Origin of the sequence: Chlorobium sp. (assembly GCF_049593655.1) — a bacterium.
GTDB lineage: Bacteria > Bacteroidota > Chlorobiia > Chlorobiales > Chlorobiaceae > Chlorobium.
The window spans coordinates 1-56,229 of sequence record NZ_JBAWHG010000049.1 but is presented as its reverse complement, the minus strand read 5'-3'; the positions used below and the strand labels follow the sequence as shown (position 1 = coordinate 56,229).

Sequence of the window (56,229 nt, the reverse complement as noted above, 5' to 3'; positions counted from 1 at the left end):
CTTTCGGATTCGAGGAGGTGTTCGGCGGTGCAGGCGGCGGAAGGCGGGGCCGTGCATCGTCCGGTATTCCCGGCACGGATCTGAAGATTCGCCTCAAGCTTACGCTCGAAGAGATCGCCCGGGGTGTGGAAAAAACCCTGAAAATCAGAAAACAGGTTCCCTGCAAGGAGTGCAACGGCAGCGGATCGAAGAGCGGTGCAACCGAAACCTGCCAGACCTGTCACGGTTCAGGGGAGGTTCGTCAGGCATCGAAAACCATGTTCGGTCAGTTCGTCAACATCGCGGCCTGTCCGACATGCGGCGGTGAAGGCCGGGTTGTCAAGGATCGCTGTACCTCCTGTCATGGCGAAGGCATCAAACAGGGAGAGGTGACCGTCAAGGTTACCGTTCCGGCAGGGGTCCAGGACGGCAATTACCTGACGCTCCGGGGACAGGGCAATACCGGGCCGAGAGGCGGAGCTCCCGGCGATCTTATCGTGGTTATCGAAGAAAAGCCGCACGAGCTGTTCAGGCGGAACGGCAACGATGTGATCTATGATCTTTCGGTGAGTTATCCCGACCTGGTCATGGGCACCAAGATCGATGTGCCGACCCTTGATGGAGCCGTGAAGCTCACCATTCCTCCCGCTACCCAGCCGGACACGATGCTCCGCATTGCCGGTCACGGCATCGGTCATCTGAGGGGTTCGGGAAAAGGGGATCAGCTGGTCAGGGTCAACGTCTATGTTCCCAGGGACCTGTCGAACCAAGATAAGGATCTGCTTAAAGAGCTCAGGAAATCCCAGACGTTCACACCTTCAGGAGGCGGCGACCGGGAGGAAAAGAGTTTTTTTGAGAAGGCCCGTGATATTTTCAGTTAACGGGCCGCAGCGGGAAAACATGAAGGCCGGTCTCCTGTGGAGGCCGGCCTTTTTTTTCGATGTATCCTTTTCTTGCACGCGCAGCACCCTTCAGAGTCCGCCGGTTTCGGATTTCGCTTCCTCTACCACGTCAAGGGTGATTTCCCGGTATCCCATCTCTTCGGCATACTCCTCGGTCGCGATCTTGATCCTGTTCCTGAAGAAGGACGGTACGCTGTCGAGCAGTTCAAGGGCTTCGTCCGTCCACTGCATCGATGCGTTGCGCCGCCGGGCGTCTTTTTTATAGGCATCGCACAGTTCATCCACGAATGACTCGATAACCTCCGGGTCCGAGAGCTGCTGAGGGGCGAAAATCCTTTCGGCAAGAATCCGGTTGCGGACAAGATGCATTTTCAGCTGCGGAAGGTAGAGCAGGGTAGCCATCGGTTCGGGACTGCCGCAGGTGAGGAAGAGGGCGATTTTCTTGCGCTTGAGATACTTTTTCATGTTGCTCTGGATCAGGGCGCCGAGAAGCTGTGACGAAACAAGAAGATAGTAGATCGGCGCTCCCATGATTACGACATCGAAATCCTGCAGGAAACTGTAATCGCCGGTAGCCTTGCATTTGGCTTTTTCGACGTAGGCTCCGTTCTCGGCAAGTTCCGAACCGATCGAATCGATAAGCCGGTCTGTAGAACCGCCTGAAGTACGGCTGTCGTACAGGATAATGGCCCTCATCTGCTGCTGGGTTGAATTCGTCATGTGGAAAGAGTGATGTGCGTTGATTGAATAGTCTTCAATTATAACACATTCACCCAAAAAACGCTAATCGGGCTGACGGGGAAAGGTGGCGGGCGGGAAAAAAAAGAGGGCGGTTTTACCGCCCTCACGAACCGGGATGATCGGATGGATCCGCTTCGATTTATACGAAGTTCGAATAGATTTCCAGAAGATCGACAACCCTGGTGGAGTAGCCGAGTTCATTGTCGTACCAGCCGACAACCTTTACCAGGTTTCCGGAGCTCATGGTCAGGAGCGAATCGAAAATACAGGAGTGGGGATTGCCGACGATGTCCTGGGAGACGATCGGGTCTTCGCAGTACTCGAGATAGCCTTTCATCGGGCCATCTGCAGCGGCTTTCATTGCTGCATTGATCTCGGCTTTCGATGCCTCGCGGTCGAGAATGACGCTCAGATCGGTGACCGAGCCGTCCGGAACCGGAACCCTCATGGCGAAACCGTCGAGACGTCCGACCAGTTCGGGGATGACTTCACCGATGGCTTTTGCCGCACCGGTGCTTGTCGGGATGATCGACATCGCTGCGGAGCGTGCGCGGCGCAGGTCCTTGTGCGGAAGATCGAGAATGTTCTGATCGTTGGTATAGGCGTGGACGGTGGTCATGAACCCTTTGGTGATGCCGAAACTGTCCTGCAGCACTTTTACCATCGGGGCAAGGCAGTTGGTCGTGCAGCTTGCATTGGAAATGATCTCTTCGCTGCCGGTGATGGAGTTTTCATTGACGCCCATGACGATGGTTGCGTCGATTTTGTCCTTGGCAGGCGCCGAGATGATGACTTTTTTCGCTCCGGCCGTCAGGTGCTTTGCAGCAGCTTCGCGGCTGGTGAAAATACCCGTCGATTCAACAACCAGATCGCAGCCGAGAGCCTGCCAGGGGAGCTGGGTCGGATCTTTCTGGGCGGAAATGGTTATGGTCTGTCCGTTGACGACGATGTTGTCGCCTTCGGTCGAAACCTCTCCCTGGAATTTCTTGTGGGTCGAATCGTACTTGAGCAGGTGTGCGAGGGTTTTGGTATCGCAAAGGTCGTTAATGGCGACAATTTCGAATTTCGGATTGTCCATGGCCTGGCGGAATACCAGTCGTCCGATCCGGCCGAATCCGTTAATGCCTACTTTTACTTTTGCCATAATAGCTTATGTGTATTAGAATTAAGAGTTTACCAGCGCCGTATCTGCGGCAGCAGCTGTGTTCACCGTGGAAAAATATCTGACAAGATATAACATCAAAATCAATATTAACCAAAATTGTCGAGAAAAAGTGATTTCAGATTGTTGAAACTGCCATTGCTCATCAGCACGACCACATCGTTTTTCCGGATGGCCGTTCCAAGGAATCCCACGATGTCCTGCGGATAGTTTTCCGGGTCCGATCCTGCCAGAAAAACGGTTTTGCCCTGTTCCTGCAGCTCCCTGCCGAGTCGCGGCATATCGAGCTGCCGGTCGGCGGCATAGCGTTCAGGCCGGTGCACCTTGCCCATTACCACCACCGATGCAGGTCCGAAGGAAGCGGCAAGTTCCTGCTGGAAAATGTTTCTTGTCGTGGTATTCGATCGCGGTTCGAAACAGGCGATGATTCTCCTTTCCCGGTAGAGCCCGGCAACGGCCTCGAGGGTTGCCCTTACAGCTGTCGGATGGTGGGCGAAATCCTCGATCAGGGTTACTCCGGATTGCAGCCCGCCGGTGATCTCCATGCGTCGCCTGGGTCGTCTGAAGAGCGGCAGAGCATGGGCTACACTCTCCATGCCGAGGCCGGCATGTCGTGCCGCGGCTACGGCCGCGAGCGTGTTCATGATGTTGTAGTTGCCGAACAGAGGGACGCTGAGGGTGGCTTCCTGTTTTCCCCTGTAGCAGATGGTGAAGGTTGTCCTCTCGACGTCTCCCGATATGTCGCGAGCGGTCCATTCGCAGTTTTCGCCGAACCCGAACCGTTCCACCGGGCAGAAGGCCCCTTCCGATACCCCGCATGCGGCCGGGTCGTCGCCGTTGACGAAAAGCATGCCGTTGCGGGGAATGAGGTTGACGAACCGTCGGAAGCTCCTGAGAATATCCTCGAACGAGTCGAAGATGTCGGCATGGTCGAATTCAATGTTGTTGATGATGGCGATGTCGGGCCGATAGAGCATGAACTTGCTTCGCTTGTCGAAAAAAGCCGTGTCGTATTCATCGCCTTCGGTTACGAAAAATCCCTGTTCCTGCATTCCCGAAGCCCGGCAGCCCATCGAGAAGTTTTCGGGGATGCCGCCTACAAGAAATCCCGGTTTCAGGCCGCCGTTATCGAGCAGCCAGGCAAGAAGGGAGGTCGTCGTGGTTTTTCCATGGGTTCCAGTCACCACCAGGGATGTGTTGCCGGCAATGAGTTCCCGCCGGACCAGTTCCGGCATGGAGATCAGCTCGATCCGGTGTTCGAGTGCATATTCGAGTTCGCAGTTTCCCCTGCTGACCGCATTGCCGACAACGACAAGGTCCGGCAGTGCACGGATGATGTTCTTTTCGGAGTAGCCGTTGAAATAGCGGATGTTATGTGTTTCGAGATAGGTGCTCATGGGCGGGTAGAGCGCGCTGTCGGAGCCGCTGACGGCATGGCCCGAGTGGGAAAGGGCTACGGCTACCGAAGCCATGGCGGTACCGCCGATTCCGAGAAAGTAGATGGAACTCATGGACGAAAGGGTTTTTTCAAGGGTTTGTTCTGGTTTATATACAGAAAATGCCTTTCGGTCACAAGCGGGGCCCGCTAAAAGAGGACAACCACGGCCGCCGCAGCTGTGCCGCCGGAGAGAAAATGCCGCCGTATGCAGAAAAAGAGTGACGCAATCCGTATTTTACCATCCTTTGAATCATGTTCTCCAACCGAAAACAGCATATGCAATTCATCGACCTGATCTCCCAGAAAAACCGGATACGCACGACCCTGCTTCAGCGCATCGAGGCGATTGTCGACCACGGTCAGTATATCATGGGTCCGGAAGTGGCCGAGCTGGAGTCCCGGCTGGCCGCGTACACGGGTTCCCGTTACTGCGTCTCCTGTTCCTCCGGCACGGACGCCCTGCTCATGCCGCTCATGGCAAAAGGTATCGGGCCCGGTGACGCCGTCATCACCACTCCCTTCACCTTCATTGCAACTGCTGAAGTTATAAGCCTTGCCGGCGCCACTCCGGTTTTCGCCGATATCGCTCCAGGGACGTTCAATATCGACCCCGACAGCATTGCCGCTGCCGTTGCACTGGCCAGAGAGAGAGGGCTGAACCCGAAAGCCCTGATACCGGTCGATCTTTTCGGACTCCCTGCCGACTACGATCGCCTCGAAGCCGTGGCCGCCGATCATGGACTCTGGATCCTCGAGGATGCCGCCCAGAGTTTCGGCGCGACATACCGGAACCGTCGGGCCGGAAGTTTCGGGCTTGCAGCGGCCACATCGTTTTTCCCGGCCAAGCCTCTCGGATGTTACGGAGACGGGGGCGCGATCTTTACCGACGATGAAGAACTTGATGTTCTTCTGCGATCGGTCAGGGTGCACGGAAGCGGTGTCGATAAATACAGCAACGACCGGATCGGCATCAATGGTCGCCTTGATTCCATTCAGGCAGCGGTTCTGCTTGAAAAGCTCGTGATTTTCGACGAGGAGCTCTCTTCACGCCAGCGGGTGGCTGAAGCCTACAGCTCCCGGTTGAAGGGCAGGCTCGTCGTGCCTGAAATTCCCGAAGGGTCCGTTTCCGCATGGGCGCAGTACTCGCTTCTGGCCTCCGGAGAGGAGGAGCGCGCCGCGATTATGGATCGGCTCAGGCTTGAGGGCATTCCTTCGGTGATCTACTACAAGATACCGCTGCATCTGCAGAAGGCTTTTGCATTTCTGGGGTATCGAGAGGGTGATTTCCCGGTTTCGGAAGAGATGAGCAGAAGGGTGTTCTCCCTGCCCATGCACCCCTATCTTCCGGAAGAGGAGATCGGGAAGATATGTTCGGTCATCGCCTCCTGTTTCTGATGGGCGCCTCTGTATCTGTTCCCGAAACAGATACAGAGGCGCCCTGATTGCGAAAGGTGCGCCGGGGAAATCCCTCGCACCTTCACGCTTCTCCTCCCGCTGCCTTTCCCGGCGCGTACAGACGTACGAAAATGCCTCCGATCATCACCAGCATGTTTATGGCGCCCACAACCAGAAAGGGAGCCTTCGGGCTCATGCCGTCAAAAAGCCGTCCCCCGGTCGAGGTGATGATGAGAATGCCGACCGCTCCGCTTATGTTGAACATGCCGATCACCGATCCGCGTTCGGCTTTCGGTGCTTCCTGGCCGATCAGCGACTGGGCGCCAAGGAAGGAGCTGATCTGGCCTATTCCGAGCAGAATGAAGAACAGGAGGGAAAATGGTTCGTGGGGATTGCCGATGAGGCCAAGCGAAAGGTACCCCGCGCTGGCCAGGAACATGCAGAGAACAAGCGCGCTGACCCGGTTCATCCGGTCGATTACCGGTCCGATGACCGGAGCCCAGCAGAGTGCGGCTGCCTGCGAGATGATGAAGATGAGTGTCCCTTTTTTGACGGCTTCGGCAGGCTCCATGCCCATGGCGATGCCTGCAGTCGTTCCCCAGAGCGGCAGGAATGTGCCGATGATCGACTGGTCGCCGCGCGCCACGAACGCCGCAGCGTACGAGAGCAGGATTCTCGGGTTTTTCATGTAGCTGATGCCGCTTCCGAGCAGCTTTTTCAGCGGAGGGCGCTCCTCTTTTCTTACCGGGGTTCCGCTTTTGAGGCCGACGCCTACGACAGCGGCGGAAAGCAGTGCGACAGCGGCTATGCCCAGATGGGTATAGAGGCCGGCATCGCTGCCGCTCATGCCGGTGGCGGTAAGGCGATGGGGCAGGGCTCCGAAGAACTGGTTCAGGACGACGATGCCCAGGCCGTTGAGAAACCCGGTGATGGCGATCAGCTTGCCGCGCGAGCGCTCGGCAGGGTAATCGACCATGATGGTGGAGAGCGCTCCGGTAACGGCAACGATGCCGAGCGCATAGATCACCCGGAAGGCAGTGAGCTCTCCGACCGACGATGCGGTCGGGTAGAGCCCGTAGGCGATCGCGAGCAGTATGAAGCCGGCGGAGAAAACCTGTTTCCGTCCGATGCGGTCCATCAGGACGCCGGCGGGAACAAAGAAAAGCAGGGTCACGACTTCCGTCCAGAATACCAGGTCGCCGCTGATGGTGCCCTGTTCGGAGACCGGTATTTTCAGGTTCTCGTTGAGGATGTACGCCTGCCCTATAGAGACGAAGGTGACCAGGGCGATGGAGAAAAACGCCGAAAACAGAAAGGTCGCAGCATGTCGGGGCAGAATGGACGGGGCTAACTGAACCGGACCGAGACGGTGTGACTTTTCTTGTTCTGGCATAAAGAGGCTGCAGGATTTCTTTCGTTCAGGAAGCGGGTACGGCCGGGTTCAATTCGTGCAGCAGGCCGTCCTGCATGTGCAGGCAGCGGTCTGCAAGGGCTGCGTACTCCTCGTTGTGCGTGACGATGACAAAGGAGGTCCTGCGTTCTCTCGACAGGCCGGCCATCAGTTCGTAAAGCATGCGGCTGTTTCTGCTGTCGAGATTTCCGCTCGGTTCATCGGCCAGGATCAGTTTCGGGTTGTTCATGAGCGAGCGCGCAATTGCCACGCGCTGCTGCTCTCCGCCCGAAAGTTCCGAGGGGAGGTGCTCGTATCGCTCCTTCAGGCCGAGTTCCGAAAGCAGCATCTCGGCACGTTTTTTTGCCGGCACAAGCTTTCCTGTGGCGATGAACTCCGGCAGGGCTACGTTTTCGACGGCGGTAAAGTCGGACAGCAGGTGGTGAAACTGGAAGACGAAACCGATTTTCCGGTTGCGGAACGCGGCCAGTTCCTTCTGCGAAAGAAGATAGTTTCCTTTGCGGTAGAGCGGTTCACCCTCGAACAGAAGCTCTCCCTCGTCGGGAGTGTCGAGCGTGCCGAGCATGTTGAGCAGGGTGGTCTTGCCGCTTCCCGAAGCGCCTATTACCGTGAGCATCTCTCCCGGCCGGACCTGAAGATCGATGCCCCTGAGAATGGGAATCGGCGCCTGTCCGGGCAGGGTATAGGATTTCCGGATGTTTCTGGCTTCAAACAGCATGGTTTACAGGGGTCTTGTTTGTCCCTCGCCTTCGATGATCCACTTGTAGCTGGTCAGCTCCCTGAGCGCCATCGGCCCGCGGGCATGAAGTTTCTGCGTGCTGATGCCTATTTCCGCTCCAAGACCGAACTGGGCTCCGTCGGTGAACGCCGTCGAGGTGTTGGCATAGACTGCAGCGGCATCGACGCGTTTGAGGAATTTCTCTTTTGCCGCAGGGTCGCCGGTGACGATGGCTTCGCTGTGTCGCGAACTGTGGGCGGCGATGTGATCGAGCGCTTCTTCAAGGGAGGCCACGGTTTTCACCGAAAGCCTGAGCGAGAGGAACTCCGTGCCGTAATGTTCCGGAAGGGCTTTCTCCAGAAGGGTTTCCGGATAGGAGCCCAGCAGTTTCGCGTATGCCGCCTCATCGGCGTAGATGATGACCATTTTCTTTTCGAGGGGCGCCACGATTGCAGGAAGGTCGTCAAGCCTCGCGGCATGGATGATCAGCGTATCGAGGGCGTTGCAGACACTCGGACGACGTGTTTTGGCGTTGAAGACGATGTCGGCGGCCATTGCGGTATCGGCCGCCTGGTCGATGTAGGTGTGCACGATACCGGCCCCGGTTTCGATGACCGGAACCCTGGCGTTCATGCGCACGAAGTCGATCAGCTTCTGACTGCCTCTGGGAATGATCATGTCGATATAGTCCACGGCATTGAGCATCTCTCCGGCGGCTTCGCGCTCGGAAGGCAGGAGGACGATGGTGTCGGGGTTCAGGCTGTGGCGCTCAAGTACGGTTTTGATGCACTGCACAATGGCCGTATTCGATTCGTGCGCGTCGCTTCCGCCCTTGAGGACGGTTGCATTGCCTGATTTAAGGCAGAGTGCGAATACGTCGAAGGTGACGTTGGGGCGGGCTTCGTAGATGATGCCGATCACTCCTATGGGAACGGTGGCTTTCGTCAGCTCCAGGCCGTTGGGAAGTCTGCGCTGTTCGAGCACGAGCCCGAGCGGAGAGGGGAGCGCCGCAACGCTGCGGATATCTCCGGCTATGGCTTCAAGGCGGCTTTCGCTGAGCAGCAGCCGGTCGTACATGGGATTGGCCGGGTCCATGCGGTCGAGGTCCCTCCTGTTCGCTTCAAGTATCGAGGCCGAAACGAGCGGAATTTCAGCGGCAAGGTCCAGAAGCAGGTTGTTGACGGCGGCATCATCGAACATGACCAGCTCGCGGCTGGCACGGCGTACGGCCCTGAAGAGTTCTGTGAGGGATTGCTGCATACGGTTTGCGGTTGCGGTCAGGATAACGGGTTAACGGAGGCCTGCCCTGACAGGGTTACTGGGTAATATACAGATAGTCGTAATGGATCAAGGGTTTCTGGCCCTTCTGGCCAATCAGCGTCCGGGTTTTTTCCGCACTGTACTGCGCAAGCCCGTATCCGATCACCGTGCCGTCTGCAGCTGAAATCCTGATGATGTCGCCTTTCAGGAATGACCCGTGCACCGATTCGATCCCTACCGGGAGCAGGCTGTTTGCGCGTTCACCGGCCGTGAGAGCATTCCGTGCGCCCTCGTTGATGACGACCTCGCCCTTCTCCATTCCTTCGGTGTGCGCAATCCACCGCTTCGGCCCGTAGGTCGGTTTTTCCGGCAGGAATGTCGTGCCGGGGCTTTCGCCCTGCAGGATGGCATGCAGGATGCCGGGCGTCTTGCCGTTGGCGATATGGACGGTAATGCCGAGACGGGAGAGCTTCTGGGCGATATGGCATTTGGTGAGCATGCCTCCGCGGCCGAACTCGGATTTTCCGGGATTGATGTACTGGTGGAAATGCTTCGTCGATGGAGGAATTTCCCTGATGATTGCTCCGTTTCCGGTTTTAAGGTCGAACAGGCCGTCCACATGGGAGAGGATGATGTAGCCGTCCACATCCATCATCGAGGCTATCAGTCCCGAAAGTTCGTCATTGTCGGTAAACATCAGTTCCGTTACCGACACCGCATCGTTTTCGTTCACAACCGGAACGATGTTCTGCTGCAGCAGGGCCGAGAAACAGGTTCTCATGTTAAGGTAGTGCAGCCTGTCGCTGAAATCTCCCTTGGTGACGAGAATCTGCGCCGTAACCAGCCCGTGGGCGGCAAAAAGTTTCGTATAGGTATCGATCAGCCTGATCTGGCCGGTAGCCGCCAGTACCTGACGGGCCGCTACGGGAGGGAGGTTGCCGGTCAGCTGCAGGATCGAGCGTCCGGCGCCCACGGCGCCTGAAGAGACCAGGATAACCTGTACTCCCTGCCGGTGCAGCTCCGCTATCTGGGCGGTCAGTTGTTCAAGAACAGGGATGTCGAGATGACCATCCCGGTCGGTGATGACGTTTGTTCCGACCTTGATGACTATTTTACTGTAAACGGGATGCAGGTGCTTCATACAGGTCTTGAAAACGATTGTCCGCCGCTCTCGAACCATCGCTTGCGGCGGTTGACAAGTGGAGCCGGCATCTTTTTCTGCGAAATACGGGGCTCCTGTGCCGATAATAATGAAAATCGGGAAATATTCCTTTCCCATCTCCTTCATGCCTCAGTCGGTGACACAGGCGCTTTTCCGGGTCATTACGCTCTCCTGAAGCCCGAAAAAGCAGCCGTTCGGGAAACCTGTTCCGATGCCGTCGAGAAGTAAAAGATATACAAAGTGCCCATTGTTTCCCTCAAAAACACCGCCAGCAACCCTGCATTCCGGTCCGCCGGTTTTTCTTCACCCCAAGTTATGCCTATCTTCCCTTAATCAGGTGCGGTTCCAATGCCGCACAGTTCGTCAATAAGACCGCTGAAGCCATGTTGTTAGCCGGCCTTACGGAAATTGTTCTGCCACTGAAGAATCCTGTCCTGCAGTTTTCGCTGATCCTGTTCATCATTCTTTTCGTTCCGTTTTTTTTCAAGCGGCTGAGAATTCCCAGCCTGATCAGCCTGATCATTGCAGGAGCTGTTGTCGGGCCAAACGGTCTGAACCTGATGCTTCGTGACAGCAGCATCGTGCTGTTCGGAACCGTGGGACTGCTCTATATCATGTTTCTGGCCGGTCTGGAGATCGATGTTGCCGATTTCAAGAAAAACAGCGGAAAAAGTATCCTGTTCGGTCTCTATACCTTTCTCATTTCGCAGCTGCTCGGTATTTTCGTCGCTCTCTACGTGCTTGATTTCACCCTGATCTCCTCGGTGCTTATCGGCAGTATCTTCGCCTCCCATACGCTTATCGTCTATCCGGTCGTCAGCCGTCTCGGCATAGCCAAGGACAAGGCGGTCAATATCGCCGTGGGCGGCACCATGATCACCGATACGCTTGCCCTGCTCGTGCTTGCCGTCGTGGCAGGAAGTTCGAACGGAGCGCTGTCGTCCGTTTTCTGGATAAGGCTCTTTATCGGCATCATCGTTTTCAGTCTTATCGTCCTGCTGCTCTTTCCGGTTATAACCCGCAGGTTTTTCAAGCGCTTCGACGACAGCGTCCTGCAGTATCTCTTTGTGCTCGGCATGGTTTTTCTTGCAGCTTTTCTTGCTGAAGCCGCCGGTGTCGAACCCATTATCGGAGCATTTCTCGGCGGACTCGCCCTGAACCGCCTCATAGCGCACACCTCACCCCTCATGAACAGGATCCGGTTTGTGGGTGACGCCATCTTCATTCCTTTTTTTCTGATCGGGGTGGGCATGCTGATCGATTTCAGGGCTTTTTTCAAGGATGCAGCCACCATCAGGGTCGCTCTGGTCATCACCGTTGCCGCCACCGTGGCGAAATACGTTTCCGCATGGATTACGCAGAAGATCTACGGTTTTTCAGCCGATCAGCGCAGGCTTATTTTCGGTCTTATCAGTGCCCACGCTGCAGTAGCCCTTGCAACCGTACTGATTGGCTACAACATCATCACGGGCTACACGCTTGACGGCACTCCGGTACGACTGCTCGACGAGAGCGTCCTCAACGGTACGATTCTTTTCATCCTTGTCACCTGCACCCTGGCGACCATTGTCGGCGAAAAAGGAGCGCAGAACATTGCTGCGGCCGAAACCGGAGATGTTCCCCCGGAGGGACTCCTGAAGGCGGGTGCCGAAAGAATTCTCATGCCCATGAACGACATCAAGACGGTCGAAGAGCTTGTCAATCTGGGCGTTACCATAAAATCGAGGCAGAACCTTGACGGACTTTTCGCTCTCCATGTCGCCGACAGCTCCGTTTCAGGCGGGACTGTCGAAAAACATGCGGAGAAAGTTCTTGAAAAAGCCGTCATGACGGCCGCTTCGACCGACAATCTGCTTACCGGTCTGTTCCGGTACGACAGCAGCGTCGCCAACGGCATCGCCGGAGTCGTCAGGGAGCAGAAGATCACCGACCTCATACTGGGCCTTCATCACAAGAGCAGCCTTGCCGATTCCTTTCTCGGCAGCCTGTCTGAAGAGCTTCTTGCGGCATGCAACGTTACGACCTTCATATACAAGCCGGCTCAGCCGCTTGCGACCATCAAGCGTACCATCGCGGTCGTGCCGCAGAATGCCGAAAGTGAGGATGGATTCCTGCTGTGGATCGACCGGCTTTCGAACATGGTGGACAATACCGGTTCGAAACTGCTTTTCTACGGTTCACCACAGACGCTCGGCTATCTGAAGGAGCATCATGGTCTGCGTTTTCCCAATGCGGAGTACAAGATATTCCGGAACCTGGACGATTTTTCGGGACTCGCCAAAGAGATACGGGGCGACGACAATCTCGTTGTTGTGATGAGTCGCAGGAACCACCGCTCCTGGCACTCGAGAATGTCGAAAATACCGGGATACCTCGGCCGGTATTTCGAGAGGAACAGTTTTATTCTGATCTATCCGGTTCAGGCTGGCGGAGAGGAGGAGCTGATCGAGTTTCCGGAAATAAGACTGCCGAAACGCATCCGGTTCAATGTCGTTCCCGTGCGTTCACAGGTGGAAAAAGTACTGAAGAAAATCCCGCTGAAGAGAATTTCACTGCGCCGCAACTCTCCGGAATGAATGATCGGGTGGTTATTTTTCCGGTTTGGCGCCGCAGTCCGGAGTCGTGCATTTGCCGAAAACCTGAAGGCTGAAGCTTTCGAGAGCGAAGCCGTTTCCGAGGCACAGCTTTTCAAGCATTGCCGCCAGTTCGTTGCTGGTTACCTCCACAACCTTGCCGCACTGTTCACAGATGATGTGCAGGTGGTTGGCCACCCCGTGTGATTTTTCATAGTGCGTGTGTTTGTGACCAAGGTCGATCTTGGTGACCAGATGGCATTTGAAAAGCAGGTCAAGGGTATGGTAGACCGTCGCCCTCGATATGCTCATCCCCTTCTTTTTCAGACGGACAAATATTTCGTCGGCATCGAGGTGGTTGCCCGATTTGTAGATCTCCCTGAGCACGATAATACGCTCGTTGGTGCAGCGCATCTCGTGTTCTTTCATATAGGTCTTGAAGATGGTTTCAGCCTGCAGGAGTTTTTCGTTTGTGTCCTTCCGGTTCGGTAATGGTTGTCTCGTCATCGAATAAACAAGATGCGATTTGTAGTGGAATGCCGCGTCTCCGGTTCGGGAGTCTCCGGAACTGGGCTTGTCCTGAGGTATCCCGGTTGAGATCAGGTTTTTTACGCTTTATTCGATAAATTTACAAATTTTGTATGGAATGTCTGCATTTCCATGCCGGCAGGATAAAATGTGGCGAGCAACCAGCGGTTTTCCGCCGTGAAAATGCTTATTTCCCTTCCGCCGGAGCGTCCGCAACTTTTTGTTTTTTCCCGGGGTTCCGGATGAGTGCATTGCGACTGAATATTTCATGACAACGGATTATGATAGTACCGATCAACATATACAGCGACGAGGTTCTCCGCCGAAAGACCGTTTCCGTGACGGGCATCGACGCAACAATAGAGGAGCTGCTCGGCAACATGTTCGAAACCATGTACAACGCTCCCGGCATAGGGCTTGCGGCTCCGCAGGTAGGCCGCTCCCTGCGCCTTCTGGTAGTCGATATATCCTGTATCAGGGAGTATGAAAATGTAAAACGGATGGTGGTGATCAACCCGAGAATTCTGGAATCCAGGGGCTACAAGGCCATGGAGGAGGGGTGCTTGAGTCTGCCGGGCGTTCAGGGTGATGTGGTGAGGCCGGCCTCGATCAATCTGTCCTGGCGGGATGAACATTTCGAAGAGCGGACCGGGGAATTCTCCGGCATGCTGGCAAGGGTGCTGCAGCATGAGATCGATCATCTCGATGGCCGGCTGTTTGTAGACCGCCTGCAGAAGAGGGACCGGAGAAAAGTGCAGCAAGATCTCGATGATCTTGCCGAAGGCCGTTTCAGCGCCTCATATCCGGTTGTGCCGCCCGCGGTTCACGCAGGCCAGGCATGAGGATGGCATCATTAATTTTTTTATTCCCCGTTCGTTCATGAGAATCGTGTTCATGGGAACCCCTGATTTTGCGGTTCCTTCGCTTGAGAGGATCGCCTCGGAAAAGCAGGAGTTCGATATTGCGCTTGTCGTTACCGGATCCGACAAGCCCCGTCGCAGAAAAAATGCGCAGGAGGAACCTACCCCGGTAAAAAAAGCCGCCCTGCGGCTCGGCCTTCCGGTTTATGAAACCGATGACCCATCGGGTCCCGAACTGGCCGCTGCCGTTGCCGCCGCCAGACCGGATGTGATTGTCGTGGCGGCGTTCCGCATTCTTCCGCCTGCAGTCTACACCCTTGCCCCAAAAGGAGCCTTCAATCTCCATGCGTCGCTGCTTCCGGCCTTCAGAGGCGCTGCCCCGATCAACTGGGCGATCATCAGGGGGGAAAAGGAGACCGGCGTCACCACGTTTTTTCTGCAGGAGAAAGTCGATACCGGCAATATGATTCTCATGGAGAAAATTCCGGTCGGCGCGGACGACAACGCCTCCACCCTTGCCGAAAAGCTTTCGCTTGCCGGCGCAGGGCTCGTTCTTGAAACCCTTCGCCGGATCGCCGGTGGCCGCGTGGCGCTGCAGCGGCAGGATGACCGCTTCGCCTCCAGAGCTCCCAAGCTCACCAGGGAGAACACCCGAATCAGGTGGAATTCCGCAGCTGTCGAACTCTGCGATTTTATCCGGGGTCTGGCCATGAAGCCCGCAGCATGGACGACGCTGGGCGGCAGGACCCTGAAAATCTACAGGGCTCAGCCCTGTGCCGGGCCGTTGCCCTCGGAACCTTCCGGTCCGGGCGGCGTGCTGATTCACGAGGGGCAGTTTTTTGTTGGCGCCGCCGACGGCTGGATTCGCCTGGAGCTGTTGCAGTTCGAAGGCAAAAAAATGATGGAGGCCTCCGAATTTCTGCGGGGTTTCCGTCCCGAAGAGTACCTCACCCCTCTCGTGCTCTCATGATTGCCATCCCATCGCTTTATTTCTTATATTCTCCACCTTGGAATATCGAGGCCGTGCCTGCGGCAATCCCCGCAGGCGCCCTTATTGAAATTAAACGCTCTTTTTTATGTCCCTGCCTTCTTCGGAAGTGAGCCGCACGCGCAACTTCTGCATTATAGCACATATCGACCACGGCAAATCCACCCTTGCCGACCGGCTGCTCGAGGTGACCCATACGCTTGACCGCACCCAGATGGGTTCAGCCCAGGTGCTCGACGATATGGATCTGGAAAAGGAGCGCGGTATCACCATCAAAAGCCACGCCGTTCAGATGAAGTACACGGCCAGAGACGGTCAGGAGTACATTCTCAACCTTATCGATACGCCGGGGCATGTCGATTTCAGCTATGAGGTTTCCCGTTCCCTGGCAGCCTGCGAAGGCGCGCTGCTTATCGTGGACGCCACGCAGGGCGTAGAGGCGCAGACCATCGCCAACCTGTACCTCGCCATCGATGCCGGCCTTGAAATCATTCCGGTCATCAATAAAATAGATCTGCCCTCTTCCGACGTCGAAGGGGTCGCCTCCCAGATCATCGATCTGATCGGTATTGAGCGGGAGGATATCCTCCAGGTTTCCGCCAAGGCTGGAACCGGAGTCGATGAGCTGATGGCAGCCATCATCGCCAGGATTCCCGCTCCCAAAGACAACAAGGACCTTCCCCTCAGGGCGCTGATTTTCGATTCGGTTTTCGACGCCTACCGCGGTGCGGTGGTCTACCTCAGAATCGTTGACGGTGTGCTCAACCGGGGCGACCGGGTCCGGTTTTTCGCCAACGACCATCTCTATACCGCCGATGAGATCGGCACGATGAGCCTGAAGCGCCAGCCGAAAGAGAGGCTTGCCGCCGGCAATGTGGGTTACCTGATCTGCTCCATCAAGGATGTCAAGGATGCAAAAGTCGGCGATACGGTAACGCATGCCGACGCTCCCGCCGCCGAACGGCTTTCAGGTTACAAGGATGTCAAGCCGATGGTCTACAGCGGCCTCTATCCGATCAACTCGAACGAGTTCGAGGACCTTCGCGAGTCGCTCGAAAAGCTTTCGCTGAACGACGCTTCGCTGGTCTACACTCCCGAAACGTCGGTTGCGCTCGGTTTCGGTTTCCGGTGCGGTTTTCTCGGCCTGCTCCATATGGAGATCATCCAGGAACGTCTGGAACGCGAGTACGGGGTCAACATCATCACGACGGTTCCCAATGTGGAATACCGGGTCGTACTGACCAATTCCGATGTCATCGAAGTCGACAATCCGTCGAAGATGCCGGACACGGCGAAAATCAGCCACGTCGAAGAGCCCTATGTGAGCATGCAGATCATCACGCTTTCCGAGTATATCGGCAACATCATGAAGCTCGGCATGGAGCGGCGCGGGGAGTACCGCAATACCGACTATCTCGACAGCACCAGGGTGAACATGCATTTCGAGTTTCCCCTCGCCGAAATCGTTTTCGATTTTCACGATCGTCTCAAGTCCATTTCGAAGGGGTATGCCTCGATGGACTACGAGTACATCGGCTACCGGGAGTCCGATCTCGTCAAACTCGACGTGCTGCTCAACGGTGAGCCGGTCGATGCGCTCTCCATCATCGTGCACCGCTCGAAAGCCTATGAATGGGGTCGCAAGCTCTGTCAGAAACTGAAAGGCATCATTCCGAAACAGATGTATGAGGTGGCCATCCAGGCGGCTATCGGCAGCAGGGTCATTTCAAGGGAGACCATTTCGGCCATGCGCAAGAACGTGCTGGCGAAATGTTATGGCGGCGATATCAGCCGCAAGCGCAAACTGCTTGAAAAACAGAAGGAAGGCAAGAAGCGCATGAAGCAGGTCGGAAGGGTCGAGGTGCCGCAGGAGGCATTCCTTGCCATTCTCAATATCGACGAGTGAGGACTCGGTAGCCAGGAGACGGGCGGTCGGAAAATACTCTCGGGGTTTCTGATGAAAATTCGCCGGAACGAAAAAAAAAGAACGTCGAATATTTTGAGTGGCCTGTTTTTTGCGGAAGAAAAAATGGAGTGGATGTGTATCAGATAAAACCATATAACCATTGTTTATTTTGAACAGTCAACATGAAAAACCGGCTAAAAAACAGTCGAGAGAGTGGTTTGAGGCTCTTGTAATAGCGGCGATTTTCGCAACGTTGCTGAGAATATTTGTTGTCGAATCTTACAGGATTCCAACCGGTTCGATGGAAAATACGCTGCTTGCCGGCGATTTTCTTTTTGTAAACAAATATGTCTACGGCGCAAAAGTGCCGCTTGTGGGGTTCCGGCTTCCTGCAGCCGACAGCGTCAAAAGGGGTGATATCATTGTCTTCAAGTTTCCCAAAGACCGTTCGCTGAACTACATCAAACGTTGTGTTGCCGTCAGCGGCGATACGCTTGAAATCCGGTCTCAGCAGCTCTATGTGAACGGCAGGGTATCCGCTCTGCCTGAGCATGCGCAGTTCATTGGCCAGAAGGTGCCGCCGGGAGCCGCCGATTTCCAGATATTTCCGAAATATTCAAGTTTCAACAAGGATAATTACGGCCCTTTGCGCATCCCCCGCAAAGGCGATGTGATAGATCTCAATGCCGAAACCTACCAGTTGTACAGTTCACTTGTTGCCGATGAAGGCCATGATGTTTCGCTCATGGGGGTTCAGGTCTATGTTGACGGTGTTCCGGCAAAACAGTATACCGTTCAGGATAACTATTATTTCGCCATGGGAGATAACCGCGACAACAGCCTCGACAGCCGTTACTGGGGTTTTCTGCCGGAACGGGACATTGTGGGTGAGGCCATTATGGTCTACTGGTCGTGGGATCCCGGTATTCCGCTGCTGCTCGATCCGCTTGGCAAAATCTTCTCGGCAAGATGGCAGCGGATTGGCCTGATGGTTCACTGAATCGTTGTTTCCATCTGCCGGATTTTCCTGCAGACGAGCGCGGTTGATTCCTGAAGCTTCCGGCGGCTGAACAGCGTTTTTTCAAGCTCCGGAAAAGCGAGGGCAAGTTTTTTGACGCTTATGTGCCGCCGCAGGTTTTGCGGACACTGTTCTGTCGGGGTCATTTCGACCCGGCTGAGCGTTATGGCGTTCATGCCGAACTCCGGCTCGATCGAGCCGATGGTGAGGGTGTGGGTGTTTCCGCTGGAGCCCTGATACCGCTGCTGAACCTGCTCCCTGAACGTGCCGTTCATCCGGACCGAAGCGACGCTGTAGATGGCGAGGTACCCGAACAGGAAAAGCATGCCCGGCGAGAGAAGCAGCGCTTTTATCCAGGATCGAGGGTTGACGTTATGTTCAGGTGAATGGAGGCTCATGGTCAAGGTTCGGGGTGACGTCGGCACGGAACATGATGCGCGCCGGTATTACTAATTCCATGATACAATTTTTTTCTCTTTATTACAGGCAACCCTGTTCGCTCTGTCGATAGCTCCGAAGAACCTTTTTGCAAACCCGTACTCTTTTTATGTCAGTGCAGCCCCGGATTCCCTCGTTTGTTTTCACGCCGCTCATCAGGGAGGTTCACGCCGATACCGAGACCCCTGTTTCAGTCTATCTCAAACTGCAGCGGCCGCATTCATGCCTTCTCGAGTCGGTGGAAGGCGAAGAACGCCTGGCCCGGTTCTCTTATATCGCCATTGATCCGGTCGCCGTGCTCAGAGGCTCCGTAGGCGGAGATGTCACGCTCGAGGTCTTCAACGAACGCTTCAGCAGCCTTAAATCGATTGCTGCCGAGGAGCGCGATCTGCGCAAGGTCATCGACCGCTGTCTGGGTGAGTTCGACACCCTCGAACTGCCGGGTCGCAAGAACGGCTCACCCCGCATGATCACTTCCGGCGTTTTCGGCTATTTCAGCTACGATGCGATGCATCTGGTCGAACGCATACCCAGGCCTCTCCTGCCCGATCCCGCGGGCATGGCTGATATCGTGCTGCTTTTCTGCGATACGCTTGTGGTGTTCGACAACATCATGAGGAAGGTTTTCATCACCACAAACTATCTCGATGGCAGCGACCGGGGCGAGGCCGAAGCGCGCCTCGATGCCATTGCCGAACAGATGCTGCGTCCGCTCAGCCGCGAGGAGGTGGTGCTGAAGCCGGAGCGACCTGCAGAGGTGGTTTCCAACACCACAAGGGATGCGTATCTGGGCAAGGTTGTAAAAGCCAAGGAGTACATCCTGCAGGGCGATATTTTTCAGGTGCAGATTTCCCAGCGCCTGCGTCGCCCGCTCTCCACGCGCCCTTTCGATGTCTACCGGATGCTCAGGACGGTCAATCCGTCTCCGTATCTCTACTATTTCGATCTTCCCGATGCACAGATCGTGGGTTCTTCTCCTGAACTGCTGGTAAAGGTGCAGCGCGACGAGAGCGGGCGGCGCATCGTCGATACCCGGCCCATAGCCGGGACAAGAAAGCGCGGGAGCACCTACGAAGAGGATGCCCGCATCGCCAGGGAGCTGCTTGCCGACGAGAAGGAGTGCGCCGAACACCTCATGCTGATCGATCTGAGCCGCAACGATATCGGCCGTATCGCCAAGGTCGGTACGGTCGAGACCAATGAGATGATGATCATCGAAAAATATTCCCACGTCATGCACATCGTCAGCAATGTGCGCGGCGAACTCCGGGACGATCTGGGAACCATGGACGCCTTCTGGTCGTGCTTTCCGGCAGGTACGCTGACGGGGGCTCCGAAAGTGCGCGCCATGGAGATCATCTACGAACTGGAAGAGGAGAAGCGCGGTATCTACGGCGGTGCGGTTGGTTTTCTGGATTTCAAGGGGAATCTCACCACAGCCATAACGATACGGACCATGGTCGTCAGTGACGGAACCATCTATTTTCAGGCCGCAGGAGGAATCGTGGCCGATTCGAAGCCGGAAAGCGAATATGAAGAGACCATGAGCAAGATGCGGGCCGGACTGACGGCGGTAGAGAACATCGAAGCGTCAGAGGGCATGTATTGATCGGTGTTTTGCAGGAGACGTGTTGTATCGAACGAACAAAACCATACAGGAACCATGAAAAAAAGAGGAAACAGAGTGAAATACCTGCTGCTGCTCCTGCTCGGAATAGCCGTGGGTGGGCTTGTTTTCGCCAACATCGAGTTCAGCTTTTCCGGGCCCGATACCAGTTTCAGGCTGAGCAGCAAGCCGAACTACGCCACGGCGAAAAACAATTTCGAGAATTCCCCGATAGAGACGCTCAGGGATTTCAACGAAGCCTTTGTGCAGATTGCCGAATCGGCAACGCCCTCGGTGGTGACCATTTTTACCGAAAAGACCGTGAACCGCAGGGTTATCAGCCCGTTCGAGTTTTTCGGACGCACTCCCTTCGATGATTTCTTCGGCACGCCGAAAAGCGGCGGTCAGAACTCTCGCAGGGAGGTACAGCGCGGGCTCGGTTCGGGCGTGATCGTCACTTCCGACGGCTATATCCTTACCAGCAATCACGTGATCGACAATGCCGACGCCATCTATATCCGCACTTTCGACAACCGGAAGATCGTGGCTAAAGTCATCGGCGCCGACCCCAAAACCGATCTGGCCGTCATCAAGGTGAGCGACAAGGGGCTTAAGCCAATCCTGATCGGCGACAGCGACAGGCTCAGAGTGGGGGAGTGGGTGATCGCCATCGGCAGCCCGCTGGGCGAGAGCCTCGCCCGAACCGTAACCCAGGGAATCGTGAGTGCTATCGGACGTTCCAATGTAGGCCTTGCGGACTACGAAGACTTCATCCAGACTGATGCTGCCATCAACCCCGGCAACTCCGGCGGCCCCCTGGTGAACATCAACGGCGAGCTGGTGGGCATCAATACGGCGATCGCCAGCCGTACCGGCGGATTCGAAGGCATCGGGTTCGCGGTTCCCTCGAATATGGCCCAGAAGGTCCTCACCTCGCTCATCACCAAAGGCAAGGTTACCCGCGGTTACCTCGGCGTCAGCATTCAGGACATCGATGAGAACATCGCCAGGGGCATGCAGCTCAAGAGCACACAGGGCGTGCTGGTCGGCACCGTCGTGTCGGGCAGTCCGGCGGCCAGGGCGGGTATCCTTACCGGCGACGTGATTCTCGATTTCAACGACCGGAAGGCATTGTCGAGTGTCGAGCTTCGCAACGCCATTGCCGGTCTCTCTCCGGGTTCCATGGCCAAAATCAGGATTCTTCGCGACGGCGAAGTGCGTTTGTTCAACGTCCGTCTGGAGGAGCAGCCCTCCGGTGATGCCGCTTCGCTGCCTGCACAGCAGCAGCAACAGCCGGCTTCCGAAGCGTTCGGGATCCGTGCGCAGGAGCTGACTCCGCAGCTTGCCCGGCAGTTCAAGCTGCAGGAGGGAGTTACAGGCAAGGTGGTCGTCACCGCCGTTGACCAGTCGAGCAGCGCATTCAGTGCCGGCCTGCGTGCCGGGGATGTGATCGTATCGTTCAACAAACAGCCGCTGACCTCTTACGCGCAGTATGCCGGGCTTCTGCGAAAAGTCAAAAGGGGAGACCTCGTTTTTCTGCTCGTGGACCGTCGGGGCAGCAAGGTGTATTTTGCCTTCAATGTGTAAAAGTTTCTTGCCCTGAAGCGTTTAGTGTTGTACATTGCAAGGGAGTAAAGTCAGCCGCAGAGGCAGCTGACTTTACTTTTTTTTGTTGCCATCTGACCTTCCTGCTCCTCCTGAAAACAGCTTCATGGTGATCTGCAGGAAATGGGCTTCTAACCGATCTGTTTATCGCTAACCATTAAGAGCACAAAACATGAGTGACAGAATTTACCTGACCAGAGATGGATACAACCGGCTCAAGGATGAGCTGCATGTGTTGGTTCATCAAACCAGAAAGGAGGTTCTGGAGAAAATCGCTGAAGCCCGTTCTCATGGCGATCTGAGCGAAAACGCGGAGTACGATGCGGCAAGGGAGGAACAGTCGCAGACTGAAGCCCGCATAGCAGATCTCGAAAACAAGCTTTCGACGGCAACCATACTCGATCCCAAGCAGATCAAGACAGACAAGGTGTACATTCTCACCTCGGTGAAGCTGAAAAACCTGCAGGACGAGAAAGAAACGGTTGAATACACGCTTGTCTCGTCCGAAGAGGCCGATTCCGATCTCGGAAAAATATCGGTGCGCTCTCCTGTCGGGCGTTCGCTTATCGGCAAATCCGTGGGCGATAAAGTGCACATCACCGTTCCCAAAGGCGAGCTGCACTACGAGATCCTCGACATTTTCGTGAAGTAAGCCCGTTCAGGCATTCACTTCCTGATATCCGCCAAAAGACATTGCCCTGCACTCCCGATCCGGAGTGCAGGGCTTTTTGCTTGATGACAACAAAACCGGAAGCCAATCAGCATGCCTCTGATGCAGCGCAAAGTTATACTGTCGGAAAAGAGTGATGCCTATCTATCGTGTTCCCGGCAAGCCGAATTTAATGGCTCGGGAAAAACCGGGCTTTTGTTATATTCAGGAGCTTGTTCAACCAACCATCGCTTACTTATGGGTAAACGTCAAATCATCTACCGTCCGGCTCAGATCGGAGGAAACCAGGCTCTTATGAACCGGGAAATCAATCTTGTCACCAAAGAACAGCGCGTCTGGCACGGGGTGGTAACCTCCGTCGGCAGCAGCGAGATCGAACTGAAAGACGCCCGTAAAGGCAAACACACCTTCAGCCTTGAACAGATCGACAAGATCTACGGCGAGGTAAAAACAGATTATTAACATATGAAGCGCACAAACATCGTTGCCGGCAACTGGAAAATGAACCTCACCATTGCCGAGTCCGTGGAGCTTGCATCTGCGGTTATCGCAGAACTGGGAAGCGGCTTTTCAGGCTGCGAGGCAGGTCTCGCCCCAACCTATCCGGCTCTTTTCGAGATCGGAAAACTGCTTGCAGGAGGCCCGCTTTTTCTTGCAGCCCAGAACTGTCATTACGAGAACGACGGTGCGTTCACCGGCGAGGTATCGGCAAGGATGATTCTCGGCGCAGGCTGCAGCTACGTCATTATCGGCCATTCCGAGCGCCGTCAGCTTTTCGGCGAGACCGATGAGGTCGTCAACCGCAAGGTTTCGAAAGCGCTTCAGGAAGGGCTCAGGGTCATTCTCTGCGTGGGCGAAACGCTCGAAGAGCGCGAAAGCGGCATTACCGGAGATGTGGTGACCCGTCAGGTCAGGGCCGGTCTTGCAGGCATTGCGGGCATAGAGGATCTGGTGATCGCCTATGAACCGGTATGGGCTATCGGCACCGGAAAAACCGCAACTTCCGATCAGGCGCAGGAAGTCCACGCACTTATCCGCAGGACGGTCAGCGACCTTTACGGAGCGGAAGCCGCAGACGGACTGCGCATTCAGTACGGAGGCAGCGTGAAGCCTTCGAACGCAGCCGAGCTGTTTGCCATGCCGGACATCGACGGCGGCCTTATCGGCGGAGCGAGCCTGAATGCGGCGGACTTTGCGGCCATAATCAAAGCGGCCTCTTGACGACAACGCTTTTTCATCACCGAATGGTGAACAGGTAAACAGAAAAGGTGCTCCGCAAGGGCACCTTTTCGTGTTTGGACAGATTTTTTTATGGATGTCGGCGACATCATGGCCCGTGTTTCCGGAAGACAGGGCAATTTCCGTTTTTCATTTTCCCTGCGAGCGTTTCATCGAGCAGAAATCCGGACCGCACATGGTGCAGAAATCCTGGTTTTCGACGCTCTGTCCGCTTGCCGCCATGCTTTCGGCGTGCAGCTCCCTTGCCTTTACCGGGTCGAGCGACAGGTTGAACTGGTCTTCCCAGGCGAAGGCATACCGGGCGCGGCTCATCAGTTCGTCCTGCAGCCATGCCGTGGGGTTTCCCTTTGCGATGTCGGCGGCATGCGCGGCTACCTTGTGCACCACAACCCCTTCGCGAACATCGTTGCGATCCGGCAGGCCGAGGTGCTCTTTCGGAGTTACGTAGCAGAGCATGGAACAGCCGTATGCGGCAATCAGTGTGCCGCCGATTGCCGAGTTCACGTGGTCGTAACCGGCCGCGATGTCGGTGGTGAGCGGTCCAAGCGTGTAGAACGGGGCTCCGTGGCACAGTTCGATCTGCTTCCGCATGTTTTCTTCCACGAGATTGAGGGGGACATGCCCCGGCCCTTCTATCATCACCTGCACGTCGTGCTCCCATGCAAGGAGGGTGAGTTCTCCGAGCACTTTCAGTTCGCCGAACTGCGCTTCGTCGTTGGCGTCGGCGATACAGCCGGGCCTGAGGGCGTCGCCGAGCGATACCGCTATGTCGTAGCTCTTCAGTATCCGGCAGATTTCGTCGAAATGGGTGTACAGGAAGTTCTCCCTTTCGTTCGCCTTGCACCATCGGGCCATGATGGCTCCGCCGCGCGATACGATGCCGGTCATGCGCCGGTCTGCGGCGGGCAGGTGCTCCCGGAGGATGCCTGCATGGATGGTGAAGTAGTCCACGCCCTGCTCGGCCTGTTCGATGAGCGTATCGCGGTAAAGCTCCCAGGTGAGGTTTTCGGCGACCCCTCCTGCTTTTTCCAGCGCCTGGTACATCGGCACGGTGCCGATGGGAACCGGTGAGTTGCGCAGAATCCACTCCCTGGTCTGGTGGATGTTGCTTCCTGTGCTGAGGTCCATGACGGTATCCGCTCCCCAGCGGCAGGCCCAGACGGCTTTTTCGACCTCCTCCCCGATGGAGGAGCCCATGGCGGAGTTTCCGATGTTGGCGTTGATTTTTACCCTGAAATTTTGTCCGATGATCATCGGCTCAAGTTCGGGGTGATTGATGTTGGCCGGAATGATTGCCCTTCCTGCGGCAATTTCCTGCCTCACGAACTCCGGGGTGAAGGGTTCGAAGGTTTTTCCGCCTATCGAGAATGCGGCGATCCACTCTTCGAGCCGCTGGTTCTCGCGGATCGACACATACTCCATTTCAGGCGTTACGACACCCTTCCGAGCGTAAGCGAGCTGGGTGAGGGAGCACCCTTCCTTTGCGCGGAGTGGAACTCTCTCGGCTGATGTTTCGTTGCCACGGTCGGTCGCAGGTTCCGTGTTCCCGGAATTGAAGTTCCATCTGTCGCGAACCGGGTCCAGCCCCTTTTCGGGGTCTGACGTTTTTGCCGGATCGGAATAGGGCCCGCTGGTGTCGTAGAGCGTGATGGAGGAAAAGGCCATTCCCCTGCAGGTGTAGGTGTTCGTGAGCCTGAGGGTTCTCATGCCGACTTCTATGGGGTGGATGCACCCCTTTGTATAGGTTTTTTCCGAAGCGTTGCCGTACATGCGGTGCTCCGGGCAGTGGATGTTTTCCGAAGAGGTGTTCATGGCTGTGGGTTACACGTAGAAAAAGAGAGTCATGCCGCCCGGAAGGGAAAGAGAAGCGTCTGAAGGAAGAAAAGCTGCTCCATCTTTTCTTGCGGCAGCATTACCTGCATCAAGTTACAAGGGTTTGATCTCAGCCGCTACCCGGTTTTGTTTATAGCGCATGTTCCGGGACAGGCAGCACCCCCAAGATGACGGATAACTCATGCAAAGCCGCCTTGCGGCGAAGAGCGGAGTATTCCGATACAGGTAGCAGGATAAAGAAAAACCCCATGATTTACAAGGATCGCTCCGTCGAGGTTGCTTGTGCGGCAAGGGGATTTATGTAAATTAAGGGCTTCACGACGGCTATCCGGCAGCAACTGTTATTACCGATTACTTCTATGAAGACCTTGAATCTGATCCGCCTCTCGCTTTTCCAGATGGGTTTCGGCATCATGCTCGGCTTTCTGCACGATACCCTCAACCGGGTGATGACCACGGATCTGGGGATCTCTTCGACCATCGTTTTCGGTCTCATCAGCCTCAAGGAGCTGCTTGCCATTTTCGGAGTGAAGGTGTGGGCCGGAAACATGTCGGACCGTTCGCATATCTTCGGCCTCAAGCGCACGCCCTATATTCTTCTTGGTTTGTTGTGCTGCGTGTTCTCCTTCGTTTTCGCGCCGGCGGCCGCCTATGAGGTGAATATTGCCGGCAAAACCTTTTCCGATCTGTTCGTTGCGGTCGTGACCGATATCGGGCTGCTGAAGCTGGCAATTATCTTTCTTGTTTTCGGTTTCGGCCTTCAGGTGGCAACCACCGCCTATTATGCCCTTCTTGCCGATACGGTGGGGGAGGAGCATATCGGCAAGGTTACCGGAGCGAGCTGGACGCTGATGGTGCTTACCACCATCGTCTCCACCCGCATTGTTGGTTCCTATCTCGATGTTTTCACTCCCGAGCGTCTCATTGCCGTTGCCGAGGTGGGCGGCTCTATCGCCCTCTGCATCGGCCTGTTTGCGGTTCTGGGCGTCGAGAAGCGCAACGCCGAAGTCAGGGCGGGCAAGAGCAAGCACTCCATCAGCTTTTCCCAGTCGATACGCCTGCTTACCTCTTCGCCCCGAACCCTGCAGTTCGCTTTCTACATTTTCATCTCCATTTTTGCGCTCTTCGCCAACGAGATCGTCATGGACCCGTTCGGTGGCGATGTGTTCGGTATGCCGGTAGGTACGACAACAAAGCTTTTCAGGCCGACCATGGGCGGCACCCAGCTTGTTTTCATGCTGCTGGTGGGTTTTCTGCTCAACAGGATCGGCCAGAAACGCGGTGCGCATATCGGTAATTTTTTCGGCATTATCGGCTTCGGCATGCTGATTGCAGCAGGCTTCATGCGCGATGAACAGTTTCTTCGCCTGGCGCTTGTCGTAACCGGCATCGGCCTTGGCGCGGCCAGTGTTTCAAATATTTCCATGATGATGACCATGACTGCCGGCAGGAGCGGTATCTATATCGGTCTGTGGGGAACCGCCCAGAGTCTTGCGATCTTTCTCGGCCATTTCGGGGCGGGCATCATCCGCGATGTGGTCTACCATCTTTCGGGAACCTATGTTTGGGCCTACGCGGCGATATTTATGATGGAAATCATCGCTTTCACGGTTTCCAGCCTTGTGCTGCCGCATATTTCCAAAGAGGCGTTCGAGGCCGAGAGCGAAGCGAAAATCGCAGAGATGCAGATTGCAGGGGAGGCCTGAACGCCATGCCGCTCGACGGAAAAAAAGATCCTGCGGCCCTGAAACATGTGTTCGGGCCGGTATCGTCCAGGCGGCTCGGACAGTCGCTCGGCGTCGACCTGCTGCCCATGAAGAGCTGCACCTGGAACTGCGTTTACTGCCAGCTTGGCCGGACAAAACGCTATGCCACCGAGCGGTGCGAGTTTTTTCCTCCAGATGAGATTCTTGCTGAAATCCAGGAGGCCCTGCATCGTGGCGGGCATATAGACTGGATAACCTTCGTGGGATCGGGTGAAACCCTGCTTTACAAGGGTATCGGGCATCTGATCGAATCGGTGAAAAAGATGACGGATGTTCCCGTTGCGGTGATCACCAACGGGTCGCTTTTTCATCTCGCAGAGGTTCGTTGCGAGCTTATGCAGGCCGATGCGGTTCTGCCCTCCCTGAACGCCGGTTCGGAGGAGCTCTACAACGCAATCGATCGTCCCGCTCCGGGATTTTCCTTCCGGCAGCACCTCGACGGCCTGGTGCAGTTCCGCAGAGAGTACAGGGGAATGCTCTGGGTTGAGGTCATGCTGCTCGGCGGACTCAACGACTCCGATGAAGCCCTGTATGAACTTGCCGGAGCCCTGAAGCAGGTCGCTCCCGATATGGTGCATCTCGTTCTTCCGACACGTCCCGCGCCTGAACAGCAGGTTGCCCTTCCCGGAGACGATCGCATCGAGCGTGCCTTCAGCATCCTTTCGACGGCGGCACCTGTCATGCATCCGGTAAAAGGCAGCATGGATCTCGGCAGTGCATCCGATCTTCTCGAAGCCGTCATGGCCATCGTTTCCCGCCATCCGGTTCAGGAGAGGGAGCTTTCATCCGCTTTGCTTGCCCGTTTTTCCGGCGACCAGGCGGAGGTCGAGCGAACCATGAAGGATCTTTTCGACACAGGCAGGTTCGCTACCCTCGAGCAGGCCGGAGAGATTTTCTGGATCCCCGGCTGATTCTGCTCCGTCTGCCGCCAGGCGGTTGTCGCTTCGAACTGTTTTGAAAAACCGGTTTTTATCGGTATAATCAGGTTATAAATATCGTAACCCTTCAGTAGTACCCTCCCCCTGTTATGGCAGATTTTTTTCATCGTGACCTGCTGGTCGTTTCGGCATGGTGCCTGTGTTCCGGATGTTTTCTTCTCGTCGTGTTTTTCAGAAGCAGAAAGGACAGGATCGATTGATTTCCGTTTGCGGGAAATCATGTGGCAGTTATCTCCGTGAAGTAACAATCTTTTTCGAAAACGCCTTTATTTTTCGTCGGTTATTTGCTATAATTACGTTTACGCTCCTTTAATCCCTCCCCCGAGGCGCTAATCGCTATGATCGATGTTTTCGCTCATGATCTTTTACTGTTGTCCGGCTGGTATCTGCTTGTAGGCGGGATTTTCAGTACACAATTTTTCAGGAACCGAAAAAAAAAGCGGCTCTGATATTTTCCCTCTGTACCGGCTGTCCGGTTCAGTCCTTGCCGTCGTAATCCGCCCAGTTATTCGGCGTTTCATACCAGCGGACCTCCCTGAGCGAAACGCCTTCGGGAAGATGGTTCCTTATCTGTTTGTAGGCCCATTTTGCCAGGCATTCGGCGGTAGGCGGTTCATCGGTAACCAGCACGCGCGAGTTCCGCTTCATGACGAAATCCAGGTCCTCCGGGTCATCCTTCCATACCGCGAAGCCGTGATCGAGCACGTCGTGGATATGTCTCACCATGATCTCTTTCAGGAACTTGAAATCCATGACCATGCCCTCCTCCCCGTCGCCCTTCCTCTCTATAAGCGCACCTTCGACGGTGGCGACAACTACACCGCGATGACCGTGCAGCTGGTTGCAGAACGAAAAGCTGTTGGGCAGCGTGTGGCCGTAATCGATCTCTATTTTTCGTGAAATGCGCATTGTGGCGGAGTGTTCTCTTGAAAATTTCTGTTTTGCATGCAAAGTGTAATAAAAAAATCTTGTTTGATAATACAATCGGCATAATCTTGTGGGGAAATTCCGAGGGTTTTGTTTTTCTTTGCCACCGGAAAATATAATATGCAGAAAGAGGTCGCCCTGAAAAGGGGCTTCTTCGTCTCAGGATTTGTCATGCATGTCGAATTGCACCAGCAGGGTATGAAGAGTATTACGGCTAAAGTCAGCCGGCATGAAAGTGCCGCAGTTCCAGGATTGTTCTATACGGTCAGGGTCAGTTCCCGGGCGCTTCATCCCCGCCTGAAAATGGTTCCCCATGAAGGGCTCGTGGTGGTGGTGCCGCAACGTTACGATATACGTCACGTCGATACGCTTGTCGTTCGCCACTGCGACTGGATAGGAAACGCCATGGCAAGAATCGATAGTGTCCATGCCTCTATGGACCCATCTTCTTCGGCATTGCTCCCTGAAACCGTTGCTTTTCAGTGTACTGAGGATCGCTGGAGGGTGGTGTACCGTAAACAGGAGGGTGCCGTGCGGGTTAAGGTTGTCGAATCGCCGGATGGGGAGCTTGTGCTTCGGGGCCGAATCGAAAATGCGGAGCTTTGCAGGTCGGCTCTCCGGCTATGGCTTAACAGGAGGGCCGGAAGCGACCTTGTGCCTCTGCTCCAGGATCTTGCCGTAAAGCACCGGTTCAGTTTTGAAAAGACTGCCGTTCGCCTGCAGAAATCCCGGTGGGGGAGCTGTACCTCGAGAGGCACCATATCGCTCAATTCCAAACTGCTTTTTCTGCCCCGGCCCCTTGCCGAATCGGTGATGCTGCACGAGCTGTGCCATACCGTTCATATGAACCACTCGGTGGCCTTCAAGGAGCTGCTCACCCTCAGCGATCCCTCCTGGAGAGAGCACGACCGCGAGCTGAAAACGGCATGGAAGTACGTGCCGCGCTGGGTCGAAGCCTGATGGCGGCTGAAAAAGCGTTTTCCCTTTACGCATCATAACTTTCCGGATTCGCTTCCAATCCTTTTCAAGTAATAATAAAAAGCCTTATATTACGCTGTTAACCCTATCCCCAGTTTTCCGTAACGTTGTAACTATGCCCGAACCTCCCCCCGTTGTTCAGTCCATCGTTTCGGTCAATAATGGTCTGCCACTCGGCTGCAGCCGAACGGCAAAGGTGAATTTTCAACTTTAAAGGACACCCGTGCGCCGGTTTCCGGGGCCTTGTCATTTCATTTGTCAGGCTTTATTTCGATAGTACCCCAATTACTCAGGAAATAAGTTGTTGCATGAACATTGTTGATCTTCTCCGCTCATCTTCCCGACAGGGGACACAGGTTTCACGATTCAATATCATTGCTGCGGCAATCATAGGCGCTTCCGGCCATTTCATGCTGTTTTTCGTCTATAAGTACCTGCTGCATAACGATTGGGAGAACCTTCCGGTAAGGCTTGTCGGGGTTGCGCTCTGTATCGGAGTGCTTTTCAGGCTTAAAAACCCGGAGTTCCTGGGAAAGTATTTTGTCTTCTACTGGCACCTCATGCTCATTTACGTACTCCCGTTTATTATTACGCTCTTCCTTCTCAAGAATAATTTTCAGGATCCCTGGCTGAACTGGGAGATTTTCATGATTTTCGTCCTGATGTCTTTCGTGCCGAACTTCGTGATGTTCCTGTTCGATCTGATTGTTGGCGTGGCCATGGCTTTTGTGGCTTTTCTCCTGCTTCCTCCTCCTGTCGAACTCGCCGTCCAGTTCAATGTTTTCCAGTATGGCATCGTTGCTGTTTTTTCGATTTTTGCCGGTTACATGTTCAGCCTGAGCAACATAAAAGGCATTGTCGCCCAGGAAAAAAACACTGCCCTGCAGATGCTTGCCGCCAGTATTGCGCACGAGATGCGCAATCCGCTCGGACAGGTGAAGTTCAGTTTCGAGAAGATCCTGCATGAGCTTCCTGTCGAACATCAGCAGAAAATCGCTGAATATATCTCTTCCGAGGGTCTTGACCGGGTCTATCAAAGCGTTGCACAGGGGAAGATGGCCGTTACCCGAGGAGTACAGATTATCGATATGCTTCTTAACGAGGTTAAGAACAAATCGATAGATAAAACGGCCTTCACCTATTGTTCCTGCGTAGCCGTTACCCGAAAAGCCCTTGATGAATACGGTTATGAATCCGACAGGGATCGCCGGAAACTTACATTCGAATATGACGAGGACTTTTTCATAAAGGTCGATGAAACCTTGTATGTTTTTGTGCTTTTCAATCTCATCATCAATGCCTTTTACTTCATCAAGACGAAGCCGGACGCCCGTATTACCATCCGTATACGAAGCGATGGCGACCGGAACCGGGTTTACGTGCGAGATACTGGGCCGGGTATTCCTCCGGAAAATTTGAGCCGGCTTTTCGAGCCGTTCTTTACATCGGGCAAGAAAGGAGGTACCGGTCTCGGGCTTGCCTATTGCAAACGGGTGATGCGCTCTTTCGAGGGAGATATCGTCTGCGATTCGCTGAAGGGCAGCTATACGGAGTTCATGCTTTCGTTTCCCGCCGTCAGCGAAAAGGAACTTGCCGTTTACAGGAAAAAGACCATCGCAGATCATGCCGAGGTTTTCCGCGATAAACGCATTCTCCTGGCAGACGACGAAGCGGAGGGCAGGGAAATGGCGATGGGTTATCTTAAGCATTTTCCGATCAATATCGATGAAGCTGCAAACGGGAGGGAGGCTTTGGAGATGATCAGGCTGAACCGTTACGATGTGCTGCTGATGAACCTGAACATGCCTGTTATGAATGGCTTCGAGGCTGCCGAGGCCATCAGGGCCGGAAAGGCGGGCGACTCGGCCCTGAATATTCCCATTATCGGCTATACGGCGACTCCCTCCTACATAGCAAGCGCTAAAACCGAGAAGGTCGGTATGCAGGGGCTGATTGCAAAGCCTGTCCGTGAATTCGAACTGATCAGGAGTATCGGATCTGCTTTGAAGAACAGGCCCGTCAACGGCAGCGCCTCTTTTTCGGGTCTTACGGTCATGCTTGTCGATGACGCCCACGTCATGAGGCTTTCAATCCGGTGGATGCTGGAAAAACTGCAGATCAATATTATCGAGGCCGTCAACGGAGAGGGGGCACTCGAACATCTGAAGTACAACAGTTATGCCTGTGACCTTATTCTTATGGATATTCAGATGCCGGGACTTGACGGCCTTGAAACAACCCGGCAGATACGCAATGATCATACGATCTGCGGCCGGGATATTCCTATCATCGGGCTCAGCGGGGAGTCGGACGAAAAGGAAATAGCAAGGGCGCTCGACGCAGGAATGAACGATTATCTTCTCAAGCCGGTCGATCACCAGGTTCTGGTCAACAAGATAGGGCAGTGGGCTAATGCGGAGTTATTGCAATAAACACAATCAATTATCCCGGAAAAGGCTTTTCAGGTTTTCCGGAATTGAAAAAAGGAGTTTTTTGTGGAGTTCATAAAAAAGCTGGTGGAAAAAAAAGGTCCTGAAGAGTCGGATTACGATGCCCTCCATCTTGAAATAGAGCGGATCGGAAGTATGCTGGATCAGCCATCTCCGGCAATCCTTTACGGCGACCTGCTCGATATCATCTCCCCGGTGCTTTCCGTTGAAACCATGCAGGGTTTCGCGTTTCACAAGCCTCATGGTTATTCGGGTGATTATGAGATCATAGATAAAATCTACAGGAACTGGAAATCGACACAAGAGGATCTGAGGCGATGGGATGAATTCTTTCATGCCCAGCAGGCTCCCATAGCTGTCAGAAACCGGAAGAGGTTTTTTCTCGACACTCTCGAATCCTGCAAGGATGACGGTGACGAGCTTCGGGTGCTGAACGTCGGGAGCGGTCCCGGAAGAGATATGCTGGAGTTTTTCCAGAAATATCCCGATACGGATATCTCTTTCGATTGTGTGGATTACGACAAGGAGTCCATTGCCTACGCGTCGGAATTATGTTCGACCTATCTCGACAGAATCAGGTTTTTTCATAAAAACGTGTTCAGGTTCACGCCCGACCGGAAGTACGACATCATCTGGTCGGCCGGTCTTTTTGATTATCTGGATGACAGGAAATTCGTCTATCTGCTCGTAAAATTGCGGGCATATCTTGCGACCGGAGGGCGGCTCATAATCGGCAATTTCTCGAACCGGAATCCGACGAGAAAGTATATGGAGCTGTTCGGCAAATGGTTCCTCTATCACCGGAGCGAGCAGGAACTTGCAGCTTTAGCAAAAGCCGCCGGAGTTCCAGAAGAGCAGGTTACGGTCTACTGCGAGCCTTTGGGGGTGAATCTCTTTCTGCATCTCGGCCATGCCTGACAGCTGCTTTGCGAGCTGCGTGGTGCCGGTGTGGCTTTTTTTTGCACTCCCCTCAGCGGTATCGTTTTTTTGCCATCAGGTCGAGGCCTGAAAAAAAAACCGCCAGCAGGAACACGATTATTCCCCCTGCAAGCGAAAGCATCGATGCCGCCAGAGCGGCGGCCGTGTTGTGTCGAGCCCATACGAACGCGACGGCAACGCACCAGGAGATGACTGAAAAGAATACAGTGAGAGGCCTGAACGGACGGATAACGGATGGTATCGCCGCCGCGGCGAAGGCTGCCCCCAGAAGAAGCCACCAGGTGATGTCGAGAAAAAAGCTGTTGTTCACGATTTCATGTTCGGGAGTTGCTGTCTTGTTTCGAAAATAGGCATCCCTGCCGGAAAAAGCGCCATACGGAGCCGTTTTTTTTCGCTCCGGGGGTTCCGTGCCGGTGAACGGGGCTGTTTGGCGTGAACCGTTTGGTGCACGTGACGGTTATTGAAAAAAAACTGCTTGACTATGCATATCGGGGTTCCCAGAGAGATAAAAAAGCTCGAAACGAGGGTTGCCTGTACTCCTTCGGCAGTGCGGCATCTGGTCAGCGGCGGGCACCGGGTCATGGTGCAGTGCGGAGCAGGTCTCGACAGCGGCTTCAGTGACGACAAGTACCGCAGGGCTGGCGCCGTGATGACGGAAAGCAGCGAAGAGGTCTGGCAGAGCGAACTGGTCGTGAAAGTGAAGGAACCGCTGGAAGAGGAGTTCCGCCATTTCAGGAGCGACCTTATTCTTTTCACGTTTCTGCATCTTGCCGGAAATCCATCCCTTTTGCAGGCGCTGCTCGATTCCGGTGTGACGGCAATCGCCTATGAAACGGTTCAGGATAACGGGAGGTTGCCGCTTCTTGCTCCTATGAGTGAAATTGCCGGCAAAATGAGTGTGCTGATGGGCGGTTATTATCTGGCTCACCAGCACGGAGGAGAGGGCATTCTGCTTGGAGGGGTTCCCGGGGTGCTGCCGGCAAAGGTCTCCGTTCTCGGAGGTGGGTCTGCAGGAATGCAGGCTGCCAGAGCGGCTGCATCATGCGGAGCTGATGTGACGGTACTCGAACTCGACCAGGAGCGCATGCGCTTTCTGGAAGCCGCCCTGCCGCCCCAGGTGCATACGCTTTATTCCACCGAGCAGCATATCGACGAGCAGCTTTCTTCGGTAGACCTGCTGATCGGAGCGGTGCTCGTTCCCGGCGCCGCTGCCGCGAAGCTCGTGACGCGCAGCATGCTCCGGTCGGTTAAAAAAGGGGCGGTTTTCGTGGATATCGCCATCGATCAGGGAGGGTGTTTCGAGACCTCCAGAGCCACGACACACGATGCTCCGGTGTTTATCGAAGAGGGCGTCATCCATTACTGCGTCAGCAACATGCCCGCGGCATATCCCCGAACCTCCACGGAGGCGCTTTCAGGCGCGACGCTTTCCTGCATCCGGAGGATTGCCGATCTTGGTTTTGAAAGTGCCATGGTGATGATGCCGGGGCTTGCCGGAGGGTTGAATATCTGGAAAGGCACCGTCACCCATCGCACGCTTGCCGATTCCCTCGGCCTCTCTTTTACCGAGAACCCTTTCCTGTGAAATTCCCCCTCAGGGTATCAGCAGCTTGAATCCGGTAAGAGGATCAGGCTGCCGGGACGCAGTGTTCTCAAGAAGCTCGGTCATGACTACCTCCATGACATGCCAGACACGAACGCCATTCCGGATGCATCCTGTAACGGTGTTTTCCTCGCGTCCGCAAGCCATGTGCAGATGCAGAACGGGGGATCCTTCGTCATCAGGGAAGATGGTTCCTGTTCCGGTGATCTCGTGTGCATCGTAGAGTTCGTGCGTCATCGGCATGACCGGAAGTCCCCGGCTCTCTTCAGGTCCCACGACAAGGCGGCTTCCCTTGTCTGCGCCGCCGATGATGATGAGCTGCGCCCGTTCGACAGCATGATCGCGTGCGAATTTTTCAAGCTGTTCATGCACCGTTTCACCGTCTTCAAGACGGATGACGAAGATTCGGCCGTGGCGAGCTTCAGAGTATTTCATGGGGTTTTCGGTTCGTTGTTCCTGCGGTTTTTTCTATTGCCTCGTTCCTTTTTCATCGGGGTTCAGCCGGTAGATTCCCCAGTTGAGATATGCGGCGAAAAGCCCCCAGCCAAGGTAGGGGATGAGTAGTGTTCCGGCAAGGGTATTGACCTGAAAGAACAATGTCATCACCACAATGAGCGTCAGGTCGATAACGAGAATATCGAGCAGTGCGGCAAGGATTTTTTTCCGGCCAAAAAAGAGTCCTGTCCAGCTGAAACTTGCCGCGAAGTGGATCAGCAGGAAAAACGTGACCGGAATGAGATTGCTTTTTTCGGGTGAAAGGAAATAGACGATCAATGCTGAAAAAATAAGAATGTAAAGCAGGCTCCAGACCGGCCCGAATACGTTTTTCGGCGGTGTGAAGGGGGGCTTTTTCAGATTGTCGTACCAGGTAGCCATAAGCGGGAAACTGCTTCAGAAAGATGGCCCGTCCAGTTGGACGGATTCCGTTGCCATTCTTCATTACAAGAGTTTCCCGTTCGAAATGGTTCCTTGCCCGGCAGAACTTTTTTTGTTTCTGCCGGGCCAAGCGAACGGGGGTTCTTACATGTCGAAAAACCGGATCTGCAGGTTTTCGTCGGGCTGTTCGCTGAGGCTGTATCGCCCTTTCTTGGATACGGAGAGCCCTTTTTTGTCTGCAGCCGGAATGAGACTCGCTTCGATGCTGTCGGCATTTTTTTTCGGGCAGTCGCTGTTGAAGAAAAGATGCATGACCGACCCGGTTTCGCCGAACTGCAGAAGAAAATCGCTGTGGTTTACGAAAACGAGATCTTCGTATGCATAGGTGACCTCATGGCCGAGCTCTTCGAGCAGCTGCATGACGGTTCCGAGAGGACGTAATGATGTTTCCATAGGTTCAATGGTTCTGGTTTGTGCATGAAAAATAGGCAGGATTCGGGCAGTTTTCCATATCGGTCATTCGTAACGATTCAACCACCTTCTCGGCTCCGGGGAGTGGCGAGAGGTTGATCAGGTTTCTGAGCAGCGCCATGTTGAATCCCTGAATACAGCGACCTCCGATTTTCATGAGAGGGCGTTTGATGAGTATCGGATTGCTTATCATGGCCTCAAGTGCTTCGTCCCTGCTGTAGGCTTGAGGATCGGTTTCGCCGGATTTTACCGATGGCGCGGCCGGGTTGAAACATTCGGCAACCGGTTTTTCCCCGAAAAAGCACCCGAGTTCCTCTTTTGTCCATGGATATTCGAGTAAATTCACAGTTTCGACTTCATGTCCCGAAAGCTGAAGCATGGCTCTCTGCCGCTTGTTGTTGCGGCATCCGGGTTTCTCGAAAAAGAGAATGGTGTTCATGTTTTTTCAGGTTACGGAGGTTTATTCACTTCTATAGTAAGGCAAATATTTTATATTTTATAAATAATGAAGATCATTTAATGAATAAACCGAATAAAATAATGTAAAGTTCCGGTTTTGTAACAATCAAAAAAAGGAGAACAGTATGGCAGAGAGCAATATGCAGGCATGGGAAAAGGTTCTTGAGTATGCGTCGGTGCCGCTGCACGGAACCATGTCGCGCAAAATCCGCAAAGGGGTCAAACTGCAGATTAACGAGGGGCAAATCTATGAGAATGCCGTTCTTTTCATCAGCGATCTGTTTCTTCGTGTAACCGAAGAGGGTGCGGACGGGCTGGCGGTCAATACCTACTACGACATGAAGGCGGTTGCAAGCATCAGGACATACAGCAGCAAGGATTGAAGAGGTAAGCGGTGGGCTGTAAGCGGCGAGTGGCGGGCAGTGCGCAGTGGGCAGGAAATCGGTCTCCAGGCGCTCCCGCCCACTGCCTGCACCGCAGAAATATCCTTTTTCCGCCGCTTACGTTCTTTCAGGGTTTTCCCGCTGTACCGACGGAATGAAGTTCTTTCCTTTGCCTATTTTCGGCAGGCCGAGCAGTTCTCTTGCGCGGTCGAGGGCGTCGTCGATATGTCCGAAAACATTATTTTCCCCGATTTCATCGTAAATGCCGTACTGCTGCATGGCAAAAAGCGGCTGGGCATGCACTCCTGAAAGAATCAGATGTGTTGCTGTCTTTTTTGAATCGGCGTGCAGTTCCCTGAGCATGTTGAGGCCGGTTGCGTCGATCGAAAGGACGTTTCTCATGCGGATGATGCGGATCTTCGGCGCTTTTTCCACGATATGCATGGCATCCTTGAACTTCGAAGCCGCACCAAAGAACATCGCTCCGCTTATTTCGAACACTTCGACGCCATCAGGAACGCTTCTCGTTCTGATGGTGTTCGGGTCGTCCTCCTCTTCCCGGTCCTTCAATTCACTGGTAATGATATTGACATTGGCGATACTTGCCATGTGCTGCATAAAGAGAAAAACCGAAAGCAGCATGCCGATTTCAATGGCAACAGTCAGGTCGAAAACAACGGTCAGGCCGAAAGTCGTCAGGAGAACCACGACGTCGCTTTTCGGGCTTTTGAGCAACTGGCGGAATACATGGTGTTCGCTCATGTTCCAGGCGACCACGATGAGGATGGCGGCAAGTGCAGGCATCGGTATGAGCTTCGCCCATTTTCCGAACAGCATCATGATCAGCAGCAGGGTCAGCGCGTGAACCATGCCTGCAACCGGTGTCCGGCCTCCGTTTTTGACGTTGGTTGCCGTGCGCGCGATGGCTCCGGTTACCGGAATGCCCCCGAAAAGCGGGGAGATGATGTTTGCAACACCCTGAGCGACCAGTTCCATGTTCGATTTGTGCCGGCTGCCGATCATACCGTCGGATACGACGGCTGAAAGCAGGGCCTCTATAGCGCCGAGCAGCGCAATGGTGGTGGCCGGCATGATGAGCTGTCTGATGGTGGCAAAATCCAGGACTGGAAGCGACGGCGCCGGAAGGGTGGAAGGAATCTCTCCGAAGCGCGACTCGATGGTTGCAACATCGAGCTTGAAGTAGTGCACCAGAGCGGTTGCCGCAACGATGGCGATGATCGATCCCGGTATCTTTTTGGAAACCTTCGGCCAGAAGAGGATAATAAGGAGCGAGAGCATGCCGACAAGAAAACTTTCCGGGTTGATGGTCGAAAGATGGCTTCCGTAGGCAACCCATTTATCGATAAAGCCGGCAGGAACCTTATCGATGGCAAGTCCGAGAAAGTCGCTGATCTGGCTTGAAAGGATGATGACCGCGATGCCGCTGGTGAAGCCTACCACAACCGGATAGGGAATGAACTTGATGAGCGAGCCGAACTGGGCGAACCCCATGAGCATGAGGATGACGCCGGCCATGATGGTCGCGATCATGAGGCCGTTGACGCCGTATTGTTCTACGATGCCGTAAAGAATGACAATGAAGGCCCCTGTCGGACCGCCTATCTGTACCCTGCTGCCGCCGAGAAACGATATGAGAAAACCTCCGATAACCGCAGTGATGAGGCCCTTTTCCGGCGATACTCCTGATGCGATGGCGAAGGCGATCGCAAGGGGAAGGGCGACAATGCCTACAAGAATGCCTGAGGTGACATCGCGGGAAATCTGCTGCGGGGTCAATTCCGAAAGAACGCTGAAGAGCTTGGGTTTGAACATGGCGAGGCTGAGGTGATGGAAATGAACCGTTGATGTTTTGGTTTTGGAAAGGTTAAATGAGAAATTCTATATAACTGTTTCACCCTTGTCATTCAACCCTTTGGGGGCAGGTGGCGCAGAAAATGTTGTAATTTTTCCAACCAATCCGGCAATCACGAGTGAAAACCCCGCATACGTTCAATACCGTCAGGGACCTTCTCCTTTCGCAGCCGCTGACGGTCGATGTCGAAATCGAGGACGCCTGGTCCGGACCTTTCGCCGTAAAGGGTCTTGAGTTCGAGGGTGTGGCGCTCTACGCAGGGGTTTCGGGTTTTTCCCGGCTCTCCCTCGAACTGGCCCCTTCCGAGGTGCTGATCTATGAGAACATGTTTCTTTCATGGATCCGCAGGCTGCTTGAAAAGGAGCGGTTCTGTATGGTTGAGCGGTTTATTGATCATGCCGTGGTCATGCTTTTTTCGACGGCATTCGGTTCCGAAGATCCTTTTCTCGATGCTCTGCAGGTATCCAGAATACTTGGCGAAAACGACGAGCCGGGTTTCAGACCGGCTATCGGCGTTGCCTCGGGAACCGTCGTTGCAGGTTTTACCGGTTCACCGGGAGAGTACATCCCGTCGGTTTACGGAAGGCCCCTGATGCTCGCGGCCGGGTTTGCGGCGATGAAGCCTGCCGGAGATTTTGCGGCAAACATTACCTTTTCCGAGGATGACTGGCGCGGGCATTCCCTCGACAGGGTTTTTCCGCCGGTCGAGTACGACCATCCCGAAAAAGGCAGGGTGCGTCAGCCCCAGGTCTGGAGGCTCGGTGAAACAAGGCTTGTCGATATTCCCGGTACCGGAAAGGTTGCCGTAAGGGATATCGCGAATTTCATCCACTGGATGTCGGACAGTACGGCCGAGAAAAAAGCCAAAGAGTGGTTCAGTCTTATCCGTTCGAAAGGCTATTATAAAAAAAACCGTTAGTTACCCTTCTTTTTGGATTATTTGCGAATCATTATTACTCTTGTTTATATCTTGTTTTCAGCTGGAACCAGCCTGTTTTTACAGCAATCCACCCATTCCACAAACAATCTCGAAGAACAATCATAAACGTGCACAACCATGCCTACAACGAAAGAGAACCTGAAGGAAGCATTTGGCGGTGAGAGCCAGGCAAACCAGAAATACCTTGCTTTCGCCAAGGAGGCCGAGCGGGAAGGTTTTGTCAACGTCGCCAAGCTTTTCAGAACAACCGCACAGGCCGAGCTGATCCATGCAGAAGGCCATCTTGCCGCTCTCGGAGGCATCGGTTCGACCGCTGAAAACCTGCTGACCGCAATCGGAGGAGAGACCTACGAGCATACCGAGATGTATCCCCCCATGCTTGAACAGGCAATAGCCGAAGACCACCCGGCAAAGCGCATGTTCGCTTTCGCCGTAAAAGCCGAACAGGTGCATGCCGAACTCTACCGGAAAGCCATGGACGCGGTGCAGAACGGTCAGGATATCACCGCAACCGAAGTATGGCTCTGCCCCATCTGCGGTCATATCGAGCTGGGCAATCCTCCGGAAAAGTGCCCCATCTGCGGAGCGAAATCGTCGGTGTATGTTCAGGTTTGATTCTTTTCCGGATATTTGCATGAAAAGGCGGTTGAAAAGACCGCCTTTTCGCTTCTTTACCTGCCTGATATTTTGTAACTAAAATAAAGGGCCCGCTCCTGCAGGCGCAATGATCTTCTGCTCCGGCCGAAAAGCCGCAATGGTTTGTGCGGACCCCCCTGAAACAGTTGGCGATTTGAATCCGCAGTTTTTTTATGCACGAATTTGATTTTCTCGGCGAACTGGTGCTTATCGGTGTACTGGCAATCGCCATTATCCTGATTTTTCAGCGGCTCAGGATTCCGCCGGTCATCGGTCTGATTTTTACCGGTATCGTTCTCGGCCCTTCCGGCATCGGCGCCGTGTATGACGAGAAGCTGATCGGAACGCTTGCCGAGCTGGGTGTGATTCTGCTGCTCTTTACCATCGGGCTGGAGTTTTCCGTAGAAGAGCTCAAAAGACTGAAAAAAATCGTGCTGGTTGGCGGGGTCGTGCAGATTCTCGTTACCGGACTTGCCCTCAGCTGTCTGGCCTACTGGTTTCTTTACAGTATCGGCAAATCCATTACTGTCGAGGCGGCAATATTCATGGGTTTCACGTTTTCCGTCAGCAGTACGGCTATCTGTCTGAAAATACTTACCGACCGCGAAGAGCTGGCACTGCCGCATGGCAAGATCGCTCTCGGCATCCTGATTTTTCAGGATATAGCCATCGTTCCGCTGATGATCGGCATCAACTTTCTCAGCCCCGATGTAACTCCATCCGTCGAGAATATTTTCAGAAAAGTCGGATTCATACTGCTTTTCGGCGCCGTTATTTTTACCGGTTTCAGGCTTTTCATGCCGCGAATGGTGCGTTTGATCGCTTCGCTGCATGCCCGGGAGGTGCTCGTTATCGGGGCGCTGGTCATCTGTTTCGGGGCAGCTTATCTGACGTCGCTTGCCGGCCTCTCCCTTGCACTTGGTTCTTTTGTCGCCGGTATGGTGATCGCGAGTACCGACGAGAGCCACCAGATCAGTATCACCATTGATCCGTTCCGTGAGGCGTTCACCAGCATCTTTTTCATCTCTGTCGGTCTCCTGCTCGACGTGAAGGTGATCAATCTGCCGCTTTTTGTTTCAATCGCTCTCGGCGTCCTGTTTGTCAAGGGCCTGCTTGTTGCCGGCGTGTCGCTTTTTCTCGGCTACTCTCTTCGGGTAAGCATGATGGCCGGTATGGCGCTTGCCCAGATCGGAGAGTTCTCCTTTGTGCTGGCGGAATCCGGCCTGAATAACAGGATCATCACCAACGAGGTGTTTCAGGCCATGCTCGCCATTATCGTGGTGACCATGATCGTCACTCCGGCCATGATCGCAATCGCTCCCAAGGTTGCCGATCAGGTCGCTCCTGTACTGGGTTTCATTCCGCTTCCGAACAGGGATTCCGGAGCCGTCCCGGTCCGCCCTGCCGACAGCACCATCATCTGCGCGGGGGAGATTCACGCGGCAATCATCGGCTTCGGCGTCAACGGGCAGAATGTCGCAGCGGTGCTGCATGCGACCAATATCTCCTATTCGGTGCTCGAGGTTGACCGTGAAATCGTCAGAACCATGCGCCGCAAAGGTGAGCCGATCTATTACGGCGACTGTACGGAGAAGAGATCGCTTCTGAGGGCCGGGATCGATCATGCCCGTGCCGTTGTGCTCGGCATATCGGACAACGGCGCTGTGCGCAAATGCATTCCGGTGATCCGTGAAATCAACCCCAGGGCGTTTGTCATCGTAAGGGCAAGAACGCTCGACGAGGTTGACAGTCTCTATAAAGCGGGAGCCGATGTTGTTGTGACCGAAAAGTTTGAAACCTCCATCCAGATCTTTTCACAGTTGCTCAACCATTTCACCGTCGATCCGGAACTGATTCTCGAACAGCAGGAGATCATCCGCCGTGAATGCGAAAAGATCTTCTTCGAAACGCCTCCCGCCGCACCTTCGAGGCAGTTCTAACCGCACATGCACGCGGTGGTTCGCCCTGATGCCCATATGCCGCCGCGTGCATGATATTTTCGTAACAATCACGGGATTCCTTTTGTATATTTTAAATTGCCTTTCGGTTAATCTCTGCAGTTCGTTATAACTTCAGCAGTATCGTTATGGAGCAATCTCTCCCGCCTCTGGCCACCGACAAGTTCAGGACCTACCGTCAGCAACTTCTTGAACAGCTCAATGCCGCCACCACCTCGGAAGTCAAGCGTGCGCGTTACGAGCTCGAGCTCATGGAGAAGAGCCATTTTGTCGATCTCAACGGTATTGTACATCATTACCACGATTCCGGTCCCGCCGATGCGAAAACGGTTGTGGTGCTCATTCACGGATGGGATTGCTGGTGGATGTGGTGGCATCACGTCATCAGGGATCTGAACAGCCGGGGAATCAGGACCATCGCCTACGACATGCGAGGTCACGGCTGGTCGGACAAGGATCCCCGGAACCACTACCACATCGACTTTTTTGCGCAGGATCTCGGCCTGCTTGTCGACAGGCTCGGCCTCGAACGGTTCCACATCGCAGCGTTTTCGTTCGGTCCTTTTGTCGCGCTCGACTATGCCCGTTCGGCTCCCGGACGGATTCTTTCGATGACCTTTTTCAATTTCGGTTATTTGCCGAACAACGCCTTTATTTCAGTCGTGGCTCCAGCCTCGCTCACCTTCATGTTCAACAACCTGCTGAGGGGTCTGACCTGGTGGCTTCCCGCATATATTTTCGCCCGTCTTGTGCTTGCAAAGAACACGGTCATGCTGCACGATATTCTCATCGGTTTCAAGAGCCTCGGCCTCTGCGCGCCTGAAGCCATCGAGCAGACGACTCGCCAGATCACCTCTTTTGAAATTACGGATTCGGTGCCCGATATGGTCAGGGCCGTCGATATGCCGGTGCTGTTTGTCGCCGGTGAAGGCGACGCCATCATGACCTGTGAGAATACCCGCAGACTGCAGGAGATGACCGAGAAGGGGAGTTACGTGTGCGTGCCGGAGTGCGGCCATCTCATTACCATGGAGCTTCCCGATACGGCTTCCGAGCTGATTCTCAGGCAGGTGCTTCAGAGTTGAGCCGCCTTACTGTTCAGGCGTTTTTTGCCGCATCGATGAATGCCCTGATTTTTTCGGGGCTTTTGATGCCGGGAGAGCATTCAACGCCGCTTGCGGTGTCTACCGCCCAGGGTCGTGTCAGCTGCACTGCTGAAGCTACGTTTTCAGGGTTGAGGCCTCCGGCAAGGATTGCGTAGCCGAATCCCCTGAGCTCTTCGAAGATCGCCGCCGCCATCCCCTGTTCTATCCGCTCGCCGGTGCCGCCCTCCATTTCCGGCCGGTAAGCATCGAAAAGGAAACTGTTGACCCCGCTTTCCCGGGCAAATTTTCTTACCATTGCGATATCAAAGCCGGGTTCCGGACGAAAAACCCGGATAACCCTGACGCTGGTGACGGCCCTTGCGGTTTCCGCCGTATAGCGGCTGGAGTGCAGCTGGGCAGCCTGCAGCCGGCATCTGGTGCAGATCGAGTTGATTTCCAGGGGGGAGTGTTCAACGAAGATTCCCGTGCAGGCGATGAAGGGCGGCAGTTCCGCAATGATTGCCGCCGCATCTTCAGGCCCGATATTCCGGGGGCTTTGGCTGCTGAAATTGAACCCGAGCGCATCCGCTCCCGCCTCGCAGGCGCAGAGGGCATCTTCAAGGCTTCTGATGCCGCAGATTTTGACTTTGACCATAACTGAAACATAATGATTTGCCGGAATATAAGCCTGTTCGAACAAGAAAACAGCATGCGGGATTTCCTGAAGCGTCACGACCTTCTCCGGATTTATGCCGTATTGTGATTTTCCGTTATTATCCGTATTATCAGGGCCTGCATGTAACGGTGGGGCGTCGCCAAGCGGTAAGGCATCGGCCTTTGGAGCCGACATCCGCAGGTTCGAATCCTGCCGCCCCAGCATGTAATCAGCAAGATCAGTCCGATCCGACTGATCTGACCGATCGGAACGTAAACAGAAAAGGCAGCCTTAGCGGGCTGCCTTTTCTGTTTTGCTGATGGTGCATCAGTAGCGGTAATGGTCGGGCTTGTAAGGACCTTCGACAGGAATGCCGAGGTAGTCGGCCTGTTCCTTCGAAAGGGTCGTCAGTTTGACGCCGAGCTGTCCGAGGTGCAGTCTTGCGACCTCTTCGTCAAGCTCTTTCGGCAGGCGGTAGACGTCAATGGCATACGCTTTCGTCCAGAGCTCGATCTGGGCGAGGGTCTGGTTGGTGAAGGAGTTGCTCATGACGAATGACGGGTGACCGGTAGCGCAACCGAGGTTCACCAGACGGCCTTCGGCAAGCAGGTAGATCGAATTGCCGTTCTCGAAAGTGTACTTGTCGACCTGCGGTTTGATGTTGAGCTTTTTCGCTCCGGCATAGGCGTTGAGCATCTCGACCTGGATTTCGTTGTCGAAATGGCCGATGTTGCAGACGATGGTTTCGTCTCGCATCTGCTTCATGTGTTCCAGGGTGATGACATCCTTGTTGCCGGTGGTGGTGACAAAAATGTTGCCCTCTCCGACGGCCTCTTCCATGGTGGTTACTTCAAAACCTTCCATCGATGCCTGCAGGGCACAGATCGGGTCGATTTCGGTAACGATCACCCGCGCGCCGTAAGAGCGCATGGAGTGTGCGCACCCTTTGCCGACGTCGCCGTAGCCGAGCACCACAACAACCTTTCCGGCAATCATGACGTCCGTGGCGCGCTTGATGCCGTCGGCAAGCGATTCGCGGCAACCGTAAAGATTGTCGAATTTGGATTTGGTGACCGAGTCATTGACGTTGATGGCAGGGAAGAGCAGTTCGCCTTTTTCCATCATCTGGTAGAGGCGGTGAACGCCGGTGGTGGTCTCTTCCGACACGCCTTTCATTTCCGCGGCTACCTTGTGCCAGCGCTGCGTATCTTCGGCGTACACCTCACGGAGCTGCTGGAAGAGTGCTTTCTCTTCGGCGTTGCCGGGAGCTTTTTCGAGCAGTTCGGGGCTGTTCTCGATCTTGTAGCCGAGGTGGATCATGAGGGTTGCATCGCCGCCGTCGTCAACGATGAGGTTCGGGCCTTTGCCGCCTTCGAACTCGAGGATCTGGCGGGTGCACCACCAGTACTCATCGAGGGTTTCGCCTTTCCATGCAAACACCGGGATGCCAGCCTTGGCGATAGCCGCGGCTGCATGGTCCTGGGTCGAGAAGATGTTGCAGCTCGCCCAGCGAACCTCGGCTCCGAGGTCCACCAGCGTTTCGATCAGCACGGCAGTCTGGATGGTCATGTGCAGCGACCCGGTAATACGGGCGCCTTTGAGGGGCTTCTGGCCGGCATACTTCCGCCTTGTGGCCATCAGGCCGGGCATCTCTTTTTCAGCGATCTCTATCTCCTTGCGCCCCCATTCGGCAAGGGATATGTCCGCTACTTTATAGTCAAGCACTTCCGCTTCGATTGTCATAAGAGTCGATTGGTTTTGAATGGTATTGTCTTCAGAGTTCTCAGGCCATGCCGAACGCTTTCTTCAGTTCTTCGACCTTGTCGGCTTTTTCCCACGGGAAGATGTCGCGGCCGAAGTGTCCGTATGCTGCAGTTTCCTGATAGCACCAGCCGTGAGGTCTGTCGAGATTGAATCGTCTGATGATCGCTGCCGGACGAAGATCGAAGATCTTTTCGGCTTTTTCCTGGATTTCAGCATCGGAAAGGCCGTTTTTAGCGGTGCCGTGGGTATTGATGTAGATCGATACCGGGCGGGCTACACCGATGGCATAGGATACCTGAACGGTGCATTTGTCGGCCAGGCCTGCAGCCACAATGTTTTTTGCGACGTGGCGGGAGGCGTAAGCCGCGCTGCGGTCAACCTTCGAAGGATCTTTGCCGCTGAACGCGCCGCCACCGTGAGGGGCTGCTCCGCCGTAGGTATCGACAATGATCTTGCGTCCGGTCAGGCCGGTATCGCCGTGAGGTCCGCCGATTTCGAAACGGCCGGTGGGGTTGATGTGGAACTTGGTGTTGGCGTCGAGCATGTCTGCGGGAATGACCACTTTCACCACATTCTCGATAATGTCTTTCCTGATCACGGCCTGGAACTCCGCTTCGCTCATGCCTGCCGGTTCCGGATCGTGCTGGGTCGAAACCACCACGGCGTCGACGCGGGCTACTTTGTCATCGATGTATTCGAGGGTCACCTGGCTTTTCGCATCGGGGCGGAGGTAGGTCATGATTTTGCCTTCCTTGCGGATTTCGGCAAGTTTCTTGACGAGCTGCTGGGCGAACTGGATGGCGGCAGGCATCAGCTCGGGAGTTTCCGTGCAGGCGTAACCGAACATCATGCCCTGGTCACCGGCTCCGACACGGTCGAACTCGTCGGCAATCTCTTCCTTGCGGTCAACGCCCCGGTTGATGTCGGGTGACTGGCTGTGCAGGGCGGAGAGCACGCCGCAGGAGTTGGCTTCGAACATATACTCGCCTTTGGTGTAGCCGATTTCGGTAACAACCTTGCGGGCGATTTTCTGGATATCGACAATACCTTTGGTGGTGACTTCGCCGCCGACGATAACCTGACCGGTGGTGACGAAGGTTTCACATGCTACACGTGAATTGGGATCCTGACGGAGAAAATCATCAAGCACGGCATCGGAAATCTGATCTGCAACTTTGTCCGGATGTCCTTCTGATACGGATTCAGAGGTAAAGAAATACCTTGACTGTGACATGGTTCTGGTAATGGTTTGGTTAAACGAACAACAGAAACAACTGGGAAAACAGCTTCAGGAAAAGAATTTTCAGTGAACGGGAGTTCAATGGGAGAGACTCTGGACACGGAAAAAATTTCCTCAGGCAACCGGAAAGGGTTTTCCCGGAAGAGCCTGCGGCACCGTGTCCATAGGTAATGGGGATGCCGTTGCTTGACAAAGCAAAAATGTAAGCAATCGGCTGCATTCATGCAACAACTCTCTTATCGCACCCGTATTTCCGAATAGTCGCCGATGTTGATTTCGTGCGGATTGCCGCTGATCGATGCATTGTTGCCGACAATGGAGTGGTCGATCATGATGTGGCTCACCCGCGCATCGTTGCCGATAATGGAGTCCCTGATGATGGCATCGGAGACCACGGCATGTTCTCCGATGGTGGCATTGGGTCCGATGATGGCGTTTTCGACCGATGCGTTTTTCGCGATGAAAACAGGGTCGTTGATGATGCAGCCGGGGTACTGTTTTGTTCCGGGCTGATTCTCGAGAAGAAGGGTTTTGTTGGTCGAGAGCAGGGTTTCCGGTTTTCCGCAGTCGTACCATCCCTCGACGGCAAAGGTGGTGAATATCTCGCCCTGTTCGATCATGAGCTGCAGGGCATCGGTGAGCTGGTACTCACCCTTTGTTTTCATTTCGTTCTCGATTATGTGATCGATCGAGGAGAAAAGTCCTTCCGAATGCAGGAGGAAGTAGAGGCCTACTATGGCAAGATTGCTGACCGGTTCATCCGGTTTTTCGACCAGCTTCAGGATTTTTCCGTTTTCCGTCACCGCAACGCCGAACCGCCGGGGATCCTTCACTTCATGAACCCCGAGAGAGGATACCGGGCTTTTGAGCACAGCCTGCAGATCGACGTCGAAGATCGTGTCGCCGAGAATGATGAAAAGAGGTTCATCCTTTTTTACATGGGGTTTGCACATCCAGAGGGCATGGGCCAGGCCGAGCCGTTCGGACTGGTTCACGAAGGTGAACCTGATGGAGTAGTTTTTTCTCAGCCACTCTTCGACCATGTTTCCGAGGTATCCTACAATGACGATCGCCTCGTCGATGCCCGCGTCGATGAGTTTGTCCATGATATGGCCGATAATGGGCTTTCCCGCTACGTTCAGCAGTACTTTGGGGTGTGAGAAGGTGTGTGGACGCAGGCGGGTGCCGACTCCGGCAACGGGGATGATGGCTTTCATGACAGAGGGTGCTTGAGCTGGGTTGAAAAAACCTTGTTTTTATATTTTAATGAAAATAAGGGTAATTCCGAACTGCATCTGCCTCCGCGTCTCCGATGCCGGAAATATGGAAATCAATTGTATTTTATCGGCGAGAAACGACAAAAAAGAAATTTCCGGGTGCGAAGTTGAAAAGACTTTTTAAACAGTCAGGGGTGATTCCCGTTCTTGAGGACAGGCTGGTGCTGATTACGGCCAGGAAATCCGACCGGTGGATCATTCCGAAGGGATATGTTGAAAAAGGGCTCTCCCCGGCGGATTCTGCCGCCAAAGAGGCCTATGAGGAGGCCGGGCTTGTCGGCCGTGTCCGTTACAAGGAGATCGGAGAGTACCGGTACCGGAAGTTCGGCAAACAGTTTTCCGTGAAGGTTTTTCCTTTCTTCATCGAAAACATGCTTGACGAGTGGGAGGAGATGCATCTGCGCGAGCGCAGGGTGGTCTCTCCCGGAGAGGCTTTCGACATGCTCTATCATGATGAACTGAAAGCCATCATTTCGGGTTTTTTCGGAATAAGCCGGTCCTGAACCGACGCTTTTCGGCGGAAAGTGGGGATCCGGTTTTCATGGGTCCAGTGGCTGCGCCGGAGAAGACGGCAGGTTTTTTTATGTGAGGGATTATTTTTTTGGTAATGTTGTTCCATGTCTTATATTGTGAGCCTTCCATTAAGGAAACGGGGCATGGCGCAGCTGGTAGCGTGCCTGCTTTGGGAGCAGGAGGTCCCGAGTTCGAGTCTCGGTGCCCCGACCGGGTGGGTTCATTGACAGATGTGTTGTGCCCGTAGCTCAATGGATAGAGCATCAGCCTTCTAAGCTGAGGGTTACTGGTTCGAGTCCAGTCGGGCATACAAGGTGTATCCATAGGCTTTTTATGGTGATTGTAGCTCAGTTGGTTAGAGCGCCAGGTTGTGGCCCTGGAGGTCGGGGGTTCGAGTCCCCTCATTCACCCGCAGAAGGCCCCATCGACTAGTGGTTAGGTCATCACCCTTTCAAGGTGGTAGCACGGGTTCGAATCCCGTTGGGGTCACACGATTGTTCAGCCTGCACCGGCGCCTGCCGGTTCTTCCCGCCGGGAGTTGTGCAGGAGTGGAAACATCTTTTCGTTGCTGTTTTTTCAAGCTCTGTACGTTGCCGGTCCAGAGCTTTTTTTATTTTCAAATGCAGATTCTCCCGGTCCTATGAAAATATCTGTCAACTGGCTCAAAGATTTCCTCCCGTCGTTTTCTCCCGACATCCCTGCACTTGTTGAAAAACTGACCTTTCTCGGTCTTGAAGTCGAGGAGGTGCATGCCATGCAACTGCCTGATGAACTGGTTGTTGCCGGCCGGATCGAGGATGTTCAGCCTCATCCCGATGCCGACCGTCTGACGGTCTGCAAGGTTGCTGCCGGCGGCCATGAGCTGCTGCAGATTGTCTGCGGTGCGCCCAATGTGCGCCAGGGAATGATCGTGCCTGTCGCTACCGTCGGCGCAAAGCTGCGGCTGCCGGACGGAGAGGTTCTGGCCATCAGGAAATCCAAAATCCGGGGAGTGCACTCTTTCGGCATGATCTGTGCCGCCGATGAACTCGGTTTGTCGGAGGACCACAGCGGAGTCATGGAACTCGATCCCTCAGTCTTGCCCGGTACGCCGCTTTCGGCTGTTCTGGAGAGTGACGTCATGCTTGATATAGCCGTTACTCCCAACCGTCCCGATGTGCTCTCGCACCTTGGCATGGCCCGCGAACTCGCCCCTCCCGAAGAGATCATCCTGCCGCCGGGGCATCCGGTGAATTTTTCCGGAACCGGCACGCTGGTTGAAATCGCCGACAGGGAAGCCTGCCCTTACTATACCGCGGTTGTGATTCGCGGCATCGAGGTGCGGGAGTCGCCGGCATGGCTGAAGCGCCGCCTGGAAAGCATCGGACTGAATCCGAAAAACAATATTGTCGATATCACCAATTACATCCTCCACTCCATCGGTCAGCCCCTGCATGCCTTCGATCTGAAGAAGCTTTCCGGCGAGCGGGTGGTGGTCCGCAGTGATGTCGCTGCCGGCTTTACGGCGCTCAATCAGGAAAACTGCGCCGTTCTTGCGGGGATGCCGGTTATCTGCGATGCCCTGAAGCCCGCTGCACTGGCCGGGGTTATGGGCGGACTCGATTCTGCGGTTTCGGTCGCCACAACGGACATTCTGCTCGAGTCGGCTTATTTTTCCCCGTCCCGTATCAGAAAGTCCGCAAGGAAAGCCGGAATTTCGTCCGATTCGTCCTACCGTTTCGAAAGGGGGGTCGATCCCCTGAATGTGAAAAGGGGAGCGGAATGCGCCGTTGCAATGATTCTTGAACTTGCCGGCGGCCGGGTAACCGAGGCCATGGAGTGCGGTTCCCTGCCTGAGGAGCCCTGCAGGGTTACACTGAGACCCGACAGGGTCAACGCCATGCTCGGCAGTTCCATCGCCGCGGATACCATGAAGCACATTCTTGTCCGTCTCGGCTTCCGGTTTGCCGCTTCGGCGGAGAATGGCGGTATGGAGTTCAGTGTTCCGTCATGGCGAGTTGACGTAACGTCGGAGATCGATCTCGTCGAAGAGGTCGCCAGGGTATACGGGTACGACAATATCCAGCCCTCGGCCCAAATGAGGACAACCTATCCCCAGTCCCGCAAGGTGCCGGAATATTTTCCGGATTATCTCCGGGGTATTCTCATCGGGCTCAATTTTCGGGAGATTCTCACCAATCCGCTGATCAGGCGTTCGGAAGCCGAACTGTTCGACAGCCGGGTCGTTACCGCTCTCAATCCCATCAGTGAAGGTCTGGAGGTTCTGCGCCCTTCGCTTGTTCCCGCTTTTCTGAAGGTGATTGCACACAATATCCGTCACGGAAACAGAGACCTGCGGTTTTTTGAGATTGCCAGCGGGTTCCTCGCTGCAGGTGTTTCCAGGGACGGGGCGTCGCCTCTCGAAGCATTCGGTGAGCGCGAGTATCTTGTCATGGCCATAACCGGCTCCAGCCATCCCCGCCTCTGGAATCAGCCTGCCGTGAAGAGCGATGTTTACGATATGAGCGGCGCGGTGCAGATGCTGCTCGAGAAGCTGAATTTACTTGACAAATCAGCGCTTATTGCATATAATGAAAATACGGTTGGTATTGATTTGCTGCTGACCGGACAGGGGGAGAGCCGTACCTGCCGTGCAGGGACGGTCCTGATGGTGGACAGTGCTGTGCTCGGCGAGTTCGATATCGGGCAGGATGTGTTTCTTGCGGAACTCGATACCGCGGTGCTTGAGGAAGCGTTCAGCGCTGCAGTCGTTTATGATCCACCCTCCAGGTTTCCTGCTGTCCAGAGAGATCTATCGTTCATTCTTCCCCGTGGCGTGGCTGTTCAGAAGCTTGTCGATGTTGTCAGGGCAAGCGATCCCCTCATCAGAAACGTCTCTGTTTTCGATCATTTCGAACGCAGTGCGGAACAAGGTGGGGAACGCAGTGTGGCGCTCTCTCTTGATATTGTCGATCACGAGAGAACCCTGCAGGACGAGAGAATCAACGGTATACTTGAGAAGGCCGGCACGAATGCCGGAAAACAACTTGGTGCGGTAATTCGACAAGTCTGATACTTTTTGTTCCATGCATGATCAGGACAGGCAGACCATCATGGCTGATGTCAGCCTCCTTGAAGAGAATGTCGGAAACCTCGTTTCCCGGCTGGATGAATGCCGGAGAGAAAATGAGCTGCTTCGTTCGGAGCTTGCGACTCTTCAGAATATTCTGAGATCCTGCAAGCTGCCTGATACAGGCTCGACTCCCCTGACCGGTCCTGAATCCGAGTTTACCTATGCCGAGAAACTGCGGGTCAAGCAGAAGCTTGTACTCATTCTGCAGAAGATCGAGCTGGAACTGAGAAGTCCCCGAAACTTGTAGGAGAGCCGTATGGAAAAGATCGATGTAAATGTCTACGGCGACAGTTATCCGCTGCGCACCGGAAGCCGTGAGCTGACTGAAAATGCGGCTCAGGATGTGGATCGTGCCATGCGGCTGTACGCCGAAAAAGCGCCGACTTTTGAACCGGTTAAACTTGCTGTGCTTTCAGCGATTTCGTTTGCCGAAAAGAATATCGAACTCGAAGAGGAACTGGAAGAGTTGCGGCAGAAAATAAACCGGATCAATGTTTTTATTGGGCAAAGTTTACAGGAATAATTTACATTAGAGTAGAAGAAATATCCGCACCAGGTACGAGGGGTGTATTGTAAGTAAAAGAACTAACACTATTAAGACGGGAGCCGAACTCTTCTTTTTGATTGCAGGCCTTGATTGACTCTCCGGTTCATCCGGGTATCATCGGCAGTCACCGGATTTGCCGCATTGGAAGCAAAAAACCTGAAGGAGGCGCCCACCGTGTTGCACGGGTTCTTGAATCTTACACATCCCGCCCTGGTGCGGATTTTTTTGTTTAAAACGGTGCTTCCTTCTCCTGAGAGGTGGAGCATGTTAAAAGGAGGTAAACGGTAATGGGTATTGTCATAAACCTGTTTCTGATTGTATTTGCGGCGGTCGTGTTTTTTGTCATCGGTTTTTTTCTCGGACGGTATTTCCTTGAACGTATCGGTACTACAAGGGTTCTTGAAGCTGAAGAACGGGCTGTACAGATAGTTCAGGAGGCCCAGAAAGAGGCCAACGAGTACAAGGAGCTCAAGGTTACCGAAGTAAATCAGGAGTGGAAGAAGAAACGGAGGGAGTTCGACCAGGAAGTGGTCATCAAGAACAACAAGTTCACCCAGCTCCAGAAACAGATCCAGCAGAAGGAAGGTCAGCTGAAGAAGCAGAGCCAGGACCTCCGGGATGCCGAACGCAAGCTCCAGGAGCAGCGCAAGGAGTCCGAACAGACGATGGAAACGGTCAGAAACCGCTCCGCCGAGCTTGAAAGGATCATTGCCGAGCAGAACCAGCGGCTCGAGAGCATCAGCAACCTGCAGGCCGACGAGGCCCGCCAGATGCTTGTAGACAATATGGTGTCGAAGGCCCGCGAAGAGGCTACCGAAACGATTCACCGCATTCACGAAGATGCCGAGCAGCAGGCCGAACGTCTTGCCGAGAAGACCCTGCTTACGGCCATCCAGAGAATTTCCTTCGAACAGGCCACCGAAAACGCCCTTTCGGTGGTGCACATCCAGAGTGACGAGCTCAAGGGCCGCATTATCGGCCGCGAAGGCCGGAACATCAAGGCTTTCGAGAATGCAACCGGTGTGGATATCATAGTCGACGATACCCCTGAAGTGGTCATTCTCTCCTGCTTCGATCCCCACCGCCGCGAGCTTGCAAAGCTTACCCTGCAGAAGCTGCTCGTTGACGGCATCATTCATCCCGTTGCCATCGAGAAAGCCTATGAGGATGCCAAAAAAGAGATCGACGACGTCATCATGACCGCCGGAGAGGAGACTCTCGCCTCGTTGCAGCTTCCCGATATGCCTGCCGAACTGGTGCGGCTGATCGGCAACATGAAATTCCATACCGTTTACGGTCAGAACCTTCTGCAGCATACCAAAGAGGTAGCCATGCTGGCAGGCCTCATGGCCGCCGAGCTCAAGCTCGATGTGCGCATTGCCAAGCGTGCAGGGCTCCTGCACGATATCGGCCTGGTTCTTCCTGCGGGCAACGAACCCCACGCCCTGACCGGAAGCGCTTTCCTGAAGAAGTTCAATGAGTCGCCGCTGGTCATCAATGCGGTGGCCGCCCACCACGGGGACGTTGAAAAAGAGTCTCCTCTTGCCGATCTTATCGATGCGGCAAATGTCATTTCGCTCTCACGGCCCGGAGCCAGGGGCGCTGTGACCGCCGACGGCAACGTCAAGAGACTCGAAAGCCTCGAAGAGATCGCAAAGGGATTTCCCGGTGTCCTGAAGACCTATGCCCTGCAGGCCGGAAGGGAGATCAGGGTTATTGTCGAAGGCGACAACGTCAGCGACTCCCAGGCCGATGTGCTTGCCCACGACATTGCCAGCAAGATCGAGTCGGAAGCCCAGTACCCTGGCCAGATCAGGGTGACCATCGTACGGGAGAGGCGGTCGATAGCATACGCCAAGTAAGGTGAATGGCAATGGTGCTTTCCGCTCATGACAACGGGGAGCGGAGCACGTTTCCGACAGGGGACAGGGGACAATGGAGAAATGAAAAAAGGCTGCAGGGGATTTTCCCGGCAGCCTTTTTCAGTTTTAAACCGGACGATTGATTTTACAGGACGCCTTTCGTCGATGGCAGCTCCTTGCCGGTTATGGCTACGGCCATTTTCATGGCATAGGCGAACGCCTTGAACATGGCCTCGATCATGTGGTGGGTGTTTTTCCCGTCAAGAATCGCCAGGTGGATGTTTGCATGCATGGTTCTCGACAGGGACAGAAAGAAATGCTCGACCATTTCGGTTGAAAATCCCCGGATAACCGAACGTTTGAAATCCGCCGAGAAGACGCAGTAGCTCCGGCCGCCGAGATCGAGGGCGCAACGGGCAAGCGTTTCGTCCATGGGGATCATGGCCCAGCCATAGCGCTGGATTCCCGCCTTGCTGCCAAGCGCCTGGTTGAGGGCGGTGCCGAGCACCAGCGCGATATCCTCTACCGAGTGGTGGTCGTCTACCTCCGTATCCCCCTTGCAGTCGAGGATGATGTCGATTCCTGAATGTTTGCTGAAGTTGGCAAGCATATGGTCGAAAAAGACCACTCCGGAACGTATGCTGGCGGCGCCGGTGCCATCGAGGTCGACGGTTGCCGTAATATCGGTTTCTTTTGTCGTTCTTGTAACGGTCGCCTTTCGGCCTGGGGTGTTCAGGGTTTGCAGCATGAGCGGTCAGCGGATAAATTTGTTGATAAGGAACAGCACAAGGCTGAGAAGTACGGACAGGAGTATCGACGAGCCGAGGGGAAAGAAAAACCGGAAGTTTTCCTTTCTGATACGGATATCGAGAGGAAGGTTGCCGAACCAGTTCAGCCATCCCGGTATTCCTGCTTTTCCTGCAGCCATGAGCAGCAAGCCGCAAATTACGGCACAAAGTCCGGTCAGAACAAGGAATTTCCCCGCATCGGTAAACACAGCTTGGAAATAATTCAAAAGTTGCTAAATTAAGGCCTTTGTCAGTGATAAGATACGATATTTGGAACATTAATACAGCGGCTGGAAATGCATGTCTTTCTTGTAATTGTCGGTTTGCTTGCTTCGATTCTGCTTGTAGGGTCTGTTTTACTGCAAAGCCCGAAAAGCGGAAGTGGTCTTACCGGCGGTATTGCCAGTATGGGTACGGTTCAGACTCTCGGAGTCAGAAGGACGGGTGACTTTCTCAGCAAGGTTACGGCCACCCTGGCCGCCGTTGTCATGATCGCCGCTTTCATCGCCCAGTTTACCCTTCCGGCAAGAGAGGCGAAACTGAAAAGTTCGAAAAGCATTCTGCAGGAGAGCGCTCCGGTTGCACCGCTCAAAAGCGTTCCTTCGCTTCCGAAAACTCCGGTCTCTCCGTTACTTCCTGCTGCTCCGGCGAAATAATATTCTTTTAGGCAATGCACCCGTGGCTCAATCGGTAGAGCAACTGACTCTTAATCAGTGGGTTGGAGGTTCGAGTCCTCCCGGGTGCACCAGTAGCAAAA

At 54.6% G+C, this 56,229-nt stretch carries 52 protein-coding genes, 6 tRNA genes and 1 riboswitch (1 of these 59 only partly in view); of the genes, 35 read left to right on the top strand and 23 right to left on the bottom strand.

The features are described from left to right. Positions 1–860, top strand: the 3' portion of a protein-coding gene (dnaJ, locus tag WBP50_RS08860; RefSeq protein ID WP_423933550.1) for a molecular chaperone DnaJ. It extends 349 nt beyond the left edge of the window; the window shows 860 of its 1,209 coding nt (coding positions 350–1,209); the start codon falls outside the window, past its left edge; the stop codon is at positions 858–860. 90 nt (positions 861–950) lie between these two features. On the opposite strand, the gene WBP50_RS08855 is transcribed toward dnaJ, so the two are convergent. The 3 genes from WBP50_RS08855 to WBP50_RS08845 all read right to left on the bottom strand — a co-directional run bounded on the left by WBP50_RS08855 (position 951) and on the right by WBP50_RS08845 (position 4,295). Continuing rightward, positions 951–1,601: a flavodoxin domain-containing protein gene (locus WBP50_RS08855; RefSeq protein WP_423933548.1), complete on the bottom strand. Its 651-nt coding sequence runs from the start codon at positions 1,599–1,601 to the stop codon at positions 951–953. Between the two features lie 160 nt (positions 1,602–1,761). Then, positions 1,762–2,766, bottom strand: a complete 1,005-nt coding sequence (gap, locus tag WBP50_RS08850) for a type I glyceraldehyde-3-phosphate dehydrogenase (RefSeq protein WP_423933546.1) — start codon at positions 2,764–2,766, stop codon at positions 1,762–1,764. Positions 2,767–2,873: 107 nt separating this feature from the next. Beyond that, complete coding sequence (locus WBP50_RS08845) at positions 2,874–4,295, bottom strand: UDP-N-acetylmuramate--L-alanine ligase (protein WP_423933543.1); 1,422 nt, start codon at positions 4,293–4,295, stop codon at positions 2,874–2,876. A 203-nt stretch (positions 4,296–4,498) separates the two neighbouring features. On the opposite strand from WBP50_RS08845, the gene WBP50_RS08840 reads away from it, so the two are divergent. Beyond that, positions 4,499–5,617 (top strand): DegT/DnrJ/EryC1/StrS family aminotransferase, encoded by a 1,119-nt coding sequence (locus WBP50_RS08840; protein WP_423933542.1) that lies wholly within the window; start codon positions 4,499–4,501, stop codon positions 5,615–5,617. Positions 5,618–5,699: 82 nt separating this feature from the next. On the opposite strand, the gene WBP50_RS08835 is transcribed toward WBP50_RS08840, so the two are convergent. The 4 genes from WBP50_RS08835 to proB are packed head-to-tail and all read right to left on the bottom strand — an operon-like array spanning position 5,700 to position 10,147. Further along, positions 5,700–7,010 carry an MFS transporter gene (locus WBP50_RS08835; RefSeq protein ID WP_423933540.1) on the bottom strand — a complete coding sequence of 437 codons (1,311 nt, stop codon included), beginning with the start codon at positions 7,008–7,010 and terminating at the stop codon, positions 5,700–5,702. Positions 7,011–7,035: 25 nt separating this feature from the next. After that, positions 7,036–7,746, bottom strand: a complete 711-nt coding sequence (locus WBP50_RS08830; protein WP_423933538.1) for an ABC transporter ATP-binding protein — start codon at positions 7,744–7,746, stop codon at positions 7,036–7,038. A 3-nt stretch (positions 7,747–7,749) separates the two neighbouring features. Beyond that, entirely contained in the window at positions 7,750–9,006 is a 1,257-nt protein-coding gene (locus tag WBP50_RS08825) for a glutamate-5-semialdehyde dehydrogenase (protein WP_423933537.1), read from the bottom strand. Between the two features lie 55 nt (positions 9,007–9,061). Continuing rightward, entirely contained in the window at positions 9,062–10,147 is a 1,086-nt protein-coding gene (gene proB, locus WBP50_RS08820; protein WP_423933536.1) for a glutamate 5-kinase, read from the bottom strand. A 404-nt stretch (positions 10,148–10,551) separates the two neighbouring features. Here proB and WBP50_RS08815 point away from each other — a divergent pair, with 404 nt between their 5' ends. Further along, a complete protein-coding gene (locus tag WBP50_RS08815; RefSeq protein WP_423933533.1) occupies positions 10,552–12,744 on the top strand; it encodes a cation:proton antiporter in 2,193 nt (730 codons plus the stop codon). Between the two features lie 12 nt (positions 12,745–12,756). Here WBP50_RS08815 and WBP50_RS08810 read toward each other — a convergent pair whose 3' ends face one another. Further along, entirely contained in the window at positions 12,757–13,248 is a 492-nt protein-coding gene (locus WBP50_RS08810) for a Fur family transcriptional regulator (RefSeq protein ID WP_423933532.1), read from the bottom strand. 302 nt (positions 13,249–13,550) lie between these two features. Between WBP50_RS08810 and def the strand changes: the two genes are divergently transcribed. The 4 genes from def to lepB all read left to right on the top strand — a co-directional run bounded on the left by def (position 13,551) and on the right by lepB (position 18,023). Continuing rightward, positions 13,551–14,111, top strand: coding sequence for a peptide deformylase (gene def, locus WBP50_RS08805; protein ID WP_423933530.1), 561 nt, complete (start codon positions 13,551–13,553; stop codon positions 14,109–14,111). A gap of 37 nt (positions 14,112–14,148) precedes the next feature. Next, positions 14,149–15,099, top strand: coding sequence for a methionyl-tRNA formyltransferase (fmt, locus tag WBP50_RS08800; RefSeq protein ID WP_423933527.1), 951 nt, complete (start codon positions 14,149–14,151; stop codon positions 15,097–15,099). A gap of 106 nt (positions 15,100–15,205) precedes the next feature. Beyond that, on the top strand, positions 15,206–17,023 hold the full coding sequence (gene lepA / locus WBP50_RS08795) for a translation elongation factor 4 (protein WP_423933525.1): 1,818 nt from the start codon (positions 15,206–15,208) through the stop codon (positions 17,021–17,023). Between the two features lie 169 nt (positions 17,024–17,192). Beyond that, complete coding sequence (gene lepB, locus WBP50_RS08790) at positions 17,193–18,023, top strand: signal peptidase I (protein ID WP_423933523.1); 831 nt, start codon at positions 17,193–17,195, stop codon at positions 18,021–18,023. On the opposite strand, the gene WBP50_RS08785 is transcribed toward lepB, so the two are convergent. After that, entirely contained in the window at positions 18,017–18,439 is a 423-nt protein-coding gene (locus WBP50_RS08785; RefSeq protein WP_423933521.1) for a hypothetical protein, read from the bottom strand. The genes lepB and WBP50_RS08785 overlap by 7 nt on opposite strands. 149 nt (positions 18,440–18,588) lie before the next feature. On the opposite strand from WBP50_RS08785, the gene trpE reads away from it, so the two are divergent. From trpE to tpiA, 5 genes are all read left to right on the top strand, one after another. Continuing rightward, positions 18,589–20,088, top strand: coding sequence for an anthranilate synthase component I (trpE, locus tag WBP50_RS08780; protein WP_423933518.1), 1,500 nt, complete (start codon positions 18,589–18,591; stop codon positions 20,086–20,088). A 54-nt stretch (positions 20,089–20,142) separates the two neighbouring features. Further along, positions 20,143–21,672, top strand: coding sequence for a Do family serine endopeptidase (locus WBP50_RS08775; protein WP_423933515.1), 1,530 nt, complete (start codon positions 20,143–20,145; stop codon positions 21,670–21,672). 190 nt (positions 21,673–21,862) lie between these two features. Then, positions 21,863–22,342, top strand: a complete 480-nt coding sequence (greA, locus tag WBP50_RS08770; RefSeq protein ID WP_423933512.1) for a transcription elongation factor GreA — start codon at positions 21,863–21,865, stop codon at positions 22,340–22,342. Positions 22,343–22,597: 255 nt separating this feature from the next. Next, complete coding sequence (locus tag WBP50_RS08765) at positions 22,598–22,822, top strand: hypothetical protein (RefSeq protein WP_423933509.1); 225 nt, start codon at positions 22,598–22,600, stop codon at positions 22,820–22,822. A 3-nt stretch (positions 22,823–22,825) separates the two neighbouring features. Continuing rightward, positions 22,826–23,581, top strand: coding sequence for a triose-phosphate isomerase (tpiA, locus tag WBP50_RS08760; RefSeq protein WP_423933508.1), 756 nt, complete (start codon positions 22,826–22,828; stop codon positions 23,579–23,581). Between the two features lie 147 nt (positions 23,582–23,728). On the opposite strand, the gene thiC is transcribed toward tpiA, so the two are convergent. Further along, a complete protein-coding gene (gene thiC / locus WBP50_RS08755; RefSeq protein WP_423933505.1) occupies positions 23,729–25,411 on the bottom strand; it encodes a phosphomethylpyrimidine synthase ThiC in 1,683 nt (560 codons plus the stop codon). 69 nt (positions 25,412–25,480) lie between these two features. Continuing rightward, positions 25,481–25,606, bottom strand: a riboswitch (TPP riboswitch). A gap of 185 nt (positions 25,607–25,791) precedes the next feature. On the opposite strand from thiC, the gene WBP50_RS08750 reads away from it, so the two are divergent. Both WBP50_RS08750 and WBP50_RS08745 read left to right on the top strand, forming a co-directional pair. Further along, positions 25,792–27,138: a BCD family MFS transporter gene (locus tag WBP50_RS08750; protein ID WP_423933503.1), complete on the top strand. Its 1,347-nt coding sequence runs from the start codon at positions 25,792–25,794 to the stop codon at positions 27,136–27,138. 5 nt (positions 27,139–27,143) lie between these two features. Next, positions 27,144–28,109, top strand: coding sequence for a radical SAM protein (locus WBP50_RS08745; protein WP_423933500.1), 966 nt, complete (start codon positions 27,144–27,146; stop codon positions 28,107–28,109). A 504-nt stretch (positions 28,110–28,613) separates the two neighbouring features. Here WBP50_RS08745 and WBP50_RS08740 read toward each other — a convergent pair. After that, the gene (locus WBP50_RS08740) at positions 28,614–29,045 is read right to left on the bottom strand and encodes a 6-pyruvoyl trahydropterin synthase family protein (RefSeq protein WP_423933497.1); all 432 of its coding nucleotides are present in this window, start codon (positions 29,043–29,045) and stop codon (positions 28,614–28,616) included. 138 nt (positions 29,046–29,183) lie between these two features. Here WBP50_RS08740 and WBP50_RS08735 point away from each other — a divergent pair, with 138 nt between their 5' ends. The 3 genes from WBP50_RS08735 (at position 29,184) to WBP50_RS08725 (ending at position 33,409) form a co-directional block, all read left to right on the top strand. Beyond that, a complete protein-coding gene (locus WBP50_RS08735; protein ID WP_423933495.1) occupies positions 29,184–30,023 on the top strand; it encodes a M48 family metallopeptidase in 840 nt (279 codons plus the stop codon). A 326-nt stretch (positions 30,024–30,349) separates the two neighbouring features. Further along, positions 30,350–32,473 carry an ATP-binding response regulator gene (locus WBP50_RS08730; protein WP_423933492.1) on the top strand — a complete coding sequence of 708 codons (2,124 nt, stop codon included), beginning with the start codon at positions 30,350–30,352 and terminating at the stop codon, positions 32,471–32,473. 63 nt (positions 32,474–32,536) lie between these two features. After that, complete coding sequence (locus WBP50_RS08725) at positions 32,537–33,409, top strand: class I SAM-dependent methyltransferase (protein WP_423933489.1); 873 nt, start codon at positions 32,537–32,539, stop codon at positions 33,407–33,409. Between the two features lie 52 nt (positions 33,410–33,461). Here the strand turns inward: WBP50_RS08725 and WBP50_RS08720 are convergent, their stop codons facing one another. Further along, positions 33,462–33,740: a hypothetical protein gene (locus WBP50_RS08720; RefSeq protein WP_423933487.1), complete on the bottom strand. Its 279-nt coding sequence runs from the start codon at positions 33,738–33,740 to the stop codon at positions 33,462–33,464. Positions 33,741–33,911: 171 nt separating this feature from the next. Between WBP50_RS08720 and ald the strand changes: the two genes are divergently transcribed. After that, on the top strand, positions 33,912–35,015 hold the full coding sequence (gene ald, locus WBP50_RS08715) for an alanine dehydrogenase (protein WP_423933484.1): 1,104 nt from the start codon (positions 33,912–33,914) through the stop codon (positions 35,013–35,015). Positions 35,016–35,024: 9 nt separating this feature from the next. On the opposite strand, the gene WBP50_RS08710 is transcribed toward ald, so the two are convergent. The 4 genes from WBP50_RS08710 to WBP50_RS08695 all read right to left on the bottom strand — a co-directional run bounded on the left by WBP50_RS08710 (position 35,025) and on the right by WBP50_RS08695 (position 36,819). Then, positions 35,025–35,468, bottom strand: coding sequence for a PPC domain-containing DNA-binding protein (locus tag WBP50_RS08710; RefSeq protein WP_423933482.1), 444 nt, complete (start codon positions 35,466–35,468; stop codon positions 35,025–35,027). Between the two features lie 33 nt (positions 35,469–35,501). Then, positions 35,502–35,909: a TspO/MBR family protein gene (locus tag WBP50_RS08705; RefSeq protein WP_423933480.1), complete on the bottom strand. Its 408-nt coding sequence runs from the start codon at positions 35,907–35,909 to the stop codon at positions 35,502–35,504. 144 nt (positions 35,910–36,053) lie between these two features. Then, the gene (locus WBP50_RS08700; protein WP_423933479.1) at positions 36,054–36,362 is read right to left on the bottom strand and encodes a hypothetical protein; all 309 of its coding nucleotides are present in this window, start codon (positions 36,360–36,362) and stop codon (positions 36,054–36,056) included. Positions 36,363–36,366: 4 nt separating this feature from the next. Beyond that, positions 36,367–36,819 (bottom strand): ArsC/Spx/MgsR family protein, encoded by a 453-nt coding sequence (locus tag WBP50_RS08695; protein WP_423933476.1) that lies wholly within the window; start codon positions 36,817–36,819, stop codon positions 36,367–36,369. Positions 36,820–36,964: 145 nt separating this feature from the next. Here WBP50_RS08695 and WBP50_RS08690 point away from each other — a divergent pair, with 145 nt between their 5' ends. Next, on the top strand, positions 36,965–37,222 hold the full coding sequence (locus tag WBP50_RS08690; RefSeq protein ID WP_423933474.1) for a hypothetical protein: 258 nt from the start codon (positions 36,965–36,967) through the stop codon (positions 37,220–37,222). A 117-nt stretch (positions 37,223–37,339) separates the two neighbouring features. Here the strand turns inward: WBP50_RS08690 and WBP50_RS08685 are convergent, their stop codons facing one another. Next, positions 37,340–39,055, bottom strand: a complete 1,716-nt coding sequence (locus WBP50_RS08685; protein WP_423933472.1) for a SulP family inorganic anion transporter — start codon at positions 39,053–39,055, stop codon at positions 37,340–37,342. Positions 39,056–39,213: 158 nt separating this feature from the next. Between WBP50_RS08685 and WBP50_RS08680 the strand changes: the two genes are divergently transcribed. The 4 genes from WBP50_RS08680 (at position 39,214) to WBP50_RS08665 (ending at position 43,714) form a co-directional block, all read left to right on the top strand. Beyond that, positions 39,214–40,014: an adenylate cyclase gene (locus tag WBP50_RS08680; protein ID WP_423933469.1), complete on the top strand. Its 801-nt coding sequence runs from the start codon at positions 39,214–39,216 to the stop codon at positions 40,012–40,014. A gap of 138 nt (positions 40,015–40,152) precedes the next feature. Then, a complete protein-coding gene (locus WBP50_RS08675) occupies positions 40,153–40,650 on the top strand; it encodes a rubrerythrin family protein (RefSeq protein ID WP_423933466.1) in 498 nt (165 codons plus the stop codon). Between the two features lie 194 nt (positions 40,651–40,844). Next, a complete protein-coding gene (locus WBP50_RS08670; protein ID WP_423933464.1) occupies positions 40,845–42,611 on the top strand; it encodes a cation:proton antiporter in 1,767 nt (588 codons plus the stop codon). Between the two features lie 146 nt (positions 42,612–42,757). Beyond that, positions 42,758–43,714 carry an alpha/beta fold hydrolase gene (locus tag WBP50_RS08665; protein WP_423933461.1) on the top strand — a complete coding sequence of 319 codons (957 nt, stop codon included), beginning with the start codon at positions 42,758–42,760 and terminating at the stop codon, positions 43,712–43,714. Positions 43,715–43,727: 13 nt separating this feature from the next. Here the strand turns inward: WBP50_RS08665 and WBP50_RS08660 are convergent, their stop codons facing one another. Beyond that, complete coding sequence (locus WBP50_RS08660; protein WP_423933458.1) at positions 43,728–44,369, bottom strand: phosphoribosylanthranilate isomerase; 642 nt, start codon at positions 44,367–44,369, stop codon at positions 43,728–43,730. Between the two features lie 150 nt (positions 44,370–44,519). Here WBP50_RS08660 and WBP50_RS08655 point away from each other — a divergent pair. Continuing rightward, positions 44,520–44,591: transfer RNA gene (locus tag WBP50_RS08655), tRNA-Gln, on the top strand. A 105-nt stretch (positions 44,592–44,696) separates the two neighbouring features. Here the strand turns inward: WBP50_RS08655 and ahcY are convergent. The 3 genes from ahcY to WBP50_RS08640 form a co-directional block, all read right to left on the bottom strand. Continuing rightward, on the bottom strand, positions 44,697–46,112 hold the full coding sequence (gene ahcY / locus WBP50_RS08650) for an adenosylhomocysteinase (RefSeq protein ID WP_423933457.1): 1,416 nt from the start codon (positions 46,110–46,112) through the stop codon (positions 44,697–44,699). Positions 46,113–46,152: 40 nt separating this feature from the next. Continuing rightward, the gene (gene metK, locus WBP50_RS08645) at positions 46,153–47,367 is read right to left on the bottom strand and encodes a methionine adenosyltransferase (protein ID WP_423933455.1); all 1,215 of its coding nucleotides are present in this window, start codon (positions 47,365–47,367) and stop codon (positions 46,153–46,155) included. Positions 47,368–47,609: 242 nt separating this feature from the next. Then, the gene (locus WBP50_RS08640) at positions 47,610–48,590 is read right to left on the bottom strand and encodes a sugar phosphate nucleotidyltransferase (RefSeq protein ID WP_423933453.1); all 981 of its coding nucleotides are present in this window, start codon (positions 48,588–48,590) and stop codon (positions 47,610–47,612) included. Between the two features lie 167 nt (positions 48,591–48,757). On the opposite strand from WBP50_RS08640, the gene WBP50_RS08635 reads away from it, so the two are divergent. From WBP50_RS08635 to rny, 9 genes are all read left to right on the top strand, one after another. After that, complete coding sequence (locus WBP50_RS08635; protein ID WP_423933451.1) at positions 48,758–49,153, top strand: NUDIX hydrolase; 396 nt, start codon at positions 48,758–48,760, stop codon at positions 49,151–49,153. Positions 49,154–49,300: 147 nt separating this feature from the next. Next, positions 49,301–49,373: transfer RNA gene (locus tag WBP50_RS08630), tRNA-Pro, on the top strand. Positions 49,374–49,400: 27 nt separating this feature from the next. After that, positions 49,401–49,473 (top strand) — tRNA-Arg (locus WBP50_RS08625). A 25-nt stretch (positions 49,474–49,498) separates the two neighbouring features. Next, positions 49,499–49,574 (top strand) — tRNA-His (locus tag WBP50_RS08620). A 6-nt stretch (positions 49,575–49,580) separates the two neighbouring features. Further along, positions 49,581–49,652: transfer RNA gene (locus WBP50_RS08615), tRNA-Glu, on the top strand. Between the two features lie 151 nt (positions 49,653–49,803). Next, complete coding sequence (pheT, locus tag WBP50_RS08610; protein WP_423933449.1) at positions 49,804–52,215, top strand: phenylalanine--tRNA ligase subunit beta; 2,412 nt, start codon at positions 49,804–49,806, stop codon at positions 52,213–52,215. Between the two features lie 40 nt (positions 52,216–52,255). Further along, positions 52,256–52,522, top strand: coding sequence for a hypothetical protein (locus tag WBP50_RS08605; protein ID WP_423933447.1), 267 nt, complete (start codon positions 52,256–52,258; stop codon positions 52,520–52,522). A gap of 9 nt (positions 52,523–52,531) precedes the next feature. Continuing rightward, positions 52,532–52,798 carry a cell division protein ZapA gene (locus tag WBP50_RS08600; RefSeq protein ID WP_423933446.1) on the top strand — a complete coding sequence of 89 codons (267 nt, stop codon included), beginning with the start codon at positions 52,532–52,534 and terminating at the stop codon, positions 52,796–52,798. 311 nt (positions 52,799–53,109) lie between these two features. After that, a complete protein-coding gene (gene rny, locus WBP50_RS08595) occupies positions 53,110–54,684 on the top strand; it encodes a ribonuclease Y (protein ID WP_423933445.1) in 1,575 nt (524 codons plus the stop codon). Positions 54,685–54,829: 145 nt separating this feature from the next. Here rny and hisB read toward each other — a convergent pair whose 3' ends face one another. After that, a complete protein-coding gene (gene hisB, locus WBP50_RS08590) occupies positions 54,830–55,432 on the bottom strand; it encodes an imidazoleglycerol-phosphate dehydratase HisB (RefSeq protein ID WP_423933442.1) in 603 nt (200 codons plus the stop codon). A 6-nt stretch (positions 55,433–55,438) separates the two neighbouring features. Continuing rightward, positions 55,439–55,681 carry a DUF2905 domain-containing protein gene (locus tag WBP50_RS08585; protein WP_423933621.1) on the bottom strand — a complete coding sequence of 81 codons (243 nt, stop codon included), beginning with the start codon at positions 55,679–55,681 and terminating at the stop codon, positions 55,439–55,441. Between the two features lie 87 nt (positions 55,682–55,768). Between WBP50_RS08585 and secG the strand changes: the two genes are divergently transcribed. Together secG and WBP50_RS08575 are read left to right on the top strand one after the other, a co-directional pair. Next, complete coding sequence (secG, locus tag WBP50_RS08580; RefSeq protein WP_423933440.1) at positions 55,769–56,128, top strand: preprotein translocase subunit SecG; 360 nt, start codon at positions 55,769–55,771, stop codon at positions 56,126–56,128. A gap of 16 nt (positions 56,129–56,144) precedes the next feature. Next, a tRNA-Lys gene (locus tag WBP50_RS08575) sits at positions 56,145–56,220 on the top strand. The last annotated feature ends 9 nt before the right edge of the window (positions 56,221–56,229 follow it).

Bases quoted from the DNA above. Each gene is read 5' to 3' on its own strand.
- ald (WP_423933484.1), top strand. From the start codon at position 33,912: ATGCATATCGGGGTTCCCAGAGAGATAAAAAAGCTCGAAACGAGGGTT.
- lepA (WP_423933525.1), top strand. From the start codon at position 15,206: ATGTCCCTGCCTTCTTCGGAAGTGAGCCGCACGCGCAACTTCTGCATT.
- greA (WP_423933512.1), top strand. From the start codon at position 21,863: ATGAGTGACAGAATTTACCTGACCAGAGATGGATACAACCGGCTCAAG.
- metK (WP_423933455.1), bottom strand. From the start codon at position 47,367: ATGTCACAGTCAAGGTATTTCTTTACCTCTGAATCCGTATCAGAAGGA.
- secG (WP_423933440.1), top strand. From the start codon at position 55,769: ATGCATGTCTTTCTTGTAATTGTCGGTTTGCTTGCTTCGATTCTGCTT.
- proB (WP_423933536.1), bottom strand. From the start codon at position 10,147: ATGAAGCACCTGCATCCCGTTTACAGTAAAATAGTCATCAAGGTCGGA.
- tpiA (WP_423933508.1), top strand. From the start codon at position 22,826: ATGAAGCGCACAAACATCGTTGCCGGCAACTGGAAAATGAACCTCACC.
- WBP50_RS08785 (WP_423933521.1), bottom strand. From the start codon at position 18,439: ATGAGCCTCCATTCACCTGAACATAACGTCAACCCTCGATCCTGGATA.
- trpE (WP_423933518.1), top strand. From the start codon at position 18,589: ATGTCAGTGCAGCCCCGGATTCCCTCGTTTGTTTTCACGCCGCTCATC.
- WBP50_RS08830 (WP_423933538.1), bottom strand. From the start codon at position 7,746: ATGCTGTTTGAAGCCAGAAACATCCGGAAATCCTATACCCTGCCCGGA.
- WBP50_RS08695 (WP_423933476.1), bottom strand. From the start codon at position 36,819: ATGAACACCATTCTCTTTTTCGAGAAACCCGGATGCCGCAACAACAAG.
- pheT (WP_423933449.1), top strand. From the start codon at position 49,804: ATGAAAATATCTGTCAACTGGCTCAAAGATTTCCTCCCGTCGTTTTCT.
- WBP50_RS08600 (WP_423933446.1), top strand. From the start codon at position 52,532: ATGGAAAAGATCGATGTAAATGTCTACGGCGACAGTTATCCGCTGCGC.
- WBP50_RS08730 (WP_423933492.1), top strand. From the start codon at position 30,350: ATGAACATTGTTGATCTTCTCCGCTCATCTTCCCGACAGGGGACACAG.
- WBP50_RS08810 (WP_423933532.1), bottom strand. From the start codon at position 13,248: ATGACGAGACAACCATTACCGAACCGGAAGGACACAAACGAAAAACTC.
- WBP50_RS08765 (WP_423933509.1), top strand. From the start codon at position 22,598: ATGGGTAAACGTCAAATCATCTACCGTCCGGCTCAGATCGGAGGAAAC.
- WBP50_RS08735 (WP_423933495.1), top strand. From the start codon at position 29,184: ATGCAGAAAGAGGTCGCCCTGAAAAGGGGCTTCTTCGTCTCAGGATTT.
- WBP50_RS08690 (WP_423933474.1), top strand. From the start codon at position 36,965: ATGGCAGAGAGCAATATGCAGGCATGGGAAAAGGTTCTTGAGTATGCG.
- WBP50_RS08775 (WP_423933515.1), top strand. From the start codon at position 20,143: ATGAAAAAAAGAGGAAACAGAGTGAAATACCTGCTGCTGCTCCTGCTC.
- thiC (WP_423933505.1), bottom strand. From the start codon at position 25,411: ATGAACACCTCTTCGGAAAACATCCACTGCCCGGAGCACCGCATGTAC.
- WBP50_RS08705 (WP_423933480.1), bottom strand. From the start codon at position 35,909: ATGGCTACCTGGTACGACAATCTGAAAAAGCCCCCCTTCACACCGCCG.
- WBP50_RS08660 (WP_423933458.1), bottom strand. From the start codon at position 44,369: ATGGTCAAAGTCAAAATCTGCGGCATCAGAAGCCTTGAAGATGCCCTC.
- WBP50_RS08815 (WP_423933533.1), top strand. From the start codon at position 10,552: ATGTTGTTAGCCGGCCTTACGGAAATTGTTCTGCCACTGAAGAATCCT.
- WBP50_RS08685 (WP_423933472.1), bottom strand. From the start codon at position 39,055: ATGTTCAAACCCAAGCTCTTCAGCGTTCTTTCGGAATTGACCCCGCAG.
- WBP50_RS08740 (WP_423933497.1), bottom strand. From the start codon at position 29,045: ATGCGCATTTCACGAAAAATAGAGATCGATTACGGCCACACGCTGCCC.
- rny (WP_423933445.1), top strand. From the start codon at position 53,110: ATGGGTATTGTCATAAACCTGTTTCTGATTGTATTTGCGGCGGTCGTG.
- WBP50_RS08710 (WP_423933482.1), bottom strand. From the start codon at position 35,468: ATGAAATACTCTGAAGCTCGCCACGGCCGAATCTTCGTCATCCGTCTT.
- def (WP_423933530.1), top strand. From the start codon at position 13,551: ATGATAGTACCGATCAACATATACAGCGACGAGGTTCTCCGCCGAAAG.
- WBP50_RS08845 (WP_423933543.1), bottom strand. From the start codon at position 4,295: ATGAGTTCCATCTACTTTCTCGGAATCGGCGGTACCGCCATGGCTTCG.
- WBP50_RS08700 (WP_423933479.1), bottom strand. From the start codon at position 36,362: ATGGAAACATCATTACGTCCTCTCGGAACCGTCATGCAGCTGCTCGAA.
- WBP50_RS08640 (WP_423933453.1), bottom strand. From the start codon at position 48,590: ATGAAAGCCATCATCCCCGTTGCCGGAGTCGGCACCCGCCTGCGTCCA.
- WBP50_RS08605 (WP_423933447.1), top strand. From the start codon at position 52,256: ATGGCTGATGTCAGCCTCCTTGAAGAGAATGTCGGAAACCTCGTTTCC.
- WBP50_RS08670 (WP_423933464.1), top strand. From the start codon at position 40,845: ATGCACGAATTTGATTTTCTCGGCGAACTGGTGCTTATCGGTGTACTG.
- WBP50_RS08855 (WP_423933548.1), bottom strand. From the start codon at position 1,601: ATGACGAATTCAACCCAGCAGCAGATGAGGGCCATTATCCTGTACGAC.
- gap (WP_423933546.1), bottom strand. From the start codon at position 2,766: ATGGCAAAAGTAAAAGTAGGCATTAACGGATTCGGCCGGATCGGACGA.
- ahcY (WP_423933457.1), bottom strand. From the start codon at position 46,112: ATGACAATCGAAGCGGAAGTGCTTGACTATAAAGTAGCGGACATATCC.
- WBP50_RS08750 (WP_423933503.1), top strand. From the start codon at position 25,792: ATGAAGACCTTGAATCTGATCCGCCTCTCGCTTTTCCAGATGGGTTTC.
- WBP50_RS08825 (WP_423933537.1), bottom strand. From the start codon at position 9,006: ATGCAGCAATCCCTCACAGAACTCTTCAGGGCCGTACGCCGTGCCAGC.
- WBP50_RS08665 (WP_423933461.1), top strand. From the start codon at position 42,758: ATGGAGCAATCTCTCCCGCCTCTGGCCACCGACAAGTTCAGGACCTAC.
- WBP50_RS08840 (WP_423933542.1), top strand. From the start codon at position 4,499: ATGCAATTCATCGACCTGATCTCCCAGAAAAACCGGATACGCACGACC.
- fmt (WP_423933527.1), top strand. From the start codon at position 14,149: ATGAGAATCGTGTTCATGGGAACCCCTGATTTTGCGGTTCCTTCGCTT.
- WBP50_RS08675 (WP_423933466.1), top strand. From the start codon at position 40,153: ATGCCTACAACGAAAGAGAACCTGAAGGAAGCATTTGGCGGTGAGAGC.
- WBP50_RS08745 (WP_423933500.1), top strand. From the start codon at position 27,144: ATGCCGCTCGACGGAAAAAAAGATCCTGCGGCCCTGAAACATGTGTTC.
- WBP50_RS08835 (WP_423933540.1), bottom strand. From the start codon at position 7,010: ATGCCAGAACAAGAAAAGTCACACCGTCTCGGTCCGGTTCAGTTAGCC.
- hisB (WP_423933442.1), bottom strand. From the start codon at position 55,432: ATGCTGCAAACCCTGAACACCCCAGGCCGAAAGGCGACCGTTACAAGA.